General features: G+C 70.8%; 51 protein-coding genes and 1 pseudogene (1 of these 52 cut by a window edge). 28 read left to right on the top strand and 24 right to left on the bottom strand.

The window, feature by feature from the left end; translation table 11 throughout:
- Positions 1–22: 22 nt before the first annotated feature.
- Positions 23–898, bottom strand: a complete 876-nt coding sequence (locus tag ACQ3HE_RS07895; RefSeq protein WP_071262231.1) for an exodeoxyribonuclease III — start codon at positions 896–898, stop codon at positions 23–25.
- 171 nt (positions 899–1,069) lie between these two features.
- Between ACQ3HE_RS07895 and ACQ3HE_RS07890 the strand changes: the two genes are divergently transcribed.
- The gene (locus tag ACQ3HE_RS07890; RefSeq protein ID WP_430892060.1) at positions 1,070–1,768 is read left to right on the top strand and encodes a DedA family protein; all 699 of its coding nucleotides are present in this window, start codon (positions 1,070–1,072) and stop codon (positions 1,766–1,768) included.
- 90 nt (positions 1,769–1,858) lie between these two features.
- Here the strand turns inward: ACQ3HE_RS07890 and ACQ3HE_RS07885 are convergent, their stop codons facing one another.
- Entirely contained in the window at positions 1,859–2,809 is a 951-nt protein-coding gene (locus ACQ3HE_RS07885; protein ID WP_079704995.1) for a LysR family transcriptional regulator, read from the bottom strand.
- Between the two features lie 71 nt (positions 2,810–2,880).
- Here ACQ3HE_RS07885 and ACQ3HE_RS07880 point away from each other — a divergent pair, with 71 nt between their 5' ends.
- Positions 2,881–3,003 (top strand): hypothetical protein, encoded by a 123-nt coding sequence (locus ACQ3HE_RS07880; protein ID WP_255376692.1) that lies wholly within the window; start codon positions 2,881–2,883, stop codon positions 3,001–3,003.
- Between the two features lie 90 nt (positions 3,004–3,093).
- Here ACQ3HE_RS07880 and ACQ3HE_RS07875 read toward each other — a convergent pair whose 3' ends face one another.
- From ACQ3HE_RS07875 to ACQ3HE_RS07855, 5 genes are all read right to left on the bottom strand, one after another.
- The gene (locus ACQ3HE_RS07875; protein ID WP_124768611.1) at positions 3,094–3,858 is read right to left on the bottom strand and encodes a FadR/GntR family transcriptional regulator; all 765 of its coding nucleotides are present in this window, start codon (positions 3,856–3,858) and stop codon (positions 3,094–3,096) included.
- Between the two features lie 53 nt (positions 3,859–3,911).
- Positions 3,912–4,700, bottom strand: a complete 789-nt coding sequence (locus ACQ3HE_RS07870) for a 3-oxoacyl-ACP reductase (protein ID WP_201299371.1) — start codon at positions 4,698–4,700, stop codon at positions 3,912–3,914.
- Between the two features lie 89 nt (positions 4,701–4,789).
- A complete protein-coding gene (locus tag ACQ3HE_RS07865; protein WP_430892058.1) occupies positions 4,790–6,154 on the bottom strand; it encodes an aldehyde dehydrogenase family protein in 1,365 nt (454 codons plus the stop codon).
- Positions 6,151–6,993, bottom strand: a complete 843-nt coding sequence (locus ACQ3HE_RS07860) for a gamma-glutamyl-gamma-aminobutyrate hydrolase family protein (RefSeq protein ID WP_430892056.1) — start codon at positions 6,991–6,993, stop codon at positions 6,151–6,153. Before ACQ3HE_RS07860 ends, ACQ3HE_RS07865 begins: the two co-directional genes overlap by 4 nt.
- Complete coding sequence (locus ACQ3HE_RS07855; RefSeq protein ID WP_430892054.1) at positions 6,980–8,347, bottom strand: glutamine synthetase family protein; 1,368 nt, start codon at positions 8,345–8,347, stop codon at positions 6,980–6,982. The genes ACQ3HE_RS07860 and ACQ3HE_RS07855 overlap by 14 nt, the downstream gene beginning before the upstream one ends.
- A 239-nt stretch (positions 8,348–8,586) precedes the next feature.
- On the opposite strand from ACQ3HE_RS07855, the gene ACQ3HE_RS07850 reads away from it, so the two are divergent.
- The 3 genes from ACQ3HE_RS07850 to ACQ3HE_RS07840 all read left to right on the top strand — a co-directional run bounded on the left by ACQ3HE_RS07850 (position 8,587) and on the right by ACQ3HE_RS07840 (position 14,456).
- Entirely contained in the window at positions 8,587–10,143 is a 1,557-nt protein-coding gene (locus tag ACQ3HE_RS07850; RefSeq protein ID WP_430892052.1) for an amino acid permease, read from the top strand.
- A 162-nt stretch (positions 10,144–10,305) separates the two neighbouring features.
- Positions 10,306–10,854 carry an orotate phosphoribosyltransferase gene (gene pyrE / locus ACQ3HE_RS07845; protein ID WP_175116436.1) on the top strand — a complete coding sequence of 183 codons (549 nt, stop codon included), beginning with the start codon at positions 10,306–10,308 and terminating at the stop codon, positions 10,852–10,854.
- A complete protein-coding gene (locus ACQ3HE_RS07840) occupies positions 10,854–14,456 on the top strand; it encodes a hypothetical protein (RefSeq protein ID WP_430892051.1) in 3,603 nt (1,200 codons plus the stop codon). Before pyrE ends, ACQ3HE_RS07840 begins: the two co-directional genes overlap by 1 nt.
- Positions 14,457–14,480: 24 nt before the next feature.
- Here the strand turns inward: ACQ3HE_RS07840 and ACQ3HE_RS07835 are convergent, their stop codons facing one another.
- Together ACQ3HE_RS07835 and ACQ3HE_RS07830 are read right to left on the bottom strand one after the other, a co-directional pair.
- Complete coding sequence (locus ACQ3HE_RS07835; protein ID WP_430892049.1) at positions 14,481–15,521, bottom strand: alcohol dehydrogenase catalytic domain-containing protein; 1,041 nt, start codon at positions 15,519–15,521, stop codon at positions 14,481–14,483.
- A 61-nt stretch (positions 15,522–15,582) separates the two neighbouring features.
- Positions 15,583–16,380, bottom strand: a complete 798-nt coding sequence (locus tag ACQ3HE_RS07830) for an HAD-IIA family hydrolase (protein ID WP_079705004.1) — start codon at positions 16,378–16,380, stop codon at positions 15,583–15,585.
- Between the two features lie 170 nt (positions 16,381–16,550).
- On the opposite strand from ACQ3HE_RS07830, the gene ACQ3HE_RS07825 reads away from it, so the two are divergent.
- Both ACQ3HE_RS07825 and ACQ3HE_RS07820 read left to right on the top strand, forming a co-directional pair.
- Complete coding sequence (locus ACQ3HE_RS07825) at positions 16,551–17,156, top strand: TrmH family RNA methyltransferase (protein WP_430893076.1); 606 nt, start codon at positions 16,551–16,553, stop codon at positions 17,154–17,156.
- Between the two features lie 247 nt (positions 17,157–17,403).
- On the top strand, positions 17,404–17,724 hold the full coding sequence (locus ACQ3HE_RS07820) for a hypothetical protein (RefSeq protein ID WP_430892047.1): 321 nt from the start codon (positions 17,404–17,406) through the stop codon (positions 17,722–17,724).
- 430 nt (positions 17,725–18,154) lie between these two features.
- Here the strand turns inward: ACQ3HE_RS07820 and ACQ3HE_RS07815 are convergent, their stop codons facing one another.
- The 3 genes from ACQ3HE_RS07815 to ACQ3HE_RS07805 form a co-directional block, all read right to left on the bottom strand.
- Positions 18,155–20,032 carry a YhgE/Pip family protein gene (locus tag ACQ3HE_RS07815; RefSeq protein WP_159877600.1) on the bottom strand — a complete coding sequence of 626 codons (1,878 nt, stop codon included), beginning with the start codon at positions 20,030–20,032 and terminating at the stop codon, positions 18,155–18,157.
- Positions 20,033–20,102: 70 nt separating this feature from the next.
- Entirely contained in the window at positions 20,103–20,759 is a 657-nt protein-coding gene (locus ACQ3HE_RS07810) for an ATP-binding cassette domain-containing protein (RefSeq protein ID WP_064295550.1), read from the bottom strand.
- On the bottom strand, positions 20,749–21,444 hold the full coding sequence (locus ACQ3HE_RS07805; RefSeq protein ID WP_137242368.1) for a TetR/AcrR family transcriptional regulator: 696 nt from the start codon (positions 21,442–21,444) through the stop codon (positions 20,749–20,751). Before ACQ3HE_RS07805 ends, ACQ3HE_RS07810 begins: the two co-directional genes overlap by 11 nt.
- Positions 21,445–21,569: 125 nt before the next feature.
- Here ACQ3HE_RS07805 and ACQ3HE_RS07800 point away from each other — a divergent pair, with 125 nt between their 5' ends.
- Positions 21,570–22,046 (top strand): DUF3151 domain-containing protein, encoded by a 477-nt coding sequence (locus ACQ3HE_RS07800; protein ID WP_430892046.1) that lies wholly within the window; start codon positions 21,570–21,572, stop codon positions 22,044–22,046.
- A gap of 63 nt (positions 22,047–22,109) precedes the next feature.
- Here the strand turns inward: ACQ3HE_RS07800 and ACQ3HE_RS07795 are convergent, their stop codons facing one another.
- Positions 22,110–22,862 carry an HAD-IIB family hydrolase gene (locus ACQ3HE_RS07795; RefSeq protein WP_430892045.1) on the bottom strand — a complete coding sequence of 251 codons (753 nt, stop codon included), beginning with the start codon at positions 22,860–22,862 and terminating at the stop codon, positions 22,110–22,112.
- A 252-nt stretch (positions 22,863–23,114) separates the two neighbouring features.
- Here ACQ3HE_RS07795 and ACQ3HE_RS07790 point away from each other — a divergent pair, with 252 nt between their 5' ends.
- The 8 genes from ACQ3HE_RS07790 to ACQ3HE_RS07755 all read left to right on the top strand — a co-directional run bounded on the left by ACQ3HE_RS07790 (position 23,115) and on the right by ACQ3HE_RS07755 (position 30,906).
- Positions 23,115–24,401, top strand: a complete 1,287-nt coding sequence (locus tag ACQ3HE_RS07790; RefSeq protein ID WP_064295554.1) for an adenylosuccinate synthase — start codon at positions 23,115–23,117, stop codon at positions 24,399–24,401.
- Positions 24,402–24,434: 33 nt separating this feature from the next.
- On the top strand, positions 24,435–24,728 hold the full coding sequence (locus ACQ3HE_RS07785) for a winged helix-turn-helix transcriptional regulator (protein ID WP_079705009.1): 294 nt from the start codon (positions 24,435–24,437) through the stop codon (positions 24,726–24,728).
- Positions 24,729–24,770: 42 nt separating this feature from the next.
- On the top strand, positions 24,771–25,886 hold the full coding sequence (locus ACQ3HE_RS07780) for a lactonase family protein (RefSeq protein WP_274499344.1): 1,116 nt from the start codon (positions 24,771–24,773) through the stop codon (positions 25,884–25,886).
- 49 nt (positions 25,887–25,935) lie between these two features.
- Positions 25,936–26,568: a GNAT family N-acetyltransferase gene (locus ACQ3HE_RS07775; protein WP_124768619.1), complete on the top strand. Its 633-nt coding sequence runs from the start codon at positions 25,936–25,938 to the stop codon at positions 26,566–26,568.
- Positions 26,569–26,925: 357 nt separating this feature from the next.
- Positions 26,926–28,035 carry an ABC transporter substrate-binding protein gene (locus tag ACQ3HE_RS07770; RefSeq protein WP_159880163.1) on the top strand — a complete coding sequence of 370 codons (1,110 nt, stop codon included), beginning with the start codon at positions 26,926–26,928 and terminating at the stop codon, positions 28,033–28,035.
- Complete coding sequence (locus ACQ3HE_RS07765; RefSeq protein WP_430892043.1) at positions 28,035–29,003, top strand: ABC transporter permease; 969 nt, start codon at positions 28,035–28,037, stop codon at positions 29,001–29,003. Before ACQ3HE_RS07770 ends, ACQ3HE_RS07765 begins: the two co-directional genes overlap by 1 nt.
- Entirely contained in the window at positions 29,000–29,812 is an 813-nt protein-coding gene (locus tag ACQ3HE_RS07760) for an ABC transporter permease (RefSeq protein WP_085512186.1), read from the top strand. The genes ACQ3HE_RS07765 and ACQ3HE_RS07760 overlap by 4 nt, the downstream gene beginning before the upstream one ends.
- Entirely contained in the window at positions 29,809–30,906 is a 1,098-nt protein-coding gene (locus tag ACQ3HE_RS07755; protein ID WP_159877612.1) for an ABC transporter ATP-binding protein, read from the top strand. The genes ACQ3HE_RS07760 and ACQ3HE_RS07755 overlap by 4 nt, the downstream gene beginning before the upstream one ends.
- Before the next feature lie 86 nt (positions 30,907–30,992).
- Here the strand turns inward: ACQ3HE_RS07755 and ACQ3HE_RS07750 are convergent, their stop codons facing one another.
- Positions 30,993–32,147 carry an AI-2E family transporter gene (locus ACQ3HE_RS07750; protein WP_194643808.1) on the bottom strand — a complete coding sequence of 385 codons (1,155 nt, stop codon included), beginning with the start codon at positions 32,145–32,147 and terminating at the stop codon, positions 30,993–30,995.
- A 127-nt stretch (positions 32,148–32,274) separates the two neighbouring features.
- Here ACQ3HE_RS07750 and ACQ3HE_RS07745 point away from each other — a divergent pair, with 127 nt between their 5' ends.
- The 3 genes and pseudogenes from ACQ3HE_RS07745 (at position 32,275) to ACQ3HE_RS07735 (ending at position 35,009) form a co-directional block, all read left to right on the top strand.
- Complete coding sequence (locus ACQ3HE_RS07745) at positions 32,275–32,589, top strand: hypothetical protein (RefSeq protein WP_430892042.1); 315 nt, start codon at positions 32,275–32,277, stop codon at positions 32,587–32,589.
- Positions 32,590–32,691: 102 nt separating this feature from the next.
- Positions 32,692–33,372, top strand: a pseudogene (locus ACQ3HE_RS07740) (ABC transporter ATP-binding protein); the annotation flags it as partial.
- Between the two features lie 242 nt (positions 33,373–33,614).
- Positions 33,615–35,009: an FtsX-like permease family protein gene (locus tag ACQ3HE_RS07735; protein ID WP_430892040.1), complete on the top strand. Its 1,395-nt coding sequence runs from the start codon at positions 33,615–33,617 to the stop codon at positions 35,007–35,009.
- Positions 35,010–35,094: 85 nt separating this feature from the next.
- On the opposite strand, the gene aztD is transcribed toward ACQ3HE_RS07735, so the two are convergent.
- Genes aztD through aztB form a run of 4 tightly spaced genes read right to left on the bottom strand, consistent with a single transcriptional unit; the run spans position 35,095 to position 39,521 of the window.
- Positions 35,095–36,342 (bottom strand): zinc metallochaperone AztD, encoded by a 1,248-nt coding sequence (gene aztD / locus ACQ3HE_RS07730; RefSeq protein ID WP_159877616.1) that lies wholly within the window; start codon positions 36,340–36,342, stop codon positions 35,095–35,097.
- A 28-nt stretch (positions 36,343–36,370) separates the two neighbouring features.
- Positions 36,371–37,303, bottom strand: coding sequence for a zinc ABC transporter substrate-binding protein AztC (gene aztC, locus ACQ3HE_RS07725; protein ID WP_430892039.1), 933 nt, complete (start codon positions 37,301–37,303; stop codon positions 36,371–36,373).
- A 2-nt stretch (positions 37,304–37,305) separates the two neighbouring features.
- Positions 37,306–38,631: a hypothetical protein gene (locus ACQ3HE_RS07720; RefSeq protein WP_430892038.1), complete on the bottom strand. Its 1,326-nt coding sequence runs from the start codon at positions 38,629–38,631 to the stop codon at positions 37,306–37,308.
- Positions 38,523–39,521, bottom strand: a complete 999-nt coding sequence (gene aztB / locus ACQ3HE_RS07715) for a zinc ABC transporter permease AztB (RefSeq protein ID WP_430892036.1) — start codon at positions 39,519–39,521, stop codon at positions 38,523–38,525. Before aztB ends, ACQ3HE_RS07720 begins: the two co-directional genes overlap by 109 nt.
- Before the next feature lie 50 nt (positions 39,522–39,571).
- Between aztB and aztA the strand changes: the two genes are divergently transcribed.
- From aztA to ACQ3HE_RS07700, 3 genes are all read left to right on the top strand, one after another.
- Complete coding sequence (aztA, locus tag ACQ3HE_RS07710) at positions 39,572–40,264, top strand: zinc ABC transporter ATP-binding protein AztA (protein WP_201299372.1); 693 nt, start codon at positions 39,572–39,574, stop codon at positions 40,262–40,264.
- A 62-nt stretch (positions 40,265–40,326) separates the two neighbouring features.
- The gene (locus tag ACQ3HE_RS07705) at positions 40,327–40,671 is read left to right on the top strand and encodes a chorismate mutase (RefSeq protein ID WP_064296108.1); all 345 of its coding nucleotides are present in this window, start codon (positions 40,327–40,329) and stop codon (positions 40,669–40,671) included.
- 258 nt (positions 40,672–40,929) lie between these two features.
- Complete coding sequence (locus ACQ3HE_RS07700; protein WP_430892035.1) at positions 40,930–41,871, top strand: SDR family NAD(P)-dependent oxidoreductase; 942 nt, start codon at positions 40,930–40,932, stop codon at positions 41,869–41,871.
- 186 nt (positions 41,872–42,057) lie between these two features.
- Here ACQ3HE_RS07700 and ACQ3HE_RS07695 read toward each other — a convergent pair whose 3' ends face one another.
- The gene (locus ACQ3HE_RS07695; protein ID WP_430892033.1) at positions 42,058–42,750 is read right to left on the bottom strand and encodes a FadR/GntR family transcriptional regulator; all 693 of its coding nucleotides are present in this window, start codon (positions 42,748–42,750) and stop codon (positions 42,058–42,060) included.
- 237 nt (positions 42,751–42,987) lie between these two features.
- On the opposite strand from ACQ3HE_RS07695, the gene ACQ3HE_RS07690 reads away from it, so the two are divergent.
- The 5 genes from ACQ3HE_RS07690 (at position 42,988) to ACQ3HE_RS07670 (ending at position 48,591) form a co-directional block, all read left to right on the top strand.
- Positions 42,988–44,220, top strand: a complete 1,233-nt coding sequence (locus tag ACQ3HE_RS07690; RefSeq protein WP_430892031.1) for an aminotransferase class V-fold PLP-dependent enzyme — start codon at positions 42,988–42,990, stop codon at positions 44,218–44,220.
- Positions 44,221–44,332: 112 nt separating this feature from the next.
- Complete coding sequence (locus ACQ3HE_RS07685) at positions 44,333–45,631, top strand: ABC transporter substrate-binding protein (RefSeq protein ID WP_430892029.1); 1,299 nt, start codon at positions 44,333–44,335, stop codon at positions 45,629–45,631.
- Between the two features lie 6 nt (positions 45,632–45,637).
- Positions 45,638–46,618: a carbohydrate ABC transporter permease gene (locus ACQ3HE_RS07680; protein WP_079705023.1), complete on the top strand. Its 981-nt coding sequence runs from the start codon at positions 45,638–45,640 to the stop codon at positions 46,616–46,618.
- Entirely contained in the window at positions 46,615–47,451 is an 837-nt protein-coding gene (locus ACQ3HE_RS07675) for a carbohydrate ABC transporter permease (protein WP_430892028.1), read from the top strand. Before ACQ3HE_RS07680 ends, ACQ3HE_RS07675 begins: the two co-directional genes overlap by 4 nt.
- A gap of 147 nt (positions 47,452–47,598) precedes the next feature.
- Positions 47,599–48,591, top strand: a complete 993-nt coding sequence (locus ACQ3HE_RS07670) for an NADP-dependent oxidoreductase (protein ID WP_430892027.1) — start codon at positions 47,599–47,601, stop codon at positions 48,589–48,591.
- Positions 48,592–48,784: 193 nt separating this feature from the next.
- On the opposite strand, the gene ACQ3HE_RS07665 is transcribed toward ACQ3HE_RS07670, so the two are convergent.
- Genes ACQ3HE_RS07665 through ACQ3HE_RS07655 form a run of 3 tightly spaced genes read right to left on the bottom strand, consistent with a single transcriptional unit; the run spans position 48,785 to position 53,902 of the window.
- Positions 48,785–48,925 (bottom strand): hypothetical protein, encoded by a 141-nt coding sequence (locus ACQ3HE_RS07665; RefSeq protein WP_194643820.1) that lies wholly within the window; start codon positions 48,923–48,925, stop codon positions 48,785–48,787.
- A gap of 34 nt (positions 48,926–48,959) precedes the next feature.
- Complete coding sequence (locus ACQ3HE_RS07660; protein ID WP_430892026.1) at positions 48,960–51,002, bottom strand: YhgE/Pip family protein; 2,043 nt, start codon at positions 51,000–51,002, stop codon at positions 48,960–48,962.
- Positions 50,999–53,902: an MMPL family transporter gene (locus ACQ3HE_RS07655; protein ID WP_430892025.1), complete on the bottom strand. Its 2,904-nt coding sequence runs from the start codon at positions 53,900–53,902 to the stop codon at positions 50,999–51,001. Before ACQ3HE_RS07655 ends, ACQ3HE_RS07660 begins: the two co-directional genes overlap by 4 nt.
- Positions 53,903–54,053: 151 nt before the next feature.
- Between ACQ3HE_RS07655 and ACQ3HE_RS07650 the strand changes: the two genes are divergently transcribed.
- Positions 54,054–54,740 carry a TetR/AcrR family transcriptional regulator gene (locus tag ACQ3HE_RS07650; protein WP_137242351.1) on the top strand — a complete coding sequence of 229 codons (687 nt, stop codon included), beginning with the start codon at positions 54,054–54,056 and terminating at the stop codon, positions 54,738–54,740.
- A 2-nt stretch (positions 54,741–54,742) separates the two neighbouring features.
- Here ACQ3HE_RS07650 and ACQ3HE_RS07645 read toward each other — a convergent pair whose 3' ends face one another.
- On the bottom strand, positions 54,743–55,198 hold the full coding sequence (locus ACQ3HE_RS07645; protein WP_411557853.1) for a VOC family protein: 456 nt from the start codon (positions 55,196–55,198) through the stop codon (positions 54,743–54,745).
- An 86-nt stretch (positions 55,199–55,284) separates the two neighbouring features.
- Positions 55,285–55,655 carry the 3' end of an ABC transporter permease gene (locus ACQ3HE_RS07640; RefSeq protein WP_430892024.1) on the bottom strand. 841 nt of this gene lie beyond the right edge of the window, so 371 of the gene's 1,212 nt are visible here — the last part of the coding sequence; its start codon lies beyond the right edge, outside the window — the gene reads right to left on this strand; its stop codon occupies positions 55,285–55,287.

The raw sequence follows: 55,655 nt of genomic DNA, 5'->3' as shown, positions 1-55,655 counted from the left end.
ACTCGAGTGAGGGGGCGCCGGCTCAGCCGAAGATCATCGGCGAGTCGTCGTCCTCTTCCTCGGAGAGGGTGAAGTCGAGGTCGACGACGACGGGAACGTGGTCGCTCGGACTGTCGCCCTTGCGCTCGTTGCGGTGGATCGACGCCTCGACGACGTGGTCCGCGAACGCCTGTGAGCCGTAGATGAAGTCGATCCGGAGGCCCTCGTTGCGGGGGAACCGGAGCTGCTTGTAGTCCCAGAAGGTGTAGCCCTCGGGGACGAACGGTCGGACGGTGTCCTGGAGTCCCGCGTCGACGAAGGCCGCGAGGGCGGCGCGCTCCGGTGCCGAGATGTGGGTCGAGCCCGGGCCGAAGCTCGGGTCGCCGACGTCGGAGTCGAGCGGCGCGACGTTCCAGTCGCCCATGAGTGCGAGCGGTAGCTCGGGGTTCTCGGCGAGCCAGGAGCGGGTGTCGGCTTCGAGCGCGGCGAGCCAGCGGAGCTTGTAGTCGTAGTGCGGGTCGCCGACCGCGCGGCCGTTCGGGACGTACAGGCTCCAGAGGCGGACGCCGTCGACCGTCGCGCCGATGGCTCGCGCTTCGAGCGGCAGGCCGTCGGCGTCGAAGCCGGGACCGTCCAGCGCGAGGCTCGCCGGTGGCTTGCCGAAGCCCGGCATGTCGGGGAAGCCGATCTGCACGTCCTCCATCGGTAGGCGGCTGGCGATGCCGACGCCGTTCCACTGGCTGAGCCCGTGCAGCTCCACCTGGTAGCCGGCCTTCGTGAAGGCCTCCATCGGGAACTGCTCGGGCTTGCATTTGAGCTCCTGCATGGCGAGGACGTCGACGTCCTCTCGGACGAGCCAGTCGACCACGCGGCCGACGCGGGTACGGATCGAGTTGACGTTCCAGGTGGCGATGCGCATGCCCCAACGCTATCGGTTTCCTTTCTCAGGAGACCTCCGGCGTGTCGCCCCGGGGGAGGGTCGCCATGCCGGAGAGGTCCTGAGAAACGACCGGTTCGGTGGAGCCGACGGGTGGGGGATTGAGCGGAGGTTCCCAGGGATGGCGAGCGGGTGTCGCGTAGCGTCGAGGGTATGACGACGTCCACCGCCGCCACGTTCAGCCTGTCCGCAGCCTCGACCGGAGGGGACAGTGCCCTCGGAGGAGTCGCCGACTGGGCGGTCGACCTCATGGAGACGTTGGGTGGTCCGGGAGCCGGGCTCGCCATCGCCCTCGAGAACCTCTTCCCGCCGTTGCCGAGCGAGATCATCCTGCCGCTCGCCGGATTCGCCGCCAGTCAGGGCAAGCTCGGTCTCGTCGAGGTCCTCATCTGGACGACGGCCGGTTCCGTGATCGGTGCGCTGGCCCTCTACGCGATCGGCGCCGTCCTCGGACGTGACCGCATGCGCCGCCTCGCTGAGCGGGTCCCGCTCGTCCACGTCGAGGACGTCGACCGCGTCGAGGCCTGGTTCCAGAAGTACGGCTCGAAGGCGGTGTTCTTCGGGCGGATGCTCCCGATCTTCCGGAGCCTCATCTCGGTACCCGCCGGCGTCGAACGCATGCCGGTCCTGCGGTTCACCCTGCTCACCTTCGCGGGCAGCGCCATCTGGAACACCATCTTCGTGCTCGCCGGGTTCTTCCTGGGCGAGCAGTGGCACATCGTCGAGGAGTACGCGGGCATCCTGCAGAAGGTGGTCATCGCAGGCGTCGTGATCGCCGTCGGCGTCGCGGTCTGGCGCGGCGTGCAGCGGTACCGCCGGGAGCGCAGCGGCGCCGGTCGGGCCGAGGGCTGACCGGCGCCGCGGGACCGTTCTCAGGACTCTTGCGGTGTGTCCGTCGTCGCCGCCACCGGCGCACCGACGGACTCCTGCGAACGGTCCCGCTCACACCCAGCGGGGCGTGGTGAGTTCCTCGGGCTCCGGCGCGGTGTGCGAAGCGGCGACCGACTGCGCCTCCACGCGGATCGCGTCGAGGACGGTCCGCACCGCCAGCCGTTCGGCGCGGTCGGGACGCGACAGCGCGACGATCCGACGCGTCGCGTCGAGCCCCGCGAGCGGACGGAGGACGATGCCGCGCTCCGGACCGCTGGCCGTGTATCGCGGGAGGAGGCCGATACCGAGCCCCGCCGCGACCATCGCCTCGGCGATGCGGTTGTCGCTCACCCGCTGCACCACTCGGAGCTCGCCGCCCGATTCGGCCTCGATGCTGCGGAGCAGGCGGTCGAGCGGATAGCCGACCGGCACGCCGATCCAGGACTCGTCCGCGAGGTCCGCCGGGGTCAGGACGGTCTGGCCGCTGAGGCGATGCCCGACCGGCAGCACGACGTCGAGCGGCTCCGAGAGCAGCTGCGTGATGCGGAGACCGCGACGGACCCAGTTGCGCTCGCCGCTGATCGCCTGCGCGATGACGATGTCGAAGTCGGCCGCCAGGTCGGGGAAGTCCTCGAGGTCGGGGTCTCGGTCGCTCACGACGACCCGCAGGCCGGGTACCGCTTCGAGCGTGCGGAGCACGGCGGGTACGACCATCTGCCCGAAGGTGGGGAAGGTCGCGACCGTGACGGTGCCGATCGGACGGTTGCGGTACTCGTCCCACACGCTCGTCGCCCGCTCGATCGCGACGGCGACGTCCGTGGCGCTGGCCGCGAGAGCCCGGCCGGCGTCGGTGAGGACGAGGCCGCGACCACGCCGTTCGGTGAGCGGCAGGCCGGCCTCGCGCTCGAGGACCTTGAGTTGTTGGGAGACCGCGGACGGGGTCCGATGCGTGGCCTCGGCGACGGCGTGCACCGTGCCGCGCTCGGCGAGTTCGCGAAGCAGGTCGAGTCGGCGGACATCCATGTAGCGATGCTACCGAGTAGCGTCAGTATTGTTCGCTTGTGCTTCACGGCTGACAGGCGTTTCATAGAACCATGACCATCTATCTCGGCATCATCGCCCTCCTCGCTGCGAGTGCAGCCGTCGGATCGGTCGTCGTCGTCAAGCGCGACGGCTACCGTGCCATCCCGGCCCGCACCTACCCGAAGTCCTTCTAGGACCTCGCACCCGCCGGCCCGGCCGGCGCATCCGACCTCCTCGCGACTCGTCGCCGGGAGGTCGTTCCATGTCCGCGCCGCGACAGGCGCTCAGGCGAGGAAGCCGCGGAGGAGCGCCTCGGAGCCGGCGACGTGCTCGGCCATCGCCTGCGCCGCCTCCTCGGGGTGACCGCGCAGGATCGCCTTGACGATGCGCTCGTGCTGCTCGTCGGAGTGCGCGATGTTCACGGCCAGCAGCGGGATGCCGTTGAGGAGTTCGTTGACCCGCATGCGTGACTCGGCGACGAGCGGGAGCAGGCTGGGGGCACCCACGAGCTCCGCGATGAGCAGGTGGAGGCGGGAGTCGTGGCGGCGGTAGTCGGCGGGCGCCGCGTCCCGGCAGTCTCCGAGCGCCTGCCACAGGCGTTCGCGGTCGGCGCCGGAGAGCTTGCACTGCGCCGCCTCGCGGGCTGCACCGACCTCGAGGATGCTGCGGAGCGTGAGCGTGTCCTCGATCTCCGCCGCCGAGATCGTGACCCGGCCGACCTCGGGGGAGTCGGCCGCGTTGATCGCCTCGTCGTCGGGCAGCTCGTCCATGACGAACGTCCCGCCGTAGCGCCCGCGCCGCGAGGTCAGGTAACCGGCCTCGGTGAGTGCGGCGATCGCATCCCGCACGGTGTCTCGGCTGACCCCTTGCATCGTCGCGAGTTCCCGCTCGGCAGGTAGACGGCCGCCCGGCTCGATGAGCCCGAGGCGGATGGACTGCAGGAGCCGCTGGACGGTCTCCTCGAAGGCGTTCCCGGCGCGGCCCGGACGCAGGAGGAGCTCGGCGCTGAGCACCTCGGTCGCCTCGTCGCCCTTCCGCGTCTCGCTCATCGGATCAGTCTATTTCCCCGGGGTCGCGTCCCCAGCCCGGGCATGTCGTCAGCTCATTCCGGTGTCACGTAGGCGGAGGAGATGCCACCGTCGACGAGGAACGTCGACCCGGTGATGAAGGACGAGTCGTCGCTCGCGAGGAAGGCGACGGAGGCGGCCAACTCCTCGGGCTCCGCGAACCGACCGATGGGGATGTGCACGAGTCGCCGCTGCGCGCGCACCGGATCCTTCGCGAAGAGCTCCTGCAGCAGCGCGGTGTTGACGGGACCCGGGCAGAGGGCGTTGACGCGGATGCCCTGCCGCGCGAACTGCACGCCGAGCTCGCGGCTCATCGCGAGCACTCCGCCCTTGGACGCCGTGTACGAGATCTGCGAGGTGGCCGAACCGAGGACGGCGACGAACGACGCCGTGTTGATGATCGAGCCCTTCCCCTGCCGCACCATGTGGCGGATGGCGGCGCGCGAGCACAGGTAGACCGACTTGAGGTTCACGTCCTGCACCCGCTCCCAGGCCGGGAGCTCGGTCGTCTCGATCGAGTCGTCGTCGGGTGGGGAGATGCCGGCGTTGTTGAAGGCGATGTCGACCGAGCCGTAGGTCTCGGCCGCGGTGTCGAACAGGTGGTCGACCTGCGCCTGGTCGGTCACGTCGACCTGGACGAAGAGCCCACCGACGAGCTCGGCCGCCGCCTGGCCGGTCGTGGGGTCGAGGTCGCCGATGACGACGGTCGCGCCTTCAGCAGCGAAGCGCTTCGCGGTGGCGAGGCCGATGCCGCTCGCGCCGCCGGTGATCACGGCGACCTTCCCGGCGAGCCGCTGGGTGAGGTCGATGGGGGTGATGGTCATGTGGTGCTCTTTCTCTCTGCCCCGCCCTTCGACAAGCTCAGGTTCCGGGGTGGTGCTCGGATCCGGGGTGGTGCGGCCCTTCGACAAGCTCAGGGACCGGGGTCGACGGCGAGGAAGACGTTCTTCGTCTCGGTGAAGGCGAGCGGCGCGTCGGGACCGAGCTCGCGCCCGAGACCCGACTGCTTGAACCCGCCGAAGGGGGTGGAGTAGCGGACGGAGGAGTGGGAGTTGACGGACAGGTTGCCCGACTCCACCGCTCGAGCGGCCCGCATCGCACGGCCGATGTCGCGGGTCCAGATCGAGCCGGAGAGGCCGTACTCCGTGTCGTTCGCGAGGGTGAGGGCGTCGGCCTCGTCCTCGAAGGGCAGGACGGCGACGACGGGACCGAAGATCTCCTCCCGGACGGTGCGGTCGTCGCGGCCGGGCGTCAGCACGGTCGGCGCGAACCAGTACCCCGGGCCGTCCGGGGCGCTCCCGGTGAAGGCGACCGGCGCGCCTTCGGGCACGTACGAGCGCACAGCGGCCAGGTGCGGAGCGGAGACGAGTGGCCCCATCTCGGTGGCTTCGTCGTTCGGATCGCCGACGACCACACTCTGCACGGCCGGCTCCAACAGCTCCATGAACCGCTCGTAGACGCTCCGTTGGACGAGGATCCGGCTCCGGGCGCAGCAGTCCTGGCCCGCGTTCTCGAAGACGCCGTAGGGGGCGGCGGCGGCCGCGCGTTCGAGGTCGGCGTCTGCGAACACGATGTTGGCGCTCTTGCCGCCGAGTTCGAGGGTGACCCGCTTCACCTGCTCGGCCGCGCCGGCCATGATGCGCTTGCCGACGGCGGTCGATCCGGTGAAGACGACCTTCCGGACGGTCTCGTTCGTGACGAAGCGCTCGCCGACGACCGACCCGCGGCCAGGCAACACCTGGAACAGGCCCTCGGGCAGGCCGGATTCGAGGGCGAGTTCCCCGAGGCGGATGCTCGTCAGCGGCGTCCACTCCGCGGGCTTCAGGACCACCGCGTTCCCCGCCGCGAGCGCCGGCGCGAACCCCCAGGCGGCGATCGTCATCGGGAAGTTCCACGGGGTGATGATGCCGACGACGCCGAGCGGTTCGTGGAAGGTCAGGTCGATGCCGCCGGCGACGGGGATCTGCTGACCGAAGAGCCGTTCGGGTGACGCCGAGTAGTACTCGAGCACGTCGCGGACGTGACCGGCCTCCCACCGCGCCTGGGTGATGGGGTGGCCCGAGTTGACGACCTCGAGGCTCGCGAGGTGCTCGCGGTCGGCGTCGACCGATGCGGCGAAGCGGCGGAGCGCCTGGGCGCGGTCGGCGGGGCTGACGGCCGCCCAGGACCGCTGGGCGACGGCGGCGCGGGCGATGGCGGCGTCCGTCTCGGCGAGGTCGAGGTGCTCGACGGTCGTGACGACGTGTTCGTTGGCCGGATTGAGGATCGTGTAGCTCACAGTGCGGTGCTCCTGCTCTCGGTGCCGGGTGTGGTGCTGGTGCTGGTGCTGAGTCCTGCGGTGGTCCCGTCGTCGCGGTGTCGACGCGCGGCGTCCACGAGCCCGGCGAAGAGACGCCGGTCGGCCGTCTCCTCCTCGGGGTGCCACTGCACGGCGAGACCGAAGGGGACCGTCGGCAGCTCGACCGCCTCGATGACGCCCTCCTCGGTGCGGGCGGTGACGACGAGTCCGTCGGCGACGCGGTCGATCGACTGGTGGTGGTAGACGTGCACGTCGAGCTCGTCGTCGTCCTGCCGGAGCAGCGCGGCCAGCCGCGAGTCGGCGTCGATCGCGACGGTCTTCGGCCCGAAGACACCCTCGCCGGGCTGGAAGGAGTCGTCGCCGACGAGGTCGGGGAGGTGCTGGACGAGCGTCCCGCCGAGCGCGACGTTCAGCAGTTGCGCGCCACGGCAGATGCCGAGGAACGGCAGCTCGGCGTCGATCGCCGCCGTGAGCAGCGCCTCCTCCCAGGCGTCCCGGTCGGTCCGTGGCCGACCCGTGCGCGGGTGGGCGACCTGCCCGTACAGGCCGGGGTCGACGTCGGCGCCACCCGAGACGATGAGGCCGTCGAGCCGCGCCAGCACGGATGCGGCCACGGCACGGGTGACCGGCTGGGGTGGGAGGAGGACCGCGATCCCACCCGCATCCGTCACGGCGTCGAGGTACACCTTCGGCAGGAAGGACGCCGGGACGTCCCACACCCCGGTCTGGGCCTGTTCGAGGTAGGTCGTGATGCCGATGAGCGGGGCGCTCGAGACGGGCGGGTCCGTCGCTGAGACGTTCGGGTCAGAGGCGTTCAAAGCCGCGCACCCGCTCCCAGTCCGTCACCGCGGCGTCGAAGGCGGCGAGTTCCACCTTCGCGAAGTTCAGGTAGTGGTCCACGACCTCGGCGCCGAAGGCCTCGCGGGCGATCGTCGACTGCGAGAAGAGCTCGGCCGCCTCCCGGAGCGACGTCGGGACGCGGGGCGCGCCGCCCGTGTAGGCGTTGCCGCTGGTCGGGTCCTCGAGCTCCAGTTCGTTCTCGATGCCGTGCAGTCCGGCGGCGATGAGCGCGGCGACGGCGAGGTACTGGTTGACGTCGCCGCCCGGCACCCGGTTCTCGACGCGCATGCCGAGCCCCCGGCCGACGACCCGGAGTGAACAGGTGCGGTTGTCGTGTCCCCAGGCGACGGCCGTCGGGGCGAAGCTGCCGTCGACGTAGCGCTTGTAGGAGTTGATGTTCGGGGCGAAGAACATCGTCAGCTCGCGCATCGCGGCGAGCTGCCCGGCCAGGAAGTGCCGGAAGAGCTTCGACATGCCGTCGGGCGCGTCGGGGTCCGCGAACACGGCCGAACCGTCCTCGCCGCGGAGGCTGATGTGGATGTGGCAGCTGTTGCCCTCGCGCTCGTCGAACTTCGCCATGAACGTGAGGCTCTTGCCGTGGGCGTCGGCGATCTCCTTCGCCCCGTTCTTGTAGATCGAGTGGTTGTCGCAGGTGACGAGGGCGTGGTCGTAGCGGAACGCGATCTCCTGCTGCCCGAGGTTGCACTCGCCCTTGACCCCCTCGCAGTACATGCCGGCACCGTCCATGGCGTTGCGGATGTCGCGCAGCAACGGCTCCATGCGGGTCGACGCGAGGATCGCGTAGTCGATGTTGTAGTCGGTGGCGGGGGTCAGCTTCGTGTAGTCCTTCGCCCAGGCCTCCCGGAAGGTGTCGTCGAAGACGAGGAACTCGAGCTCCGTGCCGACGAACGGGACGAGGCCGCGTTCGGCGAGCCGTTCGAGCTGGGCGATGAGGATCTGACGGGGCGAAGCGACCACCGGGGCGTCGTCGAGCCACTGGAGGTCGGCGGTGACGATGGCCGTGCCCGGCAGCCAGGGCGCGAGGCGGAGGGTTGAGAAGTCGGGGATCATCGCCATGTCGCCGTAGCCGCGCTCCCAACTCGACATCGCGTAGCCGTCGACGGTGTTCATCTCGACGTCGACCGCGAGCAGGTAGTTGCAGCACTCCGCCCCGTGCTCGGCGACGTCCTCGACGAAGAGGCGGGCCGAGACGCGCTTGCCGACGAGTCGGCCCTGCATGTCGGTGAACGCGAGGATCACGGTGTCGATCTCGCGCGCGGCGACGGCCGTCGTGAGCTCCTCGAGCGTCAGGTTTCCTGAGCGTGGGTGCATGGCAGCTCCTCGTTGATCCGGGGGACCCGTCGTCGGCGTTCTGCCTCGATGGAGAACTGAAAGGTCGTGAACCCGACCATTACATCACAACGCCTCCAGTGGATCGAAGCATTTCCGAGATGGATTTCCCCACAAAGGTATGTACACGCGACCATTGCAGGTCCTAGAGTCGGGCCAACCGAATCTGAGGACGTTGTGCGAGCCCGACGAGCGCGCAACCCGAGCGACAGGACGCATCGATGGCTGACGACACGCGCAAGATCTCCGGGGTGACCTACACCGCGGCCGGCGAGGGGTACTTCGAGAAACGCAGCCTGAAGCGGTCCGCCGGGGTGTGGGGCCTCTGGGGCCTCGCCGTCGCGGCGGTCATCTCCGGCGACTTCTCCGGCTGGAACTTCGGCATCGACTTCGCCGGGTTCGGCGGCATGCTCATCGCCTTCGTCATCCTCGTCGCGATGTACTACGGCATGATCTTCTCGATCGGGGAGATGGCCGCGGCGATGCCGCACACCGGCGGGGCCTACTCCTTCGCGAGAGCGGCGATGGGACCACTCGGCGGGTTCGTGACCGGCCTCGCGGAGACCATCGAGTACGTCGCGACCACGGCCGTGATCGTGTACTTCTCGGCCTCCTACGCCGACGCCATCACGAGCGAGCTGCTCGGCTTCTCCATGCCGTCGCCCGTGTGGTGGGCGATCCTGTACGTCGCGTTCATCGCGCTGAACTCCGCAGGTGCGAGCATCTCCTTCCGCTTCGCGATCGTCGTCTCGATCATCTCCATCGGCATCCTGCTCGTCTTCTCCGCGATGGCGATCTTCTCCGGCCAGTTCGCCTGGGCCAACCTGTTCGACATCGCCCCCGACGCGGGCCAGACCGAGTTCCTGCCGCACGGCGTCCTCCCGATCCTGTTCGCCCTGCCCTTCGCGATGTGGTTCTTCCTCGGCATCGAGGAGCTGCCGCTCGCGGCGGAGGAGTCCCACAACCCGGTGCGCGACATCCCGAAGGCCGGGTTCTGGGCTCGTGGCACGCTCATCGTGACCGGCCTCCTCGTCCTCTTCCTCAACACCGGCGTGATCGGTGCCGAGGCGACCGGGACGGCAGGGGAGCCCCTGCTCGACGGCTTCCGGGCCATCGTCGGTGACGGTGCGGCGGCGGTCCTCGCCCTCTTCGCCCTCATCGGGCTCCTCGCCTCGCTGCAGGGCATCATGTTCGCCTACGGTCGCAACATGTACTCGCTGTCCCGCGCCGGGTACTACCCGCGGTTCCTCTCCCTCACCGGCAAGCGGCAGACGCCGTGGGTCGCCCTCGTGGCCGGGGCGATCATCGGGTTCATCGCGTTGCTCATCGTCGACGCGGCCGGCGGATCGGGCGGCGTCGCCGGGGCGATCGTGCTGAACATCGCGGTCTGGGGTGCGGTGCTCGCGTACCTCATGCAGATGATCGCGTTCCTGCTGCTGCGGAAGAAGTTCCCGAACGCCAAGCGGCCTTACCGCAGTCCGTGGGGGGTGCCGGGGGCGGTCATCGCGGCCGTCATCGCCGCGCTGATCTTCGTCGGCTTCCTGCTCAACCCGACGTTCCTCCCCGCGATCATCGCGATCGTCGTCGTGTACGTCGTGATGCTGGTCGCCTTCGCCGTCTGGGGTCGCCACCGGCTCGTCATGTCACCGGAGGAGGAGTACGCGGTCTCGGGCGGCCTGCACGGCGACCCGGAGACCGAGGGCTACGGCGGCGCGACCGAGGCGGAGCTGCTCGCAGCCGACCGTCCCGAGGACCCGGGCTCCGGCACCGTGCGTTGACCCCCGGACGCAGCCGCCCCGACGCAGGACGGTGGCGGCGTGGCGTCCCCGAGCCCCGGCGAGTCGTGCCCGACACGCCGGGGCTCTCCTGCGTCGGGGATGCGGAACGCCCCCATCCGGGCGACTGCGGCGATGGGGGTCACAGCTTGTAGACTCGTCGACGTGACGGACGCACGAGCTCAGCTCATTGACCACATCTCGGCGGAAGCCGTGTTCCACGGTGACTTCACCCTGACGAGCGGCAAGAAAGCGACGTACTACGTCGACCTCCGCAAGGTGAGCCTCGATCACCGCGTCGCGCCCCTCATCGGGCAGGTCATGATCGACCTCATCGCCGACGTCCCCGACGTCTTCGCGGTCGGTGGCCTGACCATGGGCGCCGACCCCGTCGCCGCCGCGATCCTGCACCAGGGTGCCGCGCGCGGCCTCACCTACGACGCGTTCGTCGTCCGCAAGGAGCCGAAGGACCACGGCCGCGGCAAGCAGGTCGAGGGCCCAGACCTCCAGGGCAAGCGCGTGATCGTGCTGGAGGACACCTCGACCACCGGCGGTTCACCGCTCAAGGCGGCCGAAGCGCTCGAGAAGGTCGGAGCCGAGGTGGTCGCCGTCGCCGTCGTCGTCGACCGCGCGACCGGCGCCCGCGAGATCATCGAGGCCGCGGGCTACCAGTATCTGGCCGCGATCGGCCTGGAAGACCTGGGACTCGTCTGATGTCCGGCGACGGAACCGGACGCGGCGGGCCCGGGCTGCCGGACGAACCCGCGGACGGAACCGATTGGCTGCTCTCGCAGCTCGACGCCGACGACACGGAGGCGATCGAGACGCAGCCCGACACCGACGCGATCGACGAGCAGCCGTCGGCAGCCGTCGCTCCGGTGCCCGTCGACGACGACGACCGGACGCGTGTCCTCCCGGTCGTCGGTGACGCCGATGCCCAGGCCGCTGCTTCGCCGGTGACCGCGCCGGTCCCGGCCGAGCCCCAGTGGTCCGCGCCGTCCGTGCCGGATGCGCCCGTGGCTCCACCGGCCGCTGAGCCGACGCGGGCTCCGGTCGAGCCGCTGCCCGCTGCCGTCGAGCCGACCCCCGCCGCCCCGGCCACCGGTCCCGGTGAGTTCGCGAGCGAGGCCGAACTCCTCGCCTGGTGGCAGAGCCAGGTGCCGAACCCGGCCGACGACCCGACACCGGTCTCGGCGCCGCCGACGCCGGATGCACCTAGCGCGGAGCCAGCAGCACCCGCCACGCCTGCAGCCCCGGCCGACCCGATGCCGGAGGCTGCTCCCGTCCGGTCGGAGGGTCTGCGTCACCCGAACGCCCTCGAACTCCCGGTCGTCCCGCCGACCCCTGCCCCGGCATCGCCGGTCCCGCCCGCCCGCAACGAGCTGACGGTCGACACCGACTCCGTCCTCCAGCACGCGCCCGCCGGCACCTTCCGGCCCGCGCCCACGAACCCGGTCGTCCTGCCACCGGTCGACGACGAGCCCTGGAGCCTCGGCGGCAGCGACGACACCGACGCCGCTCCAGTGGCCGCGGAGGACGTCTCGACGGCCGTCCTGCCCACGGCCCGAGCCCTCGCAGCCGACGACCCGGCGGCCTGGGCCGCGGTCGAAGCGGAGGAGACCGCCGCGACGCCCGCCGGCGGCACGCCCGCCGCACCGCTGCCGCCCACCGGCCCGCCGGTGACGCCGACGCCGCCCGCCGCGGACCACGATGTGCCGTCAGGCTCCGCGACGACGCCCGACACCGAGCTGGACGACGATCTCCCGGAGGGCTCCTGGAGTCTCTCCGAGACGTTCGGCGACGACGTCCTCGGTGGCGAGACCGTCGAGGTCCGTGACACGACGATCGATGCTTCGGCGCCCGCCGACTCAGGACTCGACGAAGCCCCGGACGACGAAGCAGCTACCGACGACGTCTGGACCGCCGAGCCGGCGACTGCCGAGGCCTCCGCGCCGCGCACGGATCCGCTGGCCTGGTTGACGGAACCGTTCGGTGCGACGTTCGGCGCCGCGCCGGCGGCACCGGAGGAGCAGCCGTCCGAGGAACCGCACGCTGAGCCGGTCGACGAGGCGCCCCAGCAGCTCGACACCGCGGACGAGTCCGTCGCCGTCGCCGCCACCGATGAGGCGACGTCCCCGTCCGCGAGCGAGCCGGTCGAGCCGACCACCGACTCGGACCCCGAGCCCGCATCCGACGGCATCGTCGCCTCCGAACCGATCACCCCCGCGGCACCGTTCCGCTGGGACACGGTCGCAGCGGCGTCGCCCGCGAGCGCAGCGGAGCCGACCTCACCAGCCGACGTCCCGTGGCCCGAGACGGTCCCCGACGTCGATGCCGAGCCGCTCGATGAGACGCGGCCGTTCGACAGCCTCGGCGGTCCGGGCTTCTCTGCCCTGGCGGGTGCCGCAGCCGCAGCAGCAGCCGTTCCTCCGGCGCCGACATCCGACACCGACGCCGAGGCCCAGCCCGGCCGTGACGATGCGTCGGTCGACGACGCCGCGACGGGCGCCGCCGACGTCCCACCAGCCTTCGGCCCGCCGACTCCGAAGGCCGAGCGTTCCATCACGGAGCTCATCTCCCTCGACGGCGTGCAACCCGAACCCACGGTCAGCCCCTTCGGCACCGCGCCATTCGTGTGGGACCTCGCGCCGAACGACGCCCTCGACCCGCTCGTGCACGCGGCTCCCACGACCCAGCCCATCCCGGTTCCGCCGGTGGAGTGGGAGGGCGCCGAGTCGTCAGCCGTGAGCGCGGAGTCCCCCTCGGAGCTCGCGCTCGAGGGCGAGGTGCCCGATGCCGCGTTCATCGCCGGCGACGTCCAGCCCTTCGCTCCGGGCCTCGCCGCCGTCACGCTCGGTCGTCCGCTCGTCGACGGACCCGGTGACGAGTTCGCCAGCTGGACCGACGACGCGACCGAGACCGACAGCTCCGCGCCGGACGCCGCACCGATCACCCCCGCCGCGAACGACACGGTCGACCTCTTCCCGACGCTGTCGCTCGGCGGGTTCGATGCAGCCGTCGCGGCCGGTGGCCTCGCCGCCGCAGAGGCCGCAACCGCTGCGGGCGCCGCTTCCGGGCTCGGCTCGGGCGACGACACCGACGACACGGAGACCTCGGCCGACCTCGACGCCGACTCCGCTCCCGAGACGGCACCGACCCCCGTCACCGATACTCCTGCTCCAGAGACCCCGGTGTTCGCCGTCGACCCGGAGGAGCTCGACGACGAGTTCGACGAGGAGATCGTCGAGTTCGACGCCGTCCCACTCGCTGCAGCGGGCGTCACACCGCTTCCGTCGTTCGTGCCGGACGGCGCAGTCGCCGACAGTGCGACCGATCCCACCACGGATGCCGCCGCATCGGATGCCCCACTCGACGACGAGGGCTCGATCGGCCCTGAGCCGGTCGGTGAGCCCGAGCCGGTCAGCGAGGAGCTGCGGCTCGAGTCGCTGTTCGACCTCGGACCCGACACGGATGCGGTCCAGATCGCCTCGGCCAATGGCGCCGCGACTGGCGGGCCGGCTGCCACACCGCCCGCCGACACCGAGCAGGTCGACGACACGGCCACGGTCGCCCCGTCCGAGCAGCCAGACGCCACCGCCACGGCCGAGGCGGCCTCGGCACGGTCGCTCGCCGACGCCTTCGCCGCCGAGGGTGGGTGGTCGCTCCAGGCCGACGCGATCGCCGACCCTGATCTCCCGCTCGCCCCCATCCCGGGCCTCGTCGCCGCCGACGGTACCGATGTCGACGGCGCGGACGCCGACGACGACACCGGCGGGTCACGACGAACCGGGGCCCACGCTGCCGGAGACGACGACAACGCTGCGGACACCTCCCCGGTGGCCGAGCCCGATGTCGCCTCGAACACCGCGCCCACACCCGTGATCCCCGCCTCGGTCTCCGTCTTCGGCGCACACGCCGCGGCCGTCCCCTCGCAGGGGCCGGTCGCGAACGTGCCGCAGACGGCCCCGGCCGCGCTCCCCGGCGAGACGGTCGCGTTCCCGGAACTCGACGGCGCGAGCGCGCTCACGACCCCGGCCGCGGCTGCGGGTATCGTCGGCGCCACCTTGCCGCCTCAGGCCACGCAGTCCGCTCCCGATCGCGATCTCCCCGAATACCGCGGAGAGCACGCGGATCAGGGCATCCCGAAGGCGCTGCTCTGGGCGGTCGTCGGCCTGGGTGCCGCGGTCCTGCTCCTGCTCGCGTTCTACTTCGGAACGCTCGTCGGTGCCGCGAACGCGGCCGGTGCGGGTGCAGACGCCACGATGCCGAGCGTGTCCGCAGGGTGGTCGACGGCCGGAGCCCCGGACACCGTCTGACGACGCACCTGACGACGTCGCGGGTCAGGCGACGTCGATCACGGTCACGCCCGTCGAGCGGTCGCCGGACGCCAGGGCGGCGAGTGCTGCCGGTGCCTCGTCGAGGCCGATGCGGTGTTCGATGAGGTCCTGCGGGCGCAGCGCGCCGCTCGCGACGAGGTCGAGCAGCTCCGAGTAGTCGGACGCCGGCATGCCGTGGCTGCCGTGGAGCGACAGCTCCTGCGAGATGATGCGCGGCAGCGGGAGGGTCGGTTCGCTCGAGAACAGCCCGATCTGGACCTGACGGCCCATCGGTGCCAGCGCGAGGAGGCTGAGGCGCATCGTGGACTCGCGCCCGAGGGCTTCGACCGACACCTGCACGCCCGCCGGCGCGGCTTCGGCGATGCGAGCGAGGACGGCGGCCTCGTCGAGCCCGCTCGAGTCGATCGTGTGCGTGACGCCGATCGACGCCGCACGCGCCAGGGCAGAGGCGTCGATGTCGACGGCGATGACCTCGGCACCGAGCGCGACGCCGATCATGGCCGCGCTCAGCCCCACGCCGCCGCAGCCGACGACGAGCAGGCGCTCCCCGCTGCGGAGCCCGGCGCGGTGGACGAGCCCGCGGAAGGCCGTCGCGAAGCGGCACCCGAGGAGGGCGGCGGCGCCGGCGTCGAGGGACTCGGGCACCGGGATGAGGTTCACGTCGGCGTCGTGCAGGGCGACGAGCTCCGCGTAGGACCCCCAATGGGTGAAGCCCGGCTGGGTCTGGTTCGGGCAGACCTGCCCGTTCCCGGCGAGGCACTGGGCGCAGCGTCCGCACGCGCACACGAAGGGCACCGTGACGCGGTCGCCCACGCGGAACCGCTCGACGGCGGGGCCGACGGCGTGGATGCGCCCGACGAGTTCGTGGCCGGGCACGTGGGGGAGGGCGATGCCGTCGTCGTGCCCGAGCCAGCCGTGCGCATCACTCCGGCAGAGCCCCGTGGTCTCCACCCGCACCACGACGCCGGCGTCGGACGGCACCGGATCCGGGACGTCGCGGACCTCGGGCTCGGCGGTGAACTGGTCGTAGACGACGGCGCGCATGGGAGTCCTCGGTGCGTGGCGGGGCGGAGTGGATCGGTGGGGCTGGTGGTGGCGGGAGGGCCTAGATCTCGACCTCGACGGGCTCCGTCTTCACGAGGTCGATGACGCCGCTCAGGATCTCGTTCGGACGGAACGGGTAGCGGTTGATCTCGGCCTCGTCGCTGATGCCCGTGAGCACGAGGATCGTGTGGAGACCGGCCTCGATGCCCGCGACGATGTCGGTGTCCATGCGGTCGCCGATCATGCCGGTGTTCTCCGAGTGGGCGCCGATCTTGTTGAGCGCCGATCGGAACATCATCGGGTTCGGCTTGCCGACGACGTACGGCTCCATGCCGGTGGCCTTCGTGATGAGGGCCGCGATGGCGCCGGTCGCCGGAAGCGGGCCGTCCTTGCTCGGTCCGGTCGCGTCCGGGTTCGTGACGATGAAGCGCGCGCCGCCGGCGATCAGGCGGATCGCCTTGGTGATGGCCTCGAACGAGTAGTTGCGGGTCTCGCCGACGACCACGTAGTCGGGGTTCGTCTCCGTCATGGTGAAGCCGGCCTCGTGGATGGCCGTGGTGATCCCGGCCTCCCCGATGACGAACGCCGAGCCGCCCGGCTCCTGCTCGGCCAGGAAGGCGGCCGTCGCCAGCGCGGAGGTCCAGATGAACTCCTCGGGCACGTCGAGCCCGGAGGCGCGCAGTCGGGCGCTCAGGTCGCGGGGGGTGAAGATCGAGTTGTTGGTGAGCACCAGGAAGGGCGTCCGCTGATCCTGCCACTGCTGCAGGAGCGCTGCGGCACCAGGGAGGGCGTGGTTCTCATGGACGAGCACGCCGTCCATGTCGGTGAGCCAGCATTCGACCTCGTCGCGTCGTGACATGCGTTCCTCCAGGTGCTCCGTGCGGGCTGCGCGAGCGCTGCGCCGCGGGGGTGGCGCGGCGTCGGGCCCGGACCTCCAGTGTGGCACGGCGCGGGTAGGGTTGGCTGGTGCCAGAGACCCCGCTCCACCCGGTCGACCCGGTCGTCGGCCCTGATCAGGCCAAGAGCCCGATGGCCGGCGTCGGTCCATGGCAGGGGGAGTGGCCGGACGACCCCTGGTACGACCCCGAGCTGCTCCGCGACGGCGACACCCGGAACGTCGTCGACCGCTACCGGTACTGGTCGATGGAGGCCATCGTCGCGGACATCGACGACCACCGCCACCCGTTCCACGTCGCCATCGAGAACTGGCAGCACGACATGAACATCGGGTCGATCGTGCGCTCCGCCAACGCGTTCGCCGCCGACACCGTCCACATCGTCGGACGCCGTCGCTGGAACAAACGCGGAGCCATGGTGACCGACCGCTACCAGCACGTCGAGCACCACGTCGACGTCGCGGCGCTCGTCGCCTGGGCGTCGGCGGCCGAGCTGCCGGTCATCGCGATCGACAACGTGCCGGGATCGGTCCCGATCGAGACGTTCAGGCTTCCCGAGCGGTGCCTCCTCCTCTTCGGACAGGAGGGGCCGGGGCTCTCGCCGGAGGCGCTCGCCGCGGCCGATGCGGTGCTCGAGATCACCCAGTTCGGGTCGACGAGATCGATCAACGCGTCCGCAGCAGCGGCCGTCGCGATGCACGCCTGGGTCATGCAGCACGTCTCCTTCGACGCATCCTGATCGGGTTGGCCCCCGTCCGCGGGTGGTTTCCAACGGCAGCGCTGCGCCTACCTCAGGAACACCTCAAGATTCCCTCAATTGGCCCCCTGGTCCCCCAAAGTGCCGACACCGCCCGGCATACTGTCTAGCGGAGCAACACTCCACCGCTGAACCCGAATCCCTCCGGCACCCGAAGCCACCGAGGGCCACCGCACGGACCCGAATCCGTGCGGTGCGAATCGGCGGTCACCCGAAGGATGAATCGAAGATGACGCACCGTTCTGCCCTGGGAGCCTCGCCCGAACGAGGAACCCGCCCGTCCAAGGTCCGTGGCATCGCCGCGCTCGCCGTCCCCGCAGCCCTCGCGGTCGCCCTCATCGTCGGCGTCGCCGCGCCGGCTCAGGCCGACGCCCGGGTCGACGAGGCGTCGAGCTCGATCAGTGCGACACAGACCGGCTCGGGCGAGCTCATCGCTCCGGCCGGTGCGTTGTTCGCGTCGCTCCTCATCTGGGGAGCCGGAGCCGCGTTCGCGACTCGTCGTCGGATGCTCGCCGAACAGCGCGAGGAGGCGTCGCTGCTCTCCAACTGATCAGCGCGCTGCACCCGCAGCTGGTCGCCGTGGCCCGAACCACGACGCTCAGCCGCTCCAGACGGAACACGTCCGTTCCGTCGCACCGGTGGCCGCCGGGAGTCCCCCCACTCCCGGCGGCCTCCGGTGTTTCCGGGGTACGACGGCAGGGTCTCCGCCACGGACGACGGCTGGTCCGTCCGGTGGCTCGACGACGTTCCAGAGAATCTGCCGCGTTCCGCGTCATGAACGAGCGTTCGCGCGATCACTCAAGGGAGTGCAACGCTGTCGGGCGGACCCGAACCCGGATCGACGCGGCGCTCAGACGCCGACGTCGAACGATGCCCGACCCGAATGGGCGTCGCACGCAGCAGGCGTACCGCACGCGCCGGAGCGTCGTCCCACCCGAGGACGACGCTCCTGCGCGGGCGCCTGCGCGCTCGACCGGTGCCTAGCCGATGAGGCTCGGCCGGAGGTCGCGGAGCGTCCTGGCGTGCGTCATCCGCGTCACGCCGATCGCCGAGAGGCTCAGCGCGATCGCCAGCCAGGCGAGCAGGACCCCGGCGTCCTGCAGGGCGGCGTCCATCCGTCCGCCGTACATCAACTGGCGCATGCCGTCGACCGCGTAGGACATCGGGAGCACGTGATGCAGGGCTGCGAGCGGCGCCGGGAGTGTCTGCCAGGGGAACGTCCCGCCGGCGGTGACGAGCTGGGCGACCATGAGCACGAGGCCGAGGAACTGCCCGACACTGCCGAACCACACGTTGAGCGTCAGGATGATCGCCGCGAAGGTGAGGGACGCCAGCGCCATCATCCCGTAGGTCGCGAGCGGGTTGTGGACCTCGAAGTGCAGGGCGCCGGCGAGGATGCCGAACAGCGCGACCATCTGGATCGTCCCGAGGAGGCCCGGCGTGAGCCAACCGGCGACGGTCACCTTGATGGGGCTGTGGAGCGCCGTGATCGCGCGCCGAGACACCGGCTTGACGATGAGGAAGAGCGCGTAGATGCCGATCCAGGCGGCGAGGCTGACGAAGAATGGCGCGAGTCCGGCTCCGTAGGTGCCCGCGCTCGTCACGGAGGAGTTGGTCAGCTTGACCGGATCGGCGATCGTCTTGGCCTGGAGTTCGCGGGAGTCCGCCGTGGTCGCGGGGATGGCGTCCGCGCCCGACTGCAGACCGTCGCGGAGGGTGACGATGCCGTCCCGGAGGGTGCCGAGCCCCGTCTGCAGGCTCGTGAGGCCGGTCTGCAGCGATGCGGCACCGTCGGCGGCCTGCTGCGTCCCCGAGGCGAGCGCGGGCATCGCGTCACTCAGCTTCCGGGCACCTCCCGCGACCTGCTGGGCGCCGCTGTTCAACTGGTCGACCTGCGACACGACGGTCTGGACGCGCTCGTTCGCCGTCGTGGCGTCGGCGGCCACCGGGTCGAGCAGTGCCAGCACCTGGGCGATCTGCTCGGGGGTGAAGCCGTTCTCCGCGAGGGTCTGCGAGATCTGCGCGCGGGCCGTGGGGATCGAGTCGACGAGCCGCTGGGCGGCTGCTCCGACCTCGTCGCCCTTGCCGGCGAGGGTCGAGGTCCCGGACGCCACCTGCTCGGCACCCGAGGCCAGCTGGTCGGTCTGGGCGGGCAGGCTGGCCGTCCCCGAGGCGATCTGCGCGGTGCCGGATGCGAGGGTCGCCGCGCCGGCCTGGGCCGTCCCGGCACCGTCGAAGGCCTGCTGGGCGCCGTCGGCCAACTGCGTCGCGCCCGAGGTGGCGTCGACGAGCTTCGTCTTGATCGTGTCGAGGGCGATGAGGAACCGGCCCGCGGCCTGGCGGTTCACCGTCTGCACGATGGTCGCCTTGATCTGCTTGACGGCCTGCTCGCCGATCGTCGTCGCCAGGTAGCTGTTGGCGTCGTTGGTCGTGAGCTGGACCGTCGCCTGCTGCGGGGCGTCGCCAGACGCGGAGGTGAGTGAGGTCGAGAAGTCGGCGGGGATCGTGACGCTGAAGTCGAAGGTCCCGTCGTTCACGCCCCGGGCGGCGTCGGCCGCGCCGACTTCGTGCCAGGCGAACGATCCGTCCTCGATGAGCTGGTCGGCGATGTCGTCGCCATAGTTCTCCGTCTCTCCGGTCGCGTCGCCGGTGGTGTCGTCGGTCGCCGGCGCACCGGTGTCCTCGACGACGAGCGCCACGGGCACCTGGTCGAGCTTGGCGTACGGGTCCTGGTTCGCCCAGAGGTACAGGCCGCCGTAGAGCAGCGGGACGCACATGAGGGCGACGAGGGCGAGCCGCGACATGGGCGTGGCCCACAGGCGGGACAGTTCGGCGCGGATCATCGCGAAGATCTTCACAGGAGGTCCTTCTGGGGACGGGTGGTGCGGGATGAGGGGAGGGCTGGACGGGCGTGGTGCACGGTGTGCGTCACGACCAGTCCTGCTGGAAGAGGGGGACGAGTTCGTCCGTGGCGTTCTCGGACACCGGGGCGTCGGCGGTGGCGTTGATGGCGGTCGCCGAGGCGTCACCGGCGATCACGAGGACGCCGTACCCGCGGGCGGCGAGCTTGCGGGCGAGGTTCCACCACTCGAGCGGGTCGCCGCCGTGGCGGTCGGGGGAGACGAGGACGAGCGCGGTGACGTCCTCCCGGAGGACGGCGAGCTCGGTGAGGAGCCGCACGCGGTCGGTCGGCGCGACGGTCGAGATCGGCTGCTTCGCGAGGTGTGCGAGGTCGAGCGACTCGAGGAACCGCGCGACGGCGAAGGGGTGGCTCGCCCGGCCGGCGAACATGAGCTCCTCGGCGACGACGCCGGAGACCGCGACGCCGCTGGCCGGTTCGGAGACGTCGGGGGCGTCGATGAGGGCGATCACGCGGCGCATCGTCTTGCGGTCGGTCGCTCCGTCGACGAGGACGGTCCCGGTGTCGGGCTTCATCCGGCCGGAGGCGATGAGGCCGAGGACGGTCGGCCGCTGCTCGGTCTCGGCGCGGGCGAAGGTCGCCTCGCCCGTCCGGAAGGAGAGGGAGGTCGGCTCGAGGACGATGCCGCCCTTGCCCTTGGAGACGCCGTCGAGTTCAACGCGCATGGGAGGACTCCTCGTTCGTACCGGTGCCGGTGGTGTGGCGGTGGGTGTCTGCGTGTTCGGTGTCGGCGCGGTCGGCGACCGCCGTGGCGTCCTGCCATGACAGGCCGACCGCCCCGAGGGTCGCGAGCATGACGAGGCGGCGGCCGGCGCTCGTCGAGAGGCCGGACCGGGTCGCCTCTTCGAGCACCCCGACGGCCGTGCTCTCGACGAGTCGGGCGAGCACGCCGGCGTCGATGTCGGGGCGGATGGAACCGTCCGCGACACCGGCCTCGACGGTGCGGAGGAGGAGGGTCCGAACGGGTTCGAGGGCGGCCGCCGTGACGGCGCGGAGCGGCCCGCGGACGGCGAGCGGCGCCATGATGCGGACGTGGTCCACCTGGGCCCAGAGGACGTCGCCGATGAGCGCGATGGTGGTGAGCGGGTCGTCGCCCTGGACGGCCGTGATCGACGAGGCGACGCGCTCGGCCCCCGCCACCACGACGGCGTTCACGAGCTCGTCGCGCGTGGCGAAGTGTCCGTACACCGAACGGCGGGTGAGGCCGGCGGCCGCCGCGATGGTCTCGAGGCTGGCGTCAGGGTCGCTGCGGAGCGCCAGGCGGGCGGCTTCGAGCAGCGCGACCCGGTTCTCGGCGGCGTCGCGTCGAGGGGCGCGCGACCCGCTCGCAGGCGCTTGGGTGGTGGTCATGACAGCGATCGTACTATCTTGCACAGCGGTGTGCAATATCGATGTCGCCGGATACGGCGAGCTCTCAGCGAGGGCTGCCAGCTTCCTCCCACGCCGGGCCCCGGGAACGGAGCTATGGTTGAACGATGACCGGTGAGAATCTGATGGCAACCCCTCCGACACTGCTGCCGGACGACAGCGCCACCGATGCCGAGTTCCATGCGGCCGTCGGTTCGATCGAGGCGCTGGCGGACCTCCTCGCGGCCCACCCCCGCTCCTCGCTCGGCTGGGCACTCCTCGCCGACGCGGTCCACGACCCCCAGTCGCCGATCCCCGGCTACGCGGCCGCTCGGGTCGGGTACCACCGCGGCCTGGACTTGCTCCGTGCCGCCGGCTGGCGCGGTCAGGGCCCGATCCCGTGGTCGCACGCGCCGAACCGCGGGGTGCTGCGCTCGCTCTACGCGCTCCGCCGCTCCGCGAAGGCGATCGGCGAGACCGAAGAGGTCGAGCGCCTCGACACCTTCCTGCGTGAGGCCGACCCCACGGCGTCCGAGGAGATCGAGTACCTCGTCGCGGCGGCGGCCCCGCCGACCTCCGCGATCGTCATCCTCGGCTCCGACTAGCCCTTCCCCGGCTCCTGAGCTCCATCCCCGGTCCCTGAGCCTGTCGAAGGGCAGGCCGGCGCCCTACAGGCCGAGCGACTCCAGGTACGCCGCGGTGTCCTGCCAGCCGTGCACGGCCACCGACGGCACCCCGAGCGCGAGGACCGGGTAGTCGTTGCCGCCCTCGTCGAGACGGTCGCCGACGAAGACCATCTCCTCCAGCGGGATGCCCGTGTGTTCGGCGAGCCGCGTCATGCCGAACGCCTTGTCGACGCCCGCCATGGTGATGTCGACGGAGGTCGAGCCGCCGGAGCGGACCTCGAGGTCGGGGAGCAGCGCCTGCACGGCGGCGCGCAGCGACTCCTTCTTCGCGCCGTCGGGGTCCCAGGCGGTCTTCTCGGCGACCGGCGCGGCCTGCCCGAGAGCGGAGAAGGTGATTTGCGAGCCGCGGTCCTCGAGGATCGGTCCCCAGGTCTCGTCAGCCCAGAGGCCGAGTCGCTTGGCCTCGGTCTCGAGCGCGCCCATGGCGCGGGCCTTCTGATCGTCGGTGAGGTCGTGCTTGTAGACGGTGACCCACGCGGAGCCGTCGAAGCGGTCGTACCGGGTGCCGCAGGTGGGCATGAGGTGCAGTCGGCCGAGGGCCTCGGGCGACGCGGCTCCGAGCCGGTCGAGCACCTGGTTCTGGAACTGCACGATCTGGCCGCCCGAGATGATGCACACCGAGGTGCGTTCGAGGAGCGCGACGAACAGTTCGGCCATGCGAGGGTCGAGCGCGGACTTCGACGGGGCGAGGGTGTCGTCGAGGTCGAAGGCGACGAGGCGCGGCAGGGAGGTCATGGGTTCCGTTCGGTCGGTCGAGAGGACGGTCGTCGAGGGCGATCGGCAGGCAGGACGGCCGCCCGAGGCCTGAACATCCCCTCATGGTATCGAGCGCAGCCTGGGACTCGGTGCCCGTGACCCTCCTCCGGTACGATGGACGGGTGCGTGCACGAGACGCCCGCCCGCAGAGGGTGGGCGTCCGGCCTGTCAGGGCGTGGTTCCCCAGCGGATCCGCCGGGCACACGAGAATCCGGAAGGGGCGGCATCCAGATGCCAGCAATCGTGATCGTCGGCGCCCAGTGGGGCGACGAAGGCAAGGGGAAGGCCACCGACCTGCTCGGTGACCGCATCGACTACGTCGTGAAGTTCAACGGCGGCAACAACGCGGGGCACACGGTCGTCATCGGTGACGAGAAGTATGCGCTCCACCTCCTGCCGTCCGGCATCCTGACGAGCGGCGTCGTCCCCGTCATCTCCAACGGTGTCGTCATCGACATCGAGGTGCTGTTCCACGAGCTCGAGGCACTTCAGGCCCGCGGCATCGACGTCTCGCGCCTCCTCGTGAGCGCCAACGCGCACGTCATCACCCAGTACCACCGCACCATCGACAAGGTGACGGAGCGCTTCCTCGGCAAGCGCCAGATCGGCACCACCGGCCGTGGCATCGGCCCGGCCTACGCCGACAAGATCAACCGCGTCGGCATCCGGATCCAGGACCTCTTCGACGAGAACATCCTGCGCCAGAAGGTGGAGGGCGCCCTCGACCAGAAGAACCACCTGCTGGTCAAGGTCTTCAACCGCCGCGCCATCACGGTCGACGAGATCGTGGCCGACCTCCTCGCCTACGCCGAGCGACTCCGCCCGATGGTGGCGGACACCGCGCTCGTCCTGAACGAGGCGCTCGACGACGGCAAGATCGTCCTCTTCGAGGGTGGCCAGGCCACGATGCTCGACGTCGACCACGGCACCTACCCCTTCGTCACCTCCTCCAACGCGACCTCGGGTGGTGCGGCCACCGGCTCCGGTGTCGCCCCGAACCGCCTCGACCGCGTCATCGGCATCGTCAAGGCCTACACGACCCGCGTCGGCGCCGGCCCGTTCCCGACCGAGCTGTTCGACGAGTCCGGCGACTACCTCCGCTCGAAGGGCTTCGAGTTCGGCACGACGACCGGCCGCCCGCGTCGCGTCGGCTGGTACGACGCCCCGATCGCCCGGTACGCGGCGCGCATCAACGGTGTCACCGACTTCGTCCTGACGAAGCTCGACATCCTCGACGACCTCGCCACCATCCCGGTGTGCGTCGCCTACGAGGTCGACGGCGTCCGGGTCGACGAGGTGCCGGTCTCGCAGACCGACTTCCACCACGCCGTCCCGATCTACGAGGAGTTCCCCGGCTGGCAGGAGGACATCACCGGTGTCCGCCGCTTCGAGGACCTCCCGAAGAACGCCCAGGACTACGTGCTGGCGCTCGAGGCGATGAGCGGTTCGCGCATCTCCGCGATCGGCGTGGGTCCCGGCCGCGACGCGATCGTCGTGCGTCACGACCTCGTCGACTGACCCGAGCAGCGAACGACGAGCGTCGAACGCGCCATGGTGGACGAATCCAGTCAGCCGTCCCTGCCCGGGCTGCCACCGGTCGAGGAGCTCACGAGCGGTGAGGTCAGGCCTCGCCCGGCGGTGCGTGCCCAGCGCGACGCCGGAGCGCTCGACCCACGGGTCCGGCGCGCCCTGGCGACCCTCGACGACGATCCCGACCTCTCGTTGGTCACCCTGGCGAACGCCCTCGGCATCACCCGCGCGACGCTCATCCGGATCGTGCGTGAGGCGATCGGCATGACCCCGAAGGAGTACGCGGCAGGCGTCCGCGCCCGCCGCATCTCCTGAGCGGACGCCGGTGCGAGACGGCGCAGGTGGGAGACTGTGGGGGTGAGCGACGACAACCCCTACCTCCTGCTCGGTTCCTACACCTCGGAGGCCGACGGCACCGGTGCCGGCATCAGCCTGCTGCGCCAGGACGAGGCGGGCACCCTCCGCCTCGTGCAGTCGTCGGAGGCGCAGTCGCCCTCGTTCCTGACCCTGCACCCGACGCTGCCGATCGTCTATGCGGCGAGCGAGTCGACCGGCGCCGTCGAGGCGTTCAAGCGCTCCGGCGAGTTCGGGCTCGCGCCGTTCGGCAAGCCCATCGAAGCCGGCGACTCGGTGTGCCACGTCGCGACGGTCCCCGGTGCCGACGTCCTCATCGCGAGTTGCTACGGCGACGGACGGGTCGTCACGGTGCCGCTCGCGGAGAACGCGGCGTTCGCAGGCGACCCGCGTCTCGGCGAGGCGTCCGTCGACCCCTGGGCGTCGCCCACCGCGCTCGCGGCGGAGTCCGCGGACGCCGGCGAGGACGCGCTCACGCTCCTCGCGCTGGAGGCCGCTGTCGGCGAGGCGCTGCCGTCCCGACCGTCGCGGGCGCACGCCTCAGCGCTCCTCCCGGACGGCCGCATCGCGACCACCGACCTCGGCCACGACACGGTCCGCATCTGGCAGCTCCGTGGGTCGCGGTTGGTGCTCGACCACACCGTCGTGTTCCCGCGCGGCACGGGTCCGCGACACCTCGTCGTCCACCCGAGCGGGCACCTCCACGTCATCACCGAGTACTCGGTCGAGGTCTTCACGCTCGGTGTCGACGGCACCGACGGGCACTGGCACATCCTCGCGGCGACCGTCGCGACGTCGGAGGGCGTGTCCGAGGGGGACACGGGTGCCGAGATCAGCCTCGCCGCCTCGCGGGAGCAGCTGCACGTCGGCGTCCGCGGGAGCGACCGCATCGCCACCTTGCGCGTCACCGGCGACGGTTCGCGGGTCGAGGCCGTGGCCGACGTCGAGTGCGGCGGGACGATGCCGCGCCACCACCGGGAGTCGGGTCGCTTCCTGCACGTCGCGAACCAGCTGTCGAACTCCATCGCGAGCTTCCGGCTAGACGAGCGCACGGGGGTCCCGACGACGCTCCTCGGGACGCTCGACGCCGGTTCGCCCACCTGCCTCATCCTCGCCTGACCGCGAGACCGGTCCTCGCGCGACGCTCGCCACCGGATACGGTGGAACGGTGACCGCACGACGCCCTGAGCCCCGTCCCATCGACGGCCGGACCATCCGCCTCGAACCGCTGGAAAGCGCGCACTATCCGGAGCTGTTCACGGCGATCGCGCACCCGGAGGTCTTCGCCGGCGGCTACGGCGGCGGACCTGCGGGGTTGCCGACGACGCAGGCCGAGTTCGACGCCTTCGCGGACGGGTACTTCACGACCGGCGTGCGCAACACCTACGTCATCCGGCTCGTCGGCGGCGAACACGACGGGCTCCTCGTCGGCACGTCCACGCTCGGCGACTTCGACGAGCCGGGGGAGGCCGCCCACCTCGGTTGGACCGCGTACGACCCGCGCGTGTGGGGCACCGCCGTCAACGCCGAGACGAAGCTGCTGCTCCTCGGACTCGCCTTCGACGCGGGCTTCGGCCGGGTGAAGATCCAGGCCGACGAGCGCAATGAGCGCTCACGCACCGCGATCCTGCGCCTCGGGGCCACGTTCGAGGGGCTCATCCGCCGCGACAAGCAGCGGGCCGACGGCACGTGGCGGACCACCGCGCTGTTCTCCGTGCTCGCCGAGGAATGGCCGGAGGTCCGTGCCGGTCTCGAGGAGCGCCTCGCCAGGAGCCCCGGCCCCGTCGCCCTCCGCGGCTGACGCGGCCGCGAGCCCCCGCCCGGTCCCTCAGACCCCGCCCGGTCCCTCAGACCCCGCCCGGTCCCTCAGACCCCCGCCCGGTCCCTCAGACCCCGCCCGGTCCCTCAGACCCCCGCCCGGTCCCTGAGCTTGTCGAAGGGCGGTCCCCGGCGTCACCCCTGCCCTTCGACAGGCTCAGGGACCGGAGGTGGGCCTGGGCGATGGCGAAGGGCACTGTTCACCTGCGCGACACCGGCAGGCCCCGATCGCGCTACGTCGCGACCCTAGCTTGTCCTCCAGACGACGGACGCGGTATCCGACGGCCCGACAGCACGGGCGGCCGCCGACGTCACTGGAGGAACCGTGAACACCAGGCGTATGACCGCCCTCGCCATCGTCGCGCTCGCAGCGACCGCGCTCACCGCATGCTCCGCCGGAGCGGACACCGGAGCCGGCTCCGACGTCGACGCCAAGCAGGCGACCTCCGCCGAGGACTTCGGCGGGATGGACGCGCTCGTCGAGGCGGCGAAAGCCGAGGGCCAGCTGAACGTCATCGCCCTCCCCGACACCTGGGCGAACTACGGGAAGATCATCTCCGCGTTCGAGGACAAGTACGACATCACGGTCAACTCGGCCGACCCCGACGTCTCGAGCGCCGAGGAGATCACGGCCGCGAAGAACCAGAAGGGCCAGGACACCGCTCCCGACGTCTTCGACCTCGGCTCCGCCGTCGCCCTCGACAACCTCGACCAGTTCGCGCCGTACCAGGTCGCCAACTGGGACGACATCCCGGAGGGCTCGAAGGAGAAGACCGGCCTGTGGGTCTACGACTACACCGGCCTCGTCTCCATCGGCTACGACGCGGACGCCGTCCCGGCGCCGAAGTCGCTCGACGACCTCCTCGGCTCCGAGTTCGCGGGCAAGGTCGCGCTGAACGGCGACCCGACCCAGGCCGGCGCAGCCGCAGCCGGCGTCTACCTCGCCGCGCTGCAGTCCGGTGGTTCGGCCGACGACATCCAGCCCGGTGTCGACTTCTTCCAGAAGCTCAACCAGGCGGGCAACTTCCTGCCCCTCGACCCGACCCCCGCGACCATCGCCTCGGGTGAGACCCCCGTCGTGATCGACTGGAGCTACAACAACCTCGCCGCGGCGACCGAGAATGAGGGCCAGCGCAACTGGAAGACCACCGTCCTCCCGGGTTCGGCCGTCGGCAGCTACTACAACCAGGCCATCAACGTGGACGCCCCGCACCCCGCGGCCGCGCGACTCTGGCAGGAGTTCATCTTCAGCCCCGAGGCGCAGAACCTGTACCTCGCCGCCGGCGCGTACCCGTCGACCCTCGCCGCGATGGTCGAGGCCGACACCGTCGACCAGAAGGCCCTCGACGCCGTGGGCGAGATGCCCGCCGACCTCGTGCAGTTCACCCCCGAGCAGACCGAGCAGGCCACCTCGCTGCTCGCCGAGAAGTGGGCGGCAGCGATCTCCTGATGAGTGCCTCCGCCACCCGGCGGAGTGAGGCGGGGTCGGCACACGCCGGCCCCGCCGTCTCGCTCCCGCCGACCGACGCATCGGACGCCTCGGCCGCCCCCGCCGAGGAGCGCCCCCGCCGCCGTCCGCGCTGGGCGCTCCTCGGCCTGACGCCGTTCGCCCTGTACACCCTGCTCTTCCTCGCGGCCCCGACGTTCCTCGCCCTCGCCACCGGCTTCTTCGACGGCGACGGCGCGTTCACGCTCGACAACCTCACGGCGCTCGCCGAGCCGGCGGTCCTCGGGGCGTTCGCCAGCTCCTTCTGGGTCTCCGCCGTCACCGCGGTCGCCGGAGCCGTCATCGGAGCCCTCGTCTGCTACGCGCTCCTCGCGGTCCGACCCGACGGGCTCATCCGCACCTTCGTCGATGCGGCCTCGAGTGTCCTCGCCCAGTTCGGCGGCGTCATGCTCGCCTTCGCCTTCATCGCGACCATCGGCATCCAGGGGCTCGTGACCGTGTTCCTCAAGGACCGCCTCGGGGTCGACCTCTTCGCCGACGGCGTCTGGCTCTACCAGGTCCCGGGCCTCCTCCTGCCGTACCTGTACTTCCAGGTGCCGCTCATGGTCATCACCTTCATGCCCGCGATGGAGGGGTTGAAGCGCACCTGGTCCGAGGCGAACGCGACCCTCGGCGGCACGCGCTTCACCTACTGGACCCGCATCGCGATGCCGATCCTCGCACCCTCCTTCCTCGGGTCGCTCCTGCTGCTGTTCGCGAACGCGTTCTCGAGCTATGCGACCGCCGCCGCGCTCATCAGCCAGGGTGCGCAGATCGTGCCGCTGCAGATCCGCGGTGCGCTCATCAGCGAGACCGTCCTCGGCCGCGAGAACCTCGCCGGTTCGCTCGCGATCGGCATGATCGTCGTGATGGTCGTCATGATGACGGCCTACGCCGCCCTGCAGGCGCGGACGGAACGGTGGCAGCGATGAGCGCCGTCCGCGACTCGGCCACGCCGTCGAAGCTCACGAGCCGCATCATCCTCGTCGTCGTCGCGGTGGTGTTCGCCGTCCCGATCCTGTCGATGGTCGAGTTCACCCTGCGCGCCGGGATCGACGGCGGCCACGACCTCGGCCACTGGGCCGCGATCCTCGACCCGGAGAACTCGCGGAAGTACCGGGTGCTCTTCCAAGGCATCGGCAACTCCGTCGTGCTCGCCGCGGTGACGGTCCTGATCGTCGTGGTGCTCCTGCTGCCGACGATGATCCTCGTCAAGCTCCGCTTCCCGAAGCTGCAGCGCGTCCTCGAGTTCGTCTGCATCATCCCGATCACCGTCCCGGCCATCGTGCTCGTCGTCGGACTCGCACCGGTCTACTCCGTCGTGGCCAGGCTCCTCGGCAGTGCGCCGTGGACGCTCGCGTTCGCCTACGGGATCACGGTGCTGCCGTACGCCTACCGGGCGATCGCCGCGAACCTGCAGTCGGTCGACGTCGGCACCCTCGCCGAGGCCGCGCGCACGCTCGGCGCCGGCTGGGGGACCGTCCTCGTCCGCGTCCTGCTGCCCAACCTGCGTCGTGGCGTGCTGACGGCGTCGGTCATCTCGGTGGCCGTCGTCCTCGGTGAGTACACGATCGCGTCGCTCCTCGGACGCAACACGCTGCAGACCTCGCTCGTCCAGGTGTCGAAGAGCGACCCCTTCGTCGCGGTGGCCTTCGCCCTGCTGGCGCTCGCCTTCGCCTTCGTCCTGCTGTTCATCATCGGCCGCGTCGGATCGATCCGACGCATCAGGGAGACACCATGACCACCATCGACCAGTCGGCACCCGCAGCGACGCCCGGCGACGGACGCCCGGCCGGCGCAGCGGTGCGGTTCGATCGCGTCGTGAAGGACTACGGCTCGGGTGCCCGCGCCCTCGACGGCGTGAGCCTCGACCTCGCGCCCGGCGAGTTCGTCGCGCTGCTGGGGCCGTCGGGGTGCGGGAAGACGACCGCGCTCCGCAGCCTGGCGGGACTCGAGGACATCACCTCGGGGAGCGTGCTCATCGACGGCGTCGACGTCGTGTCCGTGCCCACCAACCGGCGCGACCTCGGCATGGTGTTCCAGTCCTACTCGCTGTTCCCACACCTCACGGTGCTCGAGAACGTCGAGTTCGGCCTGCGCATGCGGAAGGTGCCCGCGGCCGAGCGACGGACGCGTGCCGCCGAGAGCCTCGACCTCGTCGGCCTCGGCCACCTCGCCGCCCGCTACGCCCACCAGCTCTCGGGCGGGCAGCAGCAGCGCGTCGCCCTCGCCCGGGCGTTGGTCACGCGGCCTCGGGTCCTACTCCTCGACGAGCCGCTCAGCGCCCTCGACGCCAAGGTGCGCGTCCAGCTGCGCGACGAGATCCGTCGGATCCAGTCGGAGCTGCAGATCACGACCCTCTTCGTCACGCACGACCAGGAGGAGGCGCTCGCCGTCGCCGACCGGGTCGCCGTCATGCGCGCCGGTGTCATCGAGCAGATCGGGACGCCGGAGGAGCTCTACTCGTGGCCGTCGTCGCCGTTCGTCGCGGAGTTCATCGGCCTGAGCAACCGGATCGCTGGTGTGCTCGTGCCCGGTGGCGTCGAGGTGCTCGGGCAGGTGCTGCCGGTGATCGGCGAGCAGCGGGGGGACGGGGCCGTCGTCGCGCTCGTGCGGCCGGAGGACGTCGTGTTCACCGACGCGACGGAGCCCGCGGTCGGGTCCGCTGCGGTCGTGCTCACGTCGAGCTTCCTCGGGCCGGTGCGTCGCACGACCGTCGAGCTGCCGGACGGCACGCTGGTCGCGGTGCAGCACGGTGCGACGGAACGACTGGAGGCGGGGGAGTCCGTCCGCGTCCGCTTCGCCGGTCGTCCCGTCCCGGTGCAGGCGGCCTGAGCACCGGTCCCCGAGCCCACCACCGGTCCCCTGAGCCCACCACCGGTCCCCTGAGCCCACCACCGGTCCCTGAGCTTGTCGAAGGGCTACGCCTTCGCGTTCTGCCGTGGCACGACGACCTGTTTGATGATCAGCAGGATCGACGCCGTCACCGGGATGGAGACGAGGGCGCCGAGCAACCCGATGAGCGAACCACCCACCATCGCGCCGATGACGACGAGGGCGCCGGGCACCGCGACCGCCTTGTTCATGACCCGCGGCGTCAGCACGTACGACTCGATCTGCATGTAGATCAGGTAGTAGACGATGACGATGAGTGCCGTCGTCGGTGAGTCGAATAGCCCGACGGTCGCGACGACGACGGTCGCGATGATCGAGCCGACGAGCGGGATGAGCGTCACGAAGAAGATGACGACGGCGAGGATCCCGGCGTACGGCACCCCGACGATGAGCATCATGATGAGCCCGAGGACGGCGTTGATCCCGGCCAGCACCACCATGCCGCTCACGTATCCGCCGATCGAGGCGGTGATCTGGTCGGTGATCGACACGACGCGCGGCCGGGAGCGACGGGGCACCAAGGAGTAGAAGGCGTTCTTCATCGCCTGCATGGACGCGAGGAAGTAGAGCGCGAGGACGAGGGCGATGAAGCCGCCGAAGAAGCCGTTCGCGATGCCGACGCCGAGGTTGAGGGCGCCGCCGGCCAGGACGACCCACGTCTTCGGGTCGGCGGCCACCCCGTAGAGCCAGTCGAGCGCGCCCTGGAGGTCGACGCCCGGACCGAGGTAGTCGCTCAAGGACCGGAACCACTCCTGGTCCTGGATGCCGGTCAGGAAGGTCGGGGCGTTGCTCACGAGCTCGACGGCCTGCCGGGTGACGACGGGGATGACGAGGGCCAGGAGGAGCGCGAGCAGGACGGCGAAGACGGCGAAGACGATCGCGATCGCGAACGGGCGCTTGATGCCGCGTGCCTCGAGCCGCACGACGACCGGGTCGAGGCCGAGCGCGATGAAGAGGCCGACCGCGATGGAGACGAGGATGGTCGACAGTGAGCCGAGGGTGAGGACGAGCAGGATGGCCGCGAGGGCACCGAGTGCTCCGACGAAGCCGATCGCGAAGGGGCGCTGGAGGGTGGTCCTGACGGTGGTCGTCACCTCGGCCGGGCGATGGGCACGGAACCGGACCCGCTGCTGACGTGCCGCCGGACGCAGCGGCTGGTGGCGATGGGGTGCACTCGTCATGCCGCAAGCGTATTGCCCACCGCCCGTTTGCCCGACAGCTGTCGTGGTACCGGAGGATGAGACCGGGCCCTGCAGGATCACCCGACTGCGGGATGTGCCGGGTGCTCGGGTTCAGGACGATGGGAACATGTCATCGATCACCCGTTCGCACGCCGTCCACACCCGGGTCACCGCACCGCTGCGGGCGGTCCCGCTGACGGAGCCGATGCCGAGTCGGCGCGACGAGGCCGCGGAGCAAGGAGTGGTCGCCGAGCGCGTCAGCGCTACGGCACACGTCGCCGCCGGCGCTGTCGGGGTCGACCTCACCGCCTCGGTCGAGCCGACGCAAGCGCCCGCGGCCGGAACCGACGGGACCGACGCCGGAACAGGCCTCCGGTTCCTCGGCGCGGGCTGGGCAGCCGACGCGGCGGTCTTCGCCCAGTACCGCCGCCGCGGCAACTGACCGCGAGGTCCACGCCGGGTCCACCTCGCGGATGACCCGCATGGCTGAGCTTGCATCGCCCGGCCGACGCGAAGGGCGACACCTGCCGCCGACGATGGGAGCATGAACACTTCGATCCTCTCCGCTCGCGGACTCACGAAACAGTACGGGCCGACCGTCGCCCTCGCCGGCGTCGACCTCGACATCCTCCCCGGTGAGTCGGTCGCCATCATGGGTGCCTCCGGCTCCGGCAAGACCACGCTCATGCATGCGCTCGCCGGGATCGTCACCCCCGACACCGGCTCGATCGCCTTCAACACTCCGACGGGCGTCGTCCGCGTCGACCAGCTCGACGAACGGCACCGCTCGCAGCTGCGGCGCGAGTCCTTCGGCTTCGTCTTCCAGCAGGGCCTGCTCATCCCCGAGCTGACCGCCGTCGAGAACGTCGCGATCGCGCTGATGCTCGGCGGGACACCGCGCATCGCCGCTGAGACGAGCGCGGCGGCGTGGCTCGCCGCCCTCGGACTGGCCGGCATGGAGACCCGTCGGATCGGCGAACTGAGCGGTGGTCAGGCGCAGCGCGTCGCGATCGCCCGCGCCCAGGTGACCGGTGCCCCCATCGTCTTCGCCGACGAGCCGACCGGCGCGCTCGACTCCCGGACCTCGGCCGACGTCATGGGAGCCCTGCTCCACGCGACGACCGGGCAGGGACGCACGCTCGTCCTCGTGACGCACGACGAGACGGTCGCCGCGCGGTGCTCCCGGACCATCCGCCTGGCCGACGGTCGGATCGTCGGGCAGGCGGGCGGGGTCGGCGCGCCGACCCCGCCGCAGCAGTTCGCGACCGGGCAGGCACCCGTGCCGCAGCAGGTGCAGCAGCCGTACCCGCCGCAGCAGCTCCTGTACCAGCAGCAGCCCCCGTACCAGCAGCAGCCCGCCGGGCAGCCGTTCCCGCCGCAGCCGTACGCCCAGCCCGCTGCGCAGCCGTACCCGCCGCAGGCCCACCCGGGTCAGGCGACCGGCGTCGTCCCGAACGGAGCCCGACCGTGACCGCCGCAGTCGGGGTCGCACCGACCCGGAGCCCGGTCCCCGCCGGCAGCGGTCGCAGTCCCGTCGTCCGTCTCACCTGGATGCTCGCCCGCCCGGGCGCGCAGAGCCCTGCGACGATCGTGCTCCCGGCGGTCGCGTTCGCCGTGACCACGGCACTCGTGCTCACCGTGCTCGGTGGCGCGATGATGTTCTGGCGGTGGACCGGTGAGACGGCCTTCATCTACCAGGTGCTCAGCGTGCTGGCGCTGGCCCTGCTGCTCGTCCCGCTCGGCTCGCTCGGCGGGGCGGCCGCGCGGCTCTCCGCCCGGCGCCGCGACGACCGACTCGCCACCCTCCGACTCCTCGGCGCGACACCCGGCACGGTCACGGCGATGACCGTCCTCGAGTCGGCCGGGGTCGCCCTCCTCGGTGCGTTCGCCGGGATCCTGCTGTACCTCGGCATGCTGCCGCTCGTCGGGCTCATCCCGTTCGGCGGTTCCCCGATCGGGGTCGAGGGCGTCTGGGTCGGTGTCCCGATCATCGCCGCGGTGGTCCTCGGTGTCGTGCTGCTCGCAGCAGCGAGTGCCGCCATCGGTCTCCGCGCGGTGAACGTGAGCCCGCTCGGCGTCCGCACGAAGCAGCAGGCGCCGACCGTGCACTGGCTGCGCATCGTCGTCGGGGTCGTCGTCGTGATCGTCGCCTACGGGATGCTCTCCGTCGTGACGGGGTTGCAGGAGGTCGCCGTCATGATCGCCGTCCTGGGTGTGGGGTTCGCCGCCGGCGTCGGGGTGCTCGGGTTGATCGGCCCCTGGGTCGTCGGGGTGATCGGCCGTGGGTCGGCCAAGCGTGCCAAGACACCGGAGCGGCTCCTCGCTGCCCGCACGATCCTGGAGTCGCCGAAGGCGGCGTGGCGTCAGGTCAGTAGCGTGGCGATGACGAGCTTCGTCGCCGTCGTCGCCGGGACCGGGGTGGCGCTCATGGACGCCGCCGGAGGTTCCGACCTCGACCGTGAGAGCGCCATCCTCATCGACGACATCCGCACCGGCGTGATCATCACGCTCGTCGCGTCGTTCCTCATGGTCGCGTGCTCCGTCGGGGTGAACCAGGCGTCGGCGGTCCTCGACCGGCGAGACCTGTACGTCAGCCTCGACCGCCTGGGGGTGCCGCGGGACGTCATGGAACGGGCTCGCGGTCGCGCGGTCATGCTGCCCCTGCGGGTGGTCGCGCTGGGCTCGGCCGGACTGGGCGTCCTCCTCGTCCTGCCGATGGCCAGCATCAGTGTCATCCTCGCCCCGCTGTCGGTCCTCGTCCTCGTCGGGTGCTTCGCCGGTGGCATCGGGCTCGTGTGGGCGGCCCTTCGCGCGACCCGTCCAGTCGTCTCCGGGGTGCTCCGAGCGCCCGAGCGCGTCTGACCGCCCGGCCCGCACGACGGGAGCGCCCGTTCCGTCCCCTGCATGACGCGGGGAGGACGGAACGGGCGCTCTCGGTGAGGTCGGGTCAGCCCGTGACGACCGCGATCTCGTTCGGGACGCCGGGCAGTTCACCCGTCGTGATGTCGCCCGACGCGAGATCCACGGCGTGGATCGACTTCGTCGCCGGGTCGGTCACGTAGGCGACACCGTCCTGGACGACGAGCGCCGGGTGGGCGTCCTGCCACTCAGCCGGCGGCTCCCAGGCGTCGATGACCTTGATCGTGTTGGTGACGGCACCCGTCTGCTCGTCGAGGATGTGCAGCGAACCGTCGTTGCCGAGCACGATGACCTCGTCGCTCGGCCCTCGCGCGACGTCGCGCCAGGTGTAGCCGACGCCCTCCGGCAGGTCGACGATCTTCGTCGTCTTCGCGACCGTGTCGGTGAACGCGAGCTGGCGGAGGTCGTAGCCCTCGGCGTCGGGGTCGCTGTTGTAGTCGCCGACCGCGATGGAGGACGTCTCGCTGACGTACTGGTTGCCCGTGCGCCCGTAGGCGTCCGGCGCCTGGATCTTCGTGAAGACGCCACTGTCGTAGACGAGCACGCCGTCGCTGCAGCCGAACACGACGACCTCGTCCTTGACGGTGCCTTCACCGTGCACCGACGGGCACTGCTCGTTGCGGGCGATCTCGGTGCGCGAGTCGTCGAGCACCCGGACACCGGTCCGGGCGTCCGGGGTGCCGATCGTGGACAGCACGGTGCCGTCCTCGAGCTCGATGGCGACACCGTGGTGCGCGGCCTCCGACGGGATCGTCTCGGTCTCGGGCAGTTCGTCGGTGGCTTCGAGGAGGTCAGCGCTGTCGAAGATCGTCGTGTCGCCGGAGCCGTCGGCGAACAGGATGGTCTTGTCGGCGTGACGGACGACGTGGCCTGCGGTGTCGGCGGGGAAGACGAGGTCGGTCAGGACCGGGTCGGCCTGCTTCGAGGTGCCGTCCTCGTCCGTCCACGTCCCGGTGTCGAGGACCTGGAAGCCCTTCGTCGTGGTGACGAGCACGTGCCGCCCGTCGCCGGCGGCGTTCACCCGGTTGAACCCGTCGAGGGGGAGGTCGCCGACCACCTCGAGGGATGCAGCGTCGAGGACGAGGAGGCCGCCGTCGTAGGTCAGGGTGATCCGACGCTGCGGGTCGGCGGAGGTCGACGCGCTCGGGTCGGGCGCGGAGCCGCTCGCGGTCGAGCATCCGGTGAGGAGGAGGGCCGCGGCGGTGCCGACGGCGAGGAACGGGACCCGGCCGCGCTTCAGGCGCGGAGCCAGGGGACTGCGGTGGTGCTGCTGCATGGTTTCCTATCGGTTCGTGGACGCCCGCTCAGGGCGAGAGTCCGGTGGCGATGCGCTCGGTGTTCGCGCGCATCATGGTGAGGTAAGTGGGAGCGTCGCCCGACTCGGCGGTCAACGACTCGGTGAACAACGGGACGACGGCGACGTCGACGTCCGCCTCGTCGGCGAGCACCTGCACGAGCCGGTCGGGTTGCGAGGAGTCGGCGAAGATCGTCCGGACGCCGGCCTCCTCGATCGCGGTAGACAGTTCGTCGAGGTCCGAGGCGCTGGGGGCCGCGAGCGTGGTGCCGCTCGGGATCACGGCGCCGATGACCTGGAAGTCGTAGCGGGCGGCGAGATACCCAAACACGTGATGGTTGGTGACGAGCTTCCGCTGCTCAGCCGGGATGGCGGCGAACGCCTCGGCCATCTCGGCGTCGAGCGCCTCGAGCTCGGCCGTGTACGTGGCGGCGTTCGCCTGCAGCTCGGCCGCGTCGAGCGTGGGTATCTCCTCGAGCAACGCCTCGGTGACCCCGTCCACGACCGACGCCATCTGCGTCGGGTCGGTCCAGAAGTGCGGATCGGTCGCGCCGGACGCGGTCTCGAGGACGTCGACGAGCGAGCCGGCCTCGACGATCGGTACCCCCTCGTCGGCCGCGGTCTCCAGGTGCTGGGTGAGTCCCTCCTCGAGTCCCAGGCCGTTCGACACGAGCAGCTGCGCACCGGTGATGCGTGCCGCCTGCCGCGCGGAGATCTCGAAGGAGTGCGGATCAGCGTCGGGCGGCATGAGGGTCAGGACCTCGGCCTGGTCGCCGACGAGTTCACCGACGACGTCGCCGAGGATGTTCGTGGTCACGACGACGAGCGGGCGGTCGTCGGCGCTCGCCGCACAGCTCGTCAGGCCGGTGCCCAGCACGAGGCCGGCCGTGAGGACGGCGGTCGTGCGCAGGAGGACGGTCCTCCGGGGGATGGTCGCTCGCATGGTCAGCGTCCCGTCTCGGCGAGGAACGCCGGTGCCGTGTCGAAGGTGAAGGTGCGGGCGATCCGCGCGGCGTCGCCGTAGTCGATCTCGGAGACGGTGCGCGTGCCCGGGGTGTTCAGGTAGGCGCGGTTCTGGTCGACCTCCAGCTGGACGCCCGTGGCGAGGTCGGCTGCACCGACGAGTGCGGCCGCGGTCCCCGTCACGGCGCCGGTGGCACCGTCGATGACGAGGAGGTCGCCGGTCGTCGTGAGGGCGACGACGTGCTGGTCGCGGTCGTCGACGGCGGTGACCAGCTGCAGGGGTGCGGGGGTCGGCAGCAGCGCCCAGCTGCGCTCGCGGGTGTCGAGCAGCCAGGCGCCGGAGGTGCCGGCGACGGCGGCGACCGTCGGACGGCCGGGACGCGCGTGGAAGGACGTCGCGCGGTCGGCGGCGGCGACAGCCTGCGGATATGGGATCGCCTCGAACGTGGGGACCGGGTCGGCCCCGCTCGAGCTGCGGTCGACGACGGCGAGGAGCGCGCCCTCCGCGCAGCCGATGACGACGCCGACGTTGGTCGTGATGCTGCCGGCCGGATCGGTGCACCCGGCGAGCACAGTGTCGGCAGCGGTCACGGACGCCGACGAGGGGTCGAGGAGGTCGCCGTCGATGCCGTGGAGATGCAGCTTGCCGGTCCCGTCGGTCGCGACGACCGTCTCGCCGATCGGCACGGTGATTCCGGGAGCACCGGGCGAGGTCCGGATCCGACCGGACTGCGTGATGTCGCCCGTGCCGAGTGCGGCGGTGTCGAGGAGGAGTGTCTCGCCCGAACCGGCGAACCGCACGGCGGTGGTCGTCGAACCGGCGGTGATCGTCGCTGGTCCGTCGCCCTCGATCTCGCCGACGACCCGCGCCTCGGCCCGGTAGTAGTGCTGGTGGTCTTCGTGGTCGACCGTCCACACACCGGTGTCGATGATCGTCACGGTGTCGGCGGGCTCGGACTGCGCGGCGACGAACCGGCCGTCGCCCGTGAGCGCCGAGATCGGGCCGAGCTCGGCGAGCGTCGTGCGCTCCTCGCTGAGCAGGTCGGTCAGCTCGACGGTGCCGTCGACGTCCGCGGTCGCGAGGTGCAGTTGCGGCTCGGGGAGCTCGCTCGCGCCTTCGACGTAGCCGTGTCCGCGCGGTTCGTCCGAGGCCGTCGCGGTGGGTGATGCCGACCCCTGCGGCGCGCAGGCGGTGAGGGTCAGTGCGAGGGCGCCGAGAGCGAGCGCGGTGCGTGTGGCGCGGGGGCGCCGCTCGTCGGTCGGGCGGGAGACGCCTGGTCGGATGGTCGGTCGGAGGAGTCGGTGCACGGTGCGCTTTCCAGATGGGTCGGTTCGGTGAGGTGGTCGTCGGGGTGGTCGAGGTGGCGGTCGGTGGGCCGCCGGAGCCGTCCGACGAGCGCCCGGGCGCCCCACGACACCGTGGCGAGCAGGATCGAGCAGGCGGCGATGGACGCTCCGGCCGCGGTGTCGCCGTACCAGGAGAGGAGCAGGCCGAGCAGTACGGCCAGGCCGCCGAAACCCGTGGCGAGCAGCATGATGAGCGGGATGCGGCGCGCCCAGTGGGCCGCGGCGACGGCCGGCCCGAGGAGGAGCGCCACGACGAGCAGGGTGCCGACGGCGCTGTACGAGGCGACGACTGCGAGCGTCACGAGGCCGACGAGCATCGCGTGGGCGAGTCGCGGCCGGAGGCCCATGGTCTGAGCGACCCGGCGGTCGAAGGCGAGCGCGACGAACGGGCGGTGGAAGGCGACCGCGACGCCCACGGTGACGAGGAGGGCGATGGCGAGGCCCACCAGGTCCGCGGGCCGGATGGCGAGGATGTCGCCGAAGAGGATCGCCGTGAGGTCGGTGGCGAACGATCTGCTCGACGACACGATGATGACCCCGAGGGCCAGCATGCCGACGAAGAGGAGGCCGATCGAGGTGTCGTGGGACAGCCTGCCGCGCCGCGAGACGAGGCTGACGCCGGCGGTCATCATGACCGCACTGACGGCCGCGCCGGCGACCGGCGGCAGGCCGAGGAGCGCCGCGGTGGCGACGCCGGGCAGCATGCCGTGGGCCATCGCCTCCCCGAGGAACGCGAGGCCGCGGAGGACGACCCAGGTGCCCACGACACCGCAGACGGCCGCCACCAGCAGACCGCCGACGAGGGCGCGCAGGAGGAAGGCCGCGGTGAACGGCTCGGTGATCCAGGTCATGGTCGAGCACTCTACATGAAAATGATTCTCAGTATTGATAGGGTGATGACATGCGATCCGCGACGAGCACCCCTCGCCCTCCGATGTCGGGACGGCCCGTCGTGTCCGGCATCCGACTCCACGACGTGTCGGCCGAGTACGACGGCGCGCGCGTCCTGCACGGGATCTCAGCCGAGGTCGGGGCGGCCGCCATCACCGTCGTCACCGGGGCGAACGGAGCGGGGAAGTCGACGCTGCTCGCGGTGATCGCGGGCCTCCACCGACCGACCTCGGGCGGCGTCGACGGCCTCGACGGTCGGTCGGCCGCCTACGTCCCGCAACGCAGTGCCGTGCCTGAGCGCTTCCCGGTCACGGTGCGCGACGTCGCGTCGATGGGACGCTGGCCGACGCTGCGTCGCTGGTGGGGTCGACTCGGGGCTGGGGACCGACGCATCGTCGACGAGAGCCTCGCCCGCCTCGACGTCCTGCACCTCGCCGGGCGCTCCTTCGGTGAGCTGTCGGGCGGGCAGCGCCAGCGGGTCCTCGTCGCGCAGGCGCTCGCGCGTGAGGCCGACCTGCTGCTGCTCGACGAGCCGACCGTCGGCCTCGACCGTGTTGCCGGGCTGGCGATCCGCGAGGTGCTCCGGGCGGAGGCCGACCGTGGCGCGACGGTGGTGGAGGTGACGCATGATCCGGTCGCGGTCGCGGAGGCCGACGCGCGGGTGCACCTCGAGGCGGGATGTCTCGTCGAGGATCCGCGGTGAACCGGCTGGGGGATCGCCCGGCGACCCGTCTCCGGTCCCTGGCGCGTTGCTAGAGTTTTCGCATGAGCCAGGCCGAGCAGCAACCCGAACCCACGACCGGCGCCGCTGCGGCGGACGCCCAGGCGGCCACCGAGCGATTGGGCCGCCTGCGGAGCAGCATCGACAACATCGACGCGGCACTCGTCCACCTGCTGGCCGAGCGGTTCAAGTGCACCCAGGAGGTCGGTCGCCTGAAGGCCGAGCACGACATGCCTGCGAGCGACCCGGCGCGCGAACAGCGGCAGATCACCCGTCTTCGGGCGCTCGCCGAGGAGTCGCACCTCGATCCGGCCTTCGCCGAGAAGTGGTTCAACTTCGTCGTCGCCGAGGTCATCCACCACCACGAGCGTCTCGCCAACCAGCACTGATCCCGCGTGTTCCGTTCCGCCAGCGCGATGCGCTGACGCGAGCGCGGGTCCGTGACGCGAGCGCGGGGCTCCGGAGGGTCGCGCCCACGCGTGCGGCCCGCGGTCACGCCCGTTCGTGTGCGGTCAGGCCCGTTCGTCCGCGCTCGGCTCGATTCGCGCGCGGTCACGTCGGCGCACCGCGCTGACACCTCGGGTGAGCCAGGGCAAGGGGTGGTGCTTCTTCGGGCGGTGTCCAGCGTCCTGCGCCATCATGAGTCCATGACTTGGAACGCCGACTCCCTGCCCGATCAGACCGGACGCGTCGTCCTCGTCACCGGAGCGAACGCCGGCCTCGGCTTCTGGACGAGCCTCGGGCTCGCGCGAGCCGGCGCGGAGGTCATTCTCGCGTCGCGGAGTGCGACGAAGACGCAGGCGGCGATGCGGGCGATCCGGGTGAAGGTGCCCGACGCTCGACTCAGTCACCTCCCCTTCGACACCTCCTCGCTCGACTCGGTGCGCGAGGCGGGCGAGCGACTCGCGGACCTCGACCGTCTCGACGCCCTCGTCGCGAACGCCGGCATGGTGCACATGCCGAAGGAACGGCAGGAGACGGGCGACGGCATCGAGCTGGTCTTCGCGACGAACGTCGTCGGCCACGCCGCCCTGCTCGCCGAGGCCCTGCCGGTGTTGCAGCGCACGGCGGATGCGCACGATTCCGCGCCGCGCGTCGTGCTCCTCGGAAGCCTCTCCACCCTGCTCGTCCGGTTCCACGGCGACGACCTGCAACTGCGGGACGGGTACAGCGGCTGGCAGGCGTACGCCCAGTCGAAGATCGCCCTCTCATCGCTCGGCTTCGAGCTCGACCGTCGGCTCGCGGCGTCGCACAGCACCGTCCGAGCACTCGTCGCGCACCCCGGCTACTCGGTCAACGGACTCGACCGTCGCGTCCCCGGCGTCAACGAGCCGACCCGTGTGCGCCGTTTCTCCGACACCCTGCAGTCCGTCTACGCGCAGAGCAAGCAGCGGGGTGCCGAGCCGACGCTCCGGGCGATCACCGACGAAGCAGCTGACGGTGGTTGGTTCTACGGTCCCCGGTGGCTCACGAAGGGCGACGCCGTCCGGCAGACCCCTGCCGCGATCACGACCGACCGGGACGTCGCGGCGGCGCTCTGGACGGACCTCGAGCGGCTCATCGGCACGCCCATCCTCCCGACCTCCTGAGCACAGCCGTCAGCGCACCGCGTTGACACGAGCGCGGGGGAATCGGCCCCAGCGCGGTGCGCTCGCGTGACTGCGCCTCAACCGGCGTGACTGCGGGGCATGGCGCTGAGCGCACCCCTCCGGAGGCCCGCGCTCGCGCCACAGACCCGCGCTGACGTCAGCGCACCGCGCTGGCGCAACCAGACCTCAGTCGGCGGGGGTCGCCGGCGGCTGCAGGACCCGCAACCACTCCTCGGTCTGCGCGACGTGCGCTGACGCCGCCCCGGCCGCCCCGACGGGGTCGCGCGAGATGATCGCCTCGGTCATCGCCCGGTGTCCGCGGTTGCTGACGCGACGCAGCTCGTCGCCGGCGGGGAGGCTGAAGACGTCATAGGCACGCGAGCGCGACCGGAAGACCTGCAGCAGGGCCGTCAGCGTGGCGTTCCCGGCCGTCCGCGCGATGAGTTCGTGGAACCGGTGGTCCAGCTCGCTCGACTCGGCGGGGTCGGTCGTCCGTTCCATCGCCTCCACGAGTTCGGCGAGTTCGGCGCGCACCTCGTCGCTCGCGCGAGCAGCCGCCTGCGAGGTGGCATGGGTCTCGAGCACCCGCCGCAGCTCGTACATCTGCAGGAGACCGTCGAGGGGGAGGAGGTCGACCGTGAGCGACAGGCTGCCGATGATCTCCTCGGGCCGGAGCATCGACACGTAGGTGCCCGAGCCGTGCCGGGACTCGATGATCCCGAGGGCGGCCAGCATGCGGACGGCCTCACGCAGGGACCCGCGGGACACGCCGAGTTCGTCGCAGAGCTCATTCTCGGCCGGGAACCGCTGCCCCGCCGCGAGCCGTCCCGACGCGATCATGTGTCGCAGGCCGTGGAACGCGGTGTCGACTGCGGACATGCGGCTCCTCCTCAGGGGTCGTCCCGCCATCGTAGCGGGCCCTCACCGATGATCCGCGAGCCGCTCTGGGCCGCGAGACGTCCGATGAATCCATGCTCGAACGTCAAGTCATCCGATGAGTCGATCCCGAAATGACCTGAGTGATCACTTGTAACACGACAGAAACCCAAGTCATCAAACGTTGCCCCTATGGTTATCGGACAATCCACTGCATAATCGACTCGGAGGAACGTCACTGTGGACACTCGCACCATCGCACGGCCAGCGCCGCTCACGCTCGGCGACGGCCGACCGGCAACGGCCGGGTGGACGCTGGATCCGACCAAGCGTCACATCAACCACGGATCCTTCGGGGCGGTCCCGATCGTCGCGCAGGAGCACCAGCAGGCCCTCCGCCGCGAGATGGAGGCGGCACCCCTCACCTGGTTCCCGGCCCTCCCGGCCAAGGTCGGCGCGGCCCGTGTCGGGATCGCCGACTTCCTCGGGGCGTCCGTCGACCAGCTCGCCATGGTTCCGAACGCGAGCGCCGGAGCGAGCGTCGTCTTCTCCAGCCTCCCCGTGCAGCGCGGCCTCGAGATCATCGTCACCGACCACGGCTACGGCGCCGTCACGATGGGGGCCGAGCGACTCGCGCGTCGCTGGGGCGGCACCGTCCGGACCGCCCGCATCCCGCTCGACGCCGACGCGCAGACCGCCCACGACGCCGTCGTCGCCGAGTTCAGCGACCGCACGGCCCTCATCGTGATGGACCAGATCACCTCGCCGACCGCCCGACTCCTGCCGGTCCAGCAGATCGCCACCACCGCGCGTGCCGCCGGCATCCCCACGCTCGTCGACGCCGCGCACGTCCCCGGCCTCTACGCCGACCCCATGCGCGACCTCGACTGCGACTTCTGGGTCGGCAACCTGCACAAGTTCGGGTGCGCCCCGCGCGGTGCCGCCGTCCTCGTCGCCCGCAGCCCGCTCGCGCAGGAGCTCTACCCGCTCATCGACTCCTGGGGTTCGCCGTACCCGTTCCCACAGCGCTTCGACACCCAGGGCACGGTCGACGTCACGAGCTACCTCGCCGCGGCGACCTCGCTCGGGTTCATCGAGGACATGTGGGGCTGGTCCGCCGCCAGGGACTACATGACCGAGCTCGCCGACTACGCCGTCGAGGTGGTCGCCGACGCCGTGACCGCCATCACCGGCGAGGACAGCCACGTCGACGTGGGCATGCCCGTCAACGCCCTCCGGCTCGTCAAGCTCCCGACCGGCCTCGCGACGACCCACGCGACCGCCGACGGGCTCCGCGACCGCGTCTCCGCCGAGCTCGGGGTCGAGGGCGCGTTCACGAGCCTCGACGGGATCGGCTACGTCCGACTCTCCACCCACGTCTACAACGCCCCCGAGGACTTCGAACACTTCGCCGAGCACGCCGTCCCGGTGCTCGCGCGATGGGCCGACGAGGAGCGCGCGGCCACGAGCTGAGCGCGGAACCGCCCGACCCGACACCGCCACACCCGCACCACCGCACCGCACCGGCACCACAGCACCCACCCCCGCAGCACCCCCACCAGCACCACTCAAAGGAGAAGCGAGCATGAGGAAGTCACGCGCAACGGCAGCCATCGGCCTGTCCGTCGTCACCGGCCTCGCCCTGTCGGCCTGTGCCGGCGGCGCGAGCGACGGCACCGTCACCCTGCAGATGGTCGAGAGCCTGACCAATCCCGCCCGGACCGAGGTCCTGAAGTCGCTCATCGCGGACTTCGAGGCCGACAACCCGAAGATCAAGGTCGAGCTCATCTCGCCGCCGACCGACCAGGCGGACCAGAAGATCACCCAGATGCTGCAGTCCGGCTCCGGCGTCGACGTGCTCGAGGTCCGCGACATCACCGTCGGCCCCTTCTCCACGAACGGCTGGCTCGATGACATGAGCGGCGAGCTCGAGGACTGGAGGGGCTGGGACGACCTCACCGACAACGCGACGAAGTACGCGAAGGGCGAGGACGGCAAGGTCTACTACGTGCCCTACGGCTTCTACGGGCTGAGCCTGTTCTACCGCACCGACCTCATCAAGGAAGCCGGTTTCGACGGGCCCCCGAAGAGCTGGGACGACCTCCTCGAGCAGGCCTCGGCGATCCAGGACCCCTCGAAGAACCAGTTCGGCTACGCCTTCCGCGGCGGCACCAACGCGAACAGCAACGTCGTCGCGGCCATCGAGGCCTACGTCGCCGACGACCTCGACACTGAGAACGCGTTCAAGCTGACCAACGGCGACACGATCTTCTCCGCACCGGAGGCGCTCGACGCCGTCAACACCTACTTCGACCTCTTCAAGGAGGCTTCGCCGCCGTCGTCCGTCGCATGGGGCTACCCCGAGATGGTCGAAGGCTTCTCGAACGGTTCGACCGCGTTCCTCCTGCAGGACCCGGAGGTCATCGCGACCGTCGAGCAGTCCGAGGCGATCACGGCCGAGCAGTGGAGCACCGCTCCGCTGTTGACCGGTCCGACCGGCAAGGCCGCGCAGCCCATGGCGACCGCGGGCTGGGGCACGGCGGCGTCGAGCGAGCACAAGGCCGAGGCCGCGAAGCTCATCGAGTTCCTCTCCGAGGACAAGCAGGCCACCACCTTCGCCCAGGAGAACAGCCTCGTCCCGATCGTCAAGAGCGCGGCGGACAGCGACTTCTACAAGACCGGCCCGTGGGCCAGCTACGTCACCATGAACGAGAACCCGGACACCTACCTGAGCGTCACGCAGCCGCGCGGCTCCTCCTGGTGGACCGAGTGGATCCAGAAGTCCGACTCGGAGATCCAGCAGGTCCTCATCGGCCAGCTGACGCCGGAGAAGCTCCTCGCGGGCTGGGACGAGTACTGGACCGAGAAGTGGAAGAGCGAGTAACCGTCCATGACGACCACCACTGACGAAGCGGGTCGCACGCAGCAGCGTGCGACCCCGACACCCCCGGCCGGTCCCTCGCGGACCGCCGGCGGGCGTCGGCGGCGCACCTTCACGGTGCGCCGCGGCTTCGGCCTCCTCGCCTTCCTCGCCCCCGCGTTCATCTTCGTGGCGATCTTCATCTACTACCCGATGATCGCCGGCTCGCAGATGGCGTTCCGCAACTGGAACCTCGCCAACCTCACCGACACCTCGTGGGTGGGCTTCGCCAACTTCCTGGCCGTCTTCGCCGACCCCGCCTTCGGCAAGGTCGTCGCGAACACCGTGCTCTGGGTCGTGGCGTCGATCGTCCCGCAATTCGTCATCGGCTTCGGCATCGCCCTGTGGCTGCGCCGGAAGTTCCGTTTCCGCGGTCTCTACCAGGCGATGATCTTCTTCCCGTGGGCCATCTCGGGCTTCCTCATCGGCATCCTGTTCCGCTGGATGTTCAACAGCGAGTTCGGCGTGATCAACGACCTGCTCCAGAAGGTCGGGCTGATCGACACCCCGATCCCGTGGCTGGCCGACCCGAACACCGCGATGTTCGCCGTCATCGTCGCGAACGTCTGGTACGGCGTCACCTTCTTCGCGATCATGATCCTCGCCGCCCTGCAGTCGGTGCCGGAGGACCTCTTCGAGGCCGCAGCGCTCGACGGCGCGGGCAAGGCGCGCATGCTCTTCCAGATCACGATCCCGTACATCCGCACGACGCTCGCCCTCACGGTGCTGCTCCGGGTCATCTGGATCTTCAACTTCCCCGACATCATCTACGGCATGACGGGCGGCGGTCCGGCGAACCAGACCCACATCCTGACGACCTGGATGATCGCGACCACCCAGCGCGGCGACTACGGCCGGGCCTCCGCGATCGGCCTCATCGTCGTCGCGATCCTGCTGGTGTTCACCGCGTTCTACCTGCTGTCCATGCGTGAGAAGAAGGTGAAGGCATGATCGACCAGGAGACACGGACCGCGAAGGTCGTCAAGTTCCTCTTCCTCGGGCTCTGGCTCGTCATCACGGTGTTCCCGCTGTACTGGATCGTCGTCACCTCCTTCAAGAAGCCGGGCGCGATCTTCTCCTACCCGCTGACGTACTGGCCGGAGGTGTTCTCGATCGAGAACTACCTCGGCCTGTTCGGCAAGGCGCAGTTCGGCACCTACGTCGTCAACAGCCTCATCGTGGCGACGATCGCAGCCGTCGTGGCGACCTTCATCTCCATGCTGTCGGCATACGTGTTGGCGCGGTTCGAGTTCCGGAGCAAGGGGGCGATCCTGCTGGCGTTCCTTGCCACGCAGATGATCCCGTCGTTCATCGCGCTCGGCCCGCTCTACCTGCTGATGACGCAGCTCAAGCTCGTCGACAACCGGTTCGGGCTCATCCTCATCTACATCGCGGTGTGCATCCCGTTCTGCACCGTCATGCTCCGAGGGTTCTTCGAGAACATCCCCGACGCCCTCGAGGAGGCGGCCATGATCGACGGCTGCTCGCGGTTCGGCGCGCTCTTCCGGGTGCTCGTCCCGGTGCTGAAGCCCGGGATCGTGGCGGCGTTCATCTTCAACTTCGTGAATTGTTGGAACGAGCTGTTCCTGTCGGTGACGCTCATCAACAGCGATGCGAACAAGACGATCCCGACGGCGCTCAACGGCTTCATCACGAGCTACAACATCGACTGGGGTTCCATGTCGGCGGCCGCCGTGCTGACGATCATCCCGACGATGGTGCTGTTCGCGTTCGCGAGCCGGTACATCGTGCAGGGCCTGACCGCTGGAGCGGTGAAGGGCTGACCCCGTACCACCCGGCCACTTTCGGGTGACCCGACGTCCGTTCGCCCACGCCTGGGCGAGCGGGCGTCGTCATGACGGTTCGACCATCGAACCTGCAAGCCAGCTGATAGTTCGACCGTCTAGCGAACACCAGGTGGAAGATGAACCATGTTCGGTTCGAAGCAGACGACGAGGTCACTCCGCTATGCCCGCTACGGCGGGCCCGACGTACTCGAGTTCATCGAGTCCGAGATGCCGCATCCCAGATGGGGCGAGGTCGTGGTCGACGTCCTCGCGAGCGGCATCAACCACATCGAGGCGTTCGTCCGCGAGGGGCACCTCGCCGAGACGGTGCCGATCGAGCTGCCGACGGGGCAGGGGAGCGACTTCGCCGGATTGGTCCGCGAGGTCGGGACCGGCGTCGAGGGCTGGAAGCGGGGCGACGAGGTGATCGGCCACGCCGTCCGCGGCGCCCACGCCACGCAGGTCGTCGTCCCGGCGGCATCGCTCGTCCGCAAGCCGAAACGGGTGAGTTGGGAGGAGGCCGGCGGGCTCTACCTCGCAGGACTGACGGCGCTCGACACGCTCGACGGGCTGCACCTCAAGCAGGGTGACACCCTCGTCATCTCGGCGGCGGCCGGTGGGGTCGGGAACATCGAGGCGCAGCTGGCGAAGTTCGCGGGCGTGCGGGTCATCGGCACGTGCGGTGAGCGCAATCACGACTTCCTGCGGGAGCAGGGCGTCAAGCCGGTCGTCTATGGCGAGGGCATGGCGGATCGGATCCGCAAGCTCGCGCCCGAAGGTGTGACGGCGTTCATCGACAACTTCGGTCAGGACGGCCAGGAGCTCGCGTTCGAGCTCGGTGTTCCACCGGAGAAGTACCGGTCGAGCGAGGATCGAAAGGCCATCGAGCTCGCCGCACTCGAGCCGGACGAGGAGTTCGCCGCGCACGCCACGAAGCAGCTGCAACGTCTCGCGGAGTATGCCGCCGACCACGCGTTGAAGGTCGTCGTCTCGGCGTTCTACCCGTTCGACCTGATCATCGACGCGTTCGAGGATCTCGAGCGGCTGCACGCGCGGGGCAAGATCATCGTCGGTATGCGCCCTGCGAACCCGGAGCGCATCGTCAAGCAGCGAGACCTGCACGACGCCCGACCCTGACGACGGTCAGCGCGGTGCGCTGACCCGAGACGTCGGGTTCCGGCGCCAGCGCGGTGCGCTGATCCGAGATGCTCCGTCCCGGCGTGGGCGCGGGTCCAGGGCGTGAGCGCGACCCTCCGGAGACCCGCGCTCGCGCATGTGGGGCGCGCTCGCGTCAGCGCACCGCGCTGGCGACCGGGCAGGGAGGGCGGGGCTAGTTGAAGATGAAGCCGAGGACGGTCGCGCCGCCTCCACCGAGGACGAGCGCGACGACGAGGACCCAGGCGACGAGCCGCTGACGACGCTTGCGCTGCTCGCCCCATTCGGCCAGTTCCCGGTCTTCGCTGCTGCTCATCACCCCAGCCTACCGGCGGGGTTCTCGCCGGGCATCAGGCGACGGCCGGGACGAGCGCCTTCACCGAGGTGGTCCTCGCCCGGGCGATCGCGAACGTCGTCGCGGCGAGCGATCCGAAAAGCCAGAGGACGAGGCCGACGACGCCGGCCGCTGCTCCCGTGTCGCCGATCGCGATCGCCTGCAGGCCACCGAGCGCCGGTGCGATCGGCAGGAAGGTGAGGATCTGGTCGAGCACCTGGGGAACCGTCGCGATGATCCCGGTCGCCAGGCCGATGATGGCGACGATCATCGAGATGAACCGTCCCGCACCGCCGAAGAGGGCGTTGAGGGCTTGGTTCGCCGCGGCGAACACGAGGCCCGCGAGCACGGCGATCCCGGCGAAGGCGGTCCACCCGGAGGGGTCCAGGTCGAGCAGCGGTGCGGTGATCACGGCGACGAGCAGGCCCTGCAGCATCCCGATCGCCCCCGCCGGCACGAAGGCACCGAGTGCGAGCCGCAACGAGGACCGCGTGGACCCGAACGCCCGCGAGGGGACCGGCCGCAGCACGAGGAAGCTCGCGAGCGCACCCAGCCAGAGGGCGAGGACGGCGTAGAAGGGAGCGCTGTTCGTGCCGAAGGACACGGTCGCCGAATCGCCGGCCGAGACCGGGTCGGCGACGACGTCCGCGAGCGTCTGTCGGTCGGAGCTCGTGTAGGTCGGGAGACTGTCGACCGCGCTCTGCAGGCCGGACGCGAGCGAGGTGATCCCGCCGGACAGGGTCCCGGCCCCCGACGCGAGCTGGTTCGACGCGTCGGCGAGCTGGGTGGTGCCGGTCGCCGACTGCGCCGCGCCGTCGGCGAGTGCGGACGCACCCGTCTGCAGCTGCGCCGTCCCGGTCGCCGCTTGGGACGCACCGTCAGCGAGGCCTGCTGCGCCCGCCGCGATCTGCGCCGCCGCGGTGTTGATCTTGGCGATGCCGTCGACGAGTGCGGGCATCTGGTCGGCGAACTGCTTGGTCTTCGTCGCCAGGGAGGTGGTGCCGGGGTACCCGGTCGAGGTGTCACCGTCGGTGAGGGCGGTGGCGGTGCCGAAGGTCGTGAGGATGTCCGTGCACAGCGTCGAGTCGATCGCCGTCAGCGCTGCCGCCTTCACCGGGTCCAGGCAGCGAGCCGCCACGGACGTCGCCGCAGCCTTCGTCGCGTCGGCGACGCGGGAGGTTCCGATCGCCGCCTCGGCGAGCCCATCGGCCGCGCCGACCAGCCCCGGGTTCTCCGTGCTTCCGTCACCCTGCGTGCCGGCGTACAGGGTCGCCGCACCGCTCGCGAGCTGGCTCGCGCCGCCGCTCAGCTGCGTCGCACCGGCGGACAGCTGCGTGGCGCCGTCGGCCAGCGCATCCACGCCGTCACTCAGCTGCGTCGCCCCCGACGACAACTGCGTCGCGCCTGTGGCCAACTGCGTGGTGCCGTTCGCGAGTTGCTGCGCACCCTGCGCGAGCGAGAGTCCGCCCGTCGAGAGCTGCTTCGCGCCGTCGGCGGCCTCGCCGAGCTGGTCGTGGAGGGTGTTGAACCCGACGTAGACGTTCTCGAGGTAGGTGGTGGTGAGCTGCCGACCGAGGAGCGAGGCCGCGGTCTGCGTGATCGTCTGGGAGATCGCGTCGTCGACGAGCTTGCTGCGGTCGCTCGTCGTCACGTCGAGGCGGGCGCGCTCGGCGTCGGCGGCGTCGCCGGAGAACGAGGTCGCCGCCTTCGAGAAGTTCTCCGGGATCGTCACGACGGCCGTGTACGAACCGTCGGCGAGGCCCGCCTTCGCGTCGGATGCGTCGGTGATGACCCAGGTGTAGTTGGTCTTCTGGTCGCCGTCGACGAGGCCCGCGGAGAGCTGGCGTCCGAGGGGCACGGTCTGGCCGTTGACGGTCACCGGCTTGTCGTCGTTCACGATGGCGGCGGTCACCTGACCGAGTCGTTCCGCCGGGTTCCACAGCGCCCAGACGAGGCCGCCCGCGATGACGAGCGGCACGAGGATGAGGCCGATGATCGAGACGACCGTGATGCCCTTGCCGGAGCGGGCCCGTTCGAGGCGGTTCAGGATGGTGCTCATGCGTCGACCTTCGATTCAGCGATGGCGGTGGGAGTGGAGGCGGCGCGGTCGAGGTCGAGTACCTCCGGCGCCGTGGTCGGCAGGACGTCGGCGAGCGAGGACGCGTCCGCGGTGCCGACGACGATCGTGAGCGGCCGACGTGTGCGTTCTGCGGCCCTGGTCGCCGTCAGCAGGCGCTCGTACAGTCCGCGTCTCGTGTCGTCGTCCGGCACGGTGTCGACGCCGTCGAGGACGATGACGGCCGGGCGTTCGGCCAGCGCCGAAGCGAGCGTCCCGACGGGTTCGCCGTGGTCGAGACGGACGTACGCGACGCGGGACCGGACGGCCCCAGCGCGGACCGGCAGTACCAGACCGGCGACCTTGAGCCGACCGTGGTCGGGTTCGAGGCGACCGGCCAGCGTCAGCAGGAGGGCGGTGACCGAGACCGGGCGCGCGCCCTGCACCGCGAGCACGCCACCGACGGCGACGGTCGTGTCGACGTCCTCGTACAGCGGGCCGTCCGCACCGGCCAGGGTGACCCCTGCTGCGGCGATCGCGACCTCGTCACCGTTGCGCCACTCGCGCAGCTCGAGTTCGCGCTGCAGCCCCTCACCCTCGACGTCGAACGACGGCAGGATGCGGTCGAGCCACTTCGGCAGGTACCAGGCGTGGTCGCCGAGGAGCGCGAGCACCGCCGGCACGAGGGTCATGCGCACGATGAACGCGTCGACGAAGACGCCGACCGCGAGCCCCAGGGCGATGGGTTTGATGTTCGTGTCGCCCTCCGGCACGAAGGCGGCGAAGACCGCGAACATGATGACGGCGGCGGCGGTGACGACCTTCGCCGAGCCGAGGAAGCCGGTCTCGACGGATCGCCTCGCGAGTCCCGAATGGACGAAGTCCTCGCGCATCCGGGAGACGAGGAAGACCTCGTAGTCCATCGCGAGTCCGAACAGGACACCCATGAGGATGATCGGCATGAAGCTGATCACCGGACCGGTCCTCGCGACGTGGAGGGCCTCGGCGAACACGCCGTGCTCGAAGACGAGGGCCACGACGCCGAACGACGCGGCGACCGACAGCAGGTAGCCGAGGGTCGCCTTGATCGGCACCCAGATGGAGCGGAAGACCATCGTCAGGAGCACGAGCGACAGGCCGACGACGATCAGACCGAAGGGGAGGAGGGCGCCGCCGAGGCGGTCGGAGATGTCGATGCCGATGGCCGTGAACCCGGTGACCTGGAGGTCGACGTCGTACTCGTCCTGGAAGTACTGGTGCAGTCCTCGGATCTCGGCGACGAGGTCCTTCGTCGCCTGGGAGTCGGGACTGCCGCTCGGGATGACCTGGATGATCCCGGTGTCGGCCGTCGCGTTGGGGGTGGCGAGCGGGACGGCGGCGACGCCGTCGAGTCCCTCGATCTCCTGCTTGAGGTCAGCCATGAGTCCGAGCGGGTCGGTACTGCCGACGATGCCGCCGGTGACGATGAGTGGCCCGTTGAAGCCCTCACCGAAGTGCTCGGAGACGAGGTCGTATGTCGTGCGGGCTCCGTCGCCCTCCGGCAGGGAACCGGCGTCGGGGAGCGCGAGTCGCAGCGACAGGGCGGGGATGGCGAGGGCGCCCAGGACAGCGACGACGGCGACGATCGTGACGATGGGGAGCCGCGTGACGCCGCGCACCCAGCCGAGGAAGAAGCGGTTGGGGTGCCCTTCGACAGGCTCAGGGACCGCGTTGTGGTGCTCAGGGGCCGCGGTGTGGTGCTCAGGGGCCGCGGTGTGGTGCTCAGGGACCGCGTAGTGGTGCTCAGGGATAGCGTTGTGGGGCTCAGGGACCGAGTCCTGTGGGCCGTCGACCGGCTCGGCAGCGCCCCGGGCCGCCGCGCGCTTCCTGGCCCGCTTCGCCTTGGGCCGGAGGCGTTCGCCGGCGAAGCCGAGCATGGCCGGGATGAGGGTGAGCGAGATGACGACCGCGATCGCGACACCGACAGCCGCGGCGACACCCATCGTCGTGAGGAACGGGATGTTCGCGACCGCCAGCCCGAGCAGGGCGATGATGACCGTGAGGCCCGCGAAGATGACGGCGGAACCGGCCGTCGCGGTGGCGCGGGCGGCTGATTCGGCCGGGTCGAGCCCGCTGCGCAGGCCGTCCTGGTGTCTCGAGATGATGAACAGCGCGTAGTCGATGCCGACGGCCAGGCCGAGCATGAGCGCGAGCATCGGTGTCGTGGAGGAGATCGGCCCGAAGACCGTCGCCACGAAGATGAGCGCCATCGAGATGCCGACCCCGAGCAGTGCGGTGATGAGCGGCATGCCCGCGGCGAGGAAGGAGCCGAAGGTGAGGATGAGGACGACGAGCGCGACGACCACGCCGACGAGCTCGATGACACTCAACGTCGGCAGGCTGTTGCTGAAGAGCTGCCCGCCGAGGGACGACTCGGCGCCGGCCGGGAGGGCCTTCGCGAGGCTCGCCTCCGCGTCCTCGACGTCGCTGATCGTGGCGGCGGTGATGTCGGTCTGCGCGCCGTCGAACTGGATCGAGATGAGCGCCGCCCGCTGATCCTCCGAGACCGCCCCCGTCACGTTCTCGTCGAAGGGGGAGACCGCCTGCTCGACCTGCCCGATGTCGCCCAGGGCGGTGACGGCGTCGTCGATCGCCGACCGGACCCCGGCGTCCTCGACGGTGTCGCCCTTCGGTGCGACGACGATGATCTGCGCCGAGGCACCGGCCACCTGCGGGAAGGTGTGGTCGAGCGAGTCGAGCGCCTCCTGCGACTCCGTGCCGGGGATGGAGAAGGCGTTGTCGGTCCCCTGATTGAAGAGCAGCGCGCCGCCACCGGCGAGGGCGAGCACGGCGATCCAGAGGATCAGCACGAGCTTGCGGGCGCCGAACGCCCAGCGGCCGAGGGTGTAGAGCAGTGAGGACATGCGTCGCTCCTAGGGGGGTCGGCGCTGCTTGCAGGCGAGCCGACGGAGATGTTCGGACAGGATCGATACAGCGGTGTATCCGATACACGACTGTATTGGATACAGTGGTGTATCGGCAAGAAGTCGGTCGAGCTGTCAGTAAGGTGTCAGGATGCGCGTGCACGAAGCGGTCGAGTCCCCGAGCGACGAAGCGCCGGTCGAGTCTGCGCGTCGGCAGCGGACGCGCGAGCGACTCGTCGACGCCGCCTACGAGGTCTTCGCCGAGTTCGGCGTGCACGCGGCGTCGGTCGAGCAGATCAGTGAGCGCGCGGGCTTCACCCGCGGCGCCTTCTACTCCAACTTCGACTCGAAGGAGGAGCTGTTCTTCGCCCTCGAGTCACGCGAGAACCAGCTCCGACTCGATCGTCTGGAGGCCGGACTGCAGGCGGTCAGCCCGTCGCTCCTCGATGCGGCGGGCCGCTACACCGAGGGTTCGCTCGAGGCCCTGATCCGTGCCTTCCTCGAACTCCAGCCGGACGACCGCCGCTGGTGCCTCGTGCAGTCGGAGTTCCGGATGCTGGCGATGCGCGACGCCGACGTTGCAGCCCGCTACCTGCAGCACCAGGAGAGCGCTGGCCGACAGCTCGCCGCGTGGCTCGACCAGGCTGCCGGACTCGCACACGTCCGGTTCACGATCCCGACGCCCGACATCGCGAACATCGTCGTCGCCCTCTACGAGTCGGCCATCCAGACGGCCGTGCTCATGGACCCGGACGGCGATGAGGGCTCACCGCGCGAGCTCGCGATGCGCACGCTCCCGGCCATCGTCCGCGCCCTCACTGAGTCGATCGCCGACTGACCTCAGGCCGACTCGCCGGCTCGATCCGGCTGCAGCGCCTGGGCCAGCATGACGATGATGCCGCTCGGCCCGCGCACATAGCTGAGCTTGTAGACGCCCTGATAGTCCGCCACGCCACGGAGCGGGAAGCAGCCGTGTCTGGCGGTGATCGCCAGCGCCTCGTCGATGTCGTCGACGGCGAATGCGACGCGGTGCATGCCGATCTCGTTCGGCAGTGTCGGCTCGGTCTCGATCGCGTCCGGGTGGAGGTACTCGAAGAGTTCGAGGCGTCCGTGACCGTCCGGCGTCTGCAACATCGCGATCCTGGCGTGATTGCCGTCGAGGCCCACGGCCGTGTCGGCCCACTCGCCGCTCACCGTGTCGCGGCCGAGTACGGTGAGGCCGAGGTCGGTGAAGAAGGCGATCGTCGCCTCGAGGTCGCGGACCGCGATCCCGACGTTCTCGAGTCTGATGTCCATGGGCTGCACGCTACCCGGCCGCGCGGGCCCGATCCAGGGTCTCCTGGAGCGGGCCCGCGTCGGAGCAGTCAGGCGGCGGCCCCGACTCAGCCGCTGAGGGCCGAGGTCGGTGGCGTCCTGGCTGCTCGGATCGCCGGGTAGAGGCCGGCGATCGCCCCGATCACCAGGGTCGCGCCGACGCCCGCGAGCAGCACCTCCGGGGGTACCGCCGTCGGCCAGTCGTTCACCGCGGCGACGACGCTCGTGACGCCGGTACCGATCGCGGCGCCCGCGACCCCGCCGAGCGCGGAGAGGAGGAGTGCCTCGGTGAGGAACTGAGACCGGATGTGGCCCCGCGTGGCCCCGAGGGCGCGACGGAGGCCGATCTCGCGTCGGCGTTCCAGGACCGAGATGACCATCGTGTTCGCCACCCCGATGCCGCCGACGAGCAGGGCGACGGAGCCGAGTCCGAGGAGGA

Source organism: Plantibacter auratus, from assembly GCF_050587365.1.
Taxonomy (GTDB): Bacteria; Actinomycetota; Actinomycetes; order Actinomycetales; family Microbacteriaceae; genus Plantibacter; species Plantibacter auratus.
Note: the sequence above shows the minus strand (reverse complement) of the source record. Positions and strands in the feature narration are given on the sequence as shown.

Bases quoted from the DNA above. Each gene is read 5' to 3' on its own strand.
- ACQ3HE_RS07895 (WP_071262231.1), bottom strand. From the start codon at position 898: ATGCGCATCGCCACCTGGAACGTCAACTCGATCCGTACCCGCGTCGGC.
- ACQ3HE_RS07890 (WP_430892060.1), top strand. From the start codon at position 1,070: ATGACGACGTCCACCGCCGCCACGTTCAGCCTGTCCGCAGCCTCGACC.
- ACQ3HE_RS07885 (WP_079704995.1), bottom strand. From the start codon at position 2,809: ATGGATGTCCGCCGACTCGACCTGCTTCGCGAACTCGCCGAGCGCGGC.
- ACQ3HE_RS07880 (WP_255376692.1), top strand. From the start codon at position 2,881: ATGACCATCTATCTCGGCATCATCGCCCTCCTCGCTGCGAGTGCAGCC.
- ACQ3HE_RS07875 (WP_124768611.1), bottom strand. From the start codon at position 3,858: ATGAGCGAGACGCGGAAGGGCGACGAGGCGACCGAGGTGCTCAGCGCC.
- ACQ3HE_RS07870 (WP_201299371.1), bottom strand. From the start codon at position 4,700: ATGACCATCACCCCCATCGACCTCACCCAGCGGCTCGCCGGGAAGGTC.
- ACQ3HE_RS07855 (WP_430892054.1), bottom strand. From the start codon at position 8,347: ATGCACCCACGCTCAGGAAACCTGACGCTCGAGGAGCTCACGACGGCC.
- ACQ3HE_RS07850 (WP_430892052.1), top strand. From the start codon at position 8,587: ATGGCTGACGACACGCGCAAGATCTCCGGGGTGACCTACACCGCGGCC.
- ACQ3HE_RS07840 (WP_430892051.1), top strand. From the start codon at position 10,854: ATGTCCGGCGACGGAACCGGACGCGGCGGGCCCGGGCTGCCGGACGAA.
- ACQ3HE_RS07835 (WP_430892049.1), bottom strand. From the start codon at position 15,521: ATGCGCGCCGTCGTCTACGACCAGTTCACCGCCGAGCCCGAGGTCCGC.
- ACQ3HE_RS07830 (WP_079705004.1), bottom strand. From the start codon at position 16,380: ATGTCACGACGCGACGAGGTCGAATGCTGGCTCACCGACATGGACGGC.
- ACQ3HE_RS07825 (WP_430893076.1), top strand. From the start codon at position 16,551: ATGGCCGGCGTCGGTCCATGGCAGGGGGAGTGGCCGGACGACCCCTGG.
- ACQ3HE_RS07820 (WP_430892047.1), top strand. From the start codon at position 17,404: ATGACGCACCGTTCTGCCCTGGGAGCCTCGCCCGAACGAGGAACCCGC.
- ACQ3HE_RS07810 (WP_064295550.1), bottom strand. From the start codon at position 20,759: ATGCGCGTTGAACTCGACGGCGTCTCCAAGGGCAAGGGCGGCATCGTC.
- ACQ3HE_RS07805 (WP_137242368.1), bottom strand. From the start codon at position 21,444: ATGACCACCACCCAAGCGCCTGCGAGCGGGTCGCGCGCCCCTCGACGC.
- ACQ3HE_RS07800 (WP_430892046.1), top strand. From the start codon at position 21,570: ATGACCGGTGAGAATCTGATGGCAACCCCTCCGACACTGCTGCCGGAC.
- ACQ3HE_RS07795 (WP_430892045.1), bottom strand. From the start codon at position 22,862: ATGACCTCCCTGCCGCGCCTCGTCGCCTTCGACCTCGACGACACCCTC.
- ACQ3HE_RS07790 (WP_064295554.1), top strand. From the start codon at position 23,115: ATGCCAGCAATCGTGATCGTCGGCGCCCAGTGGGGCGACGAAGGCAAG.
- ACQ3HE_RS07785 (WP_079705009.1), top strand. From the start codon at position 24,435: ATGGTGGACGAATCCAGTCAGCCGTCCCTGCCCGGGCTGCCACCGGTC.
- ACQ3HE_RS07770 (WP_159880163.1), top strand. From the start codon at position 26,926: ATGACCGCCCTCGCCATCGTCGCGCTCGCAGCGACCGCGCTCACCGCA.
- ACQ3HE_RS07765 (WP_430892043.1), top strand. From the start codon at position 28,035: ATGAGTGCCTCCGCCACCCGGCGGAGTGAGGCGGGGTCGGCACACGCC.
- ACQ3HE_RS07760 (WP_085512186.1), top strand. From the start codon at position 29,000: ATGAGCGCCGTCCGCGACTCGGCCACGCCGTCGAAGCTCACGAGCCGC.
- ACQ3HE_RS07755 (WP_159877612.1), top strand. From the start codon at position 29,809: ATGACCACCATCGACCAGTCGGCACCCGCAGCGACGCCCGGCGACGGA.
- ACQ3HE_RS07750 (WP_194643808.1), bottom strand. From the start codon at position 32,147: ATGACGAGTGCACCCCATCGCCACCAGCCGCTGCGTCCGGCGGCACGT.
- ACQ3HE_RS07745 (WP_430892042.1), top strand. From the start codon at position 32,275: ATGTCATCGATCACCCGTTCGCACGCCGTCCACACCCGGGTCACCGCA.
- aztD (WP_159877616.1), bottom strand. From the start codon at position 36,342: ATGCAGCAGCACCACCGCAGTCCCCTGGCTCCGCGCCTGAAGCGCGGC.
- aztC (WP_430892039.1), bottom strand. From the start codon at position 37,303: ATGCGAGCGACCATCCCCCGGAGGACCGTCCTCCTGCGCACGACCGCC.
- aztB (WP_430892036.1), bottom strand. From the start codon at position 39,521: ATGACCTGGATCACCGAGCCGTTCACCGCGGCCTTCCTCCTGCGCGCC.
- aztA (WP_201299372.1), top strand. From the start codon at position 39,572: ATGCGATCCGCGACGAGCACCCCTCGCCCTCCGATGTCGGGACGGCCC.
- ACQ3HE_RS07705 (WP_064296108.1), top strand. From the start codon at position 40,327: ATGAGCCAGGCCGAGCAGCAACCCGAACCCACGACCGGCGCCGCTGCG.
- ACQ3HE_RS07700 (WP_430892035.1), top strand. From the start codon at position 40,930: ATGACTTGGAACGCCGACTCCCTGCCCGATCAGACCGGACGCGTCGTC.
- ACQ3HE_RS07695 (WP_430892033.1), bottom strand. From the start codon at position 42,750: ATGTCCGCAGTCGACACCGCGTTCCACGGCCTGCGACACATGATCGCG.
- ACQ3HE_RS07685 (WP_430892029.1), top strand. From the start codon at position 44,333: ATGAGGAAGTCACGCGCAACGGCAGCCATCGGCCTGTCCGTCGTCACC.
- ACQ3HE_RS07680 (WP_079705023.1), top strand. From the start codon at position 45,638: ATGACGACCACCACTGACGAAGCGGGTCGCACGCAGCAGCGTGCGACC.
- ACQ3HE_RS07675 (WP_430892028.1), top strand. From the start codon at position 46,615: ATGATCGACCAGGAGACACGGACCGCGAAGGTCGTCAAGTTCCTCTTC.
- ACQ3HE_RS07670 (WP_430892027.1), top strand. From the start codon at position 47,599: ATGTTCGGTTCGAAGCAGACGACGAGGTCACTCCGCTATGCCCGCTAC.
- ACQ3HE_RS07665 (WP_194643820.1), bottom strand. From the start codon at position 48,925: ATGAGCAGCAGCGAAGACCGGGAACTGGCCGAATGGGGCGAGCAGCGC.
- ACQ3HE_RS07660 (WP_430892026.1), bottom strand. From the start codon at position 51,002: ATGAGCACCATCCTGAACCGCCTCGAACGGGCCCGCTCCGGCAAGGGC.
- ACQ3HE_RS07655 (WP_430892025.1), bottom strand. From the start codon at position 53,902: ATGTCCTCACTGCTCTACACCCTCGGCCGCTGGGCGTTCGGCGCCCGC.
- ACQ3HE_RS07650 (WP_137242351.1), top strand. From the start codon at position 54,054: ATGCGCGTGCACGAAGCGGTCGAGTCCCCGAGCGACGAAGCGCCGGTC.
- ACQ3HE_RS07645 (WP_411557853.1), bottom strand. From the start codon at position 55,198: ATGGACATCAGACTCGAGAACGTCGGGATCGCGGTCCGCGACCTCGAG.